Source organism: Nesterenkonia salmonea (assembly GCF_005771525.1).
In the GTDB taxonomy this organism is placed as follows: domain Bacteria; phylum Actinomycetota; class Actinomycetes; order Actinomycetales; family Micrococcaceae; genus Nesterenkonia; species Nesterenkonia salmonea.
Window position 1 is genome coordinate 57,345 of record NZ_VAVZ01000004.1, and the last position, 56,368, is coordinate 113,712.

Genomic DNA, 56,368 nt, shown 5'->3' on the forward strand with positions numbered 1-56,368 from the left:
CCACCGTAGCTGCTGCCAGTATCGCCGGGGCTGCGAGAAAAACTGCGTCTGGCTTGCCATGGAATGTGGTGGGCCGCAGGACTTTACCGGCTTCGGCGTGGCCCGCAGGGTGGCGCTTGGTCGCGAAAGTGCCCCACAAGAATCGAGCGGAGTAAGCCACGGTGAGCGCCGAGGCGACCACAATGCCGCCGAGCACCAACCAACCCCATACTCCGTTGATCTCCGCGTATCCGTAGAACGATTCGAAGACCACTTCCTTGGCCACGAAGCCGAACAGCGGCGGCAGCCCCGCCATGGAGGCGGTGACGATCACTGAAACGATGAACAGCGGCTTCTGTGCTGCCCCGATCCCGGAGAGCGCGCGCAGATCACGAGTCCCCGTCTTGTGGTCGACGATTCCGACCACCATGAACAGTGCAGCTTTGAACAGCCCATGAGCGAGCAGCATGGCGATACCAGCCAGGGCAGCGTCCTGTGTGCCGAGCCCATTGACCATGATGAGGAAGCCCAGCTGGGACACTGTGCCGTAGGCGAGGATAAGTTTGATGTCTGTCTGACGCAGGGCGCGATAGGCGCCGACCAGCATGGTGATCAGTCCCAGGCCGAGTACCAGCGGGAGCCAGAATGCGGTGTCGTGGAACCCTGGTGCGAATCGGGCGACCAGATACACCCCGGCCTTCACCATGGCAGCCGCGTGGAGGTAGGCAGACACTGGGGTGGGTGCGGCCATAGCGGCTGGGAGCCAGAAGTGGAACGGGACCAGGGCCGACTTGGACACAGCGCCGATCAGGATGAGCACCATCGCGATGTCCACTGCTGTGCCGGTCAGCTCATCGGATGAGGCGAGGATGTCGGAGAGCCTGTACGAGCCAGCGAGCTCACCGATCCACAGCAGCCCTACCAACATCACGAGCCCTCCGAGGGTTGTCACCACCAGCGCTTGGATGGCGGACCGACGGGCGAAAATGCGGTGGGCGGAGTAGCCGATGAGCAGGAAGGACAGGACGGTGGTGAGTTCCCAGAAAATGAACAGCATCACCAGGTCATCAGAAAGGACCAGACCCAGCATGGAGGCTGCGAAGGCGAACAGCTGAGCAGCGAATGGGCCCGCGCCTCGCTCAGTGGCCGGGAAGTAACGTGCACAGTAGAGCATCACGGCAGCGCCCACACCTGTGATGAGCATGGACATCACCAGGCTGAGTGCGTCCATACGGAAGGCGAGTTCCACCCCGAGTTGGGGGATCCACGAGAAGACCTCGGCCGGTGGCGCATCGGGCGCTCCGATGAGAGCACCCTGGTCTGCTGGGAGGATGTCAGGCAGGTAGACGAAAGTCCACAAGAAGGCGGCTGTGAGGACCCCGGCGAGGAGGTAGAAGGTCTTACGTCCCCACCAGGAGAAGAACACTGGGGTAAGGACACTCACTGCGAAGAGCACAGCAAGAGCGATGATCACAGATTAACCCTTCCAATCCCCAGTACCGAATTCTCCTTATCTTAACAGAGAGGGAGTACGATTCGCCCCATGAGCCGCACCACAGAGCCCGTCAAGCACGCTGTGCGTGCCGGGGACGCCCCCGCCTCTCCCGAAGAGCCGCTGAACAAGTCCCTCATTGCCAAATGGAGCTTGTGGTCGTGGGGAAACGCCACAGTTTCTGCGGTGATGACCACGTTCGTGTTCGGCACATACCTCACCTCACCCGTGTTCGATCCAGCCGGGCTGCCAGAGGGCGCCAGCCCTGGAGACCGCGGCGCGCAGTACCTGGCGGTGGCGACCGCAGTGGCCGGTGCCGTGGTGGCGCTGACCGCGCCGGTGATTGGCCAACGCACGGATAAAGCGGGACGCCGGCGCCTGTGGCTGACGCTGAACACCGTCATGGTGATCACTATGGTGGCGCTGTGCTTCTTCGTACGGCCAGAGGAGGGCTACCTCCTGCTAGGCGTGACGCTGATGGCACTTATGGGCATCTTCGATGAATTCGCCAACTTGAACTACAACGCGATGATCACTGATATCTCCGACCACGATCGTATGGGTCGGGTATCTGGGATCGGTTGGGGTGCAGGCTATATGGGCGGCATCGTGCTGCTGTTGCTGGTCTATGTCGGCATGATCGAAGGAGACTGGCTAGGAATCGGCAGCGACGATGCGGTCAACATCCGAGCTGTCGCTCTGGTCGCAGCCGCCTGGCACCTTCTGTTTGCCCTGCCGTTGCTGCTGACAAAGCTGAAGACTGCCGACAAGCATGATGTTCAGGACAAGGTGTCCGTGGCCGAGTCCTACCGCAGGCTCTTCCGAGTCATCGGTGGCCTGTGGCGTGAGGACCGCAACACTTTGTGGTTCCTTCTCTCCTCCGCGATATACCGCGATGGACTCTCCGCTGTCTTCGTGTGGGGAGCAGTTCTCGGCGTGCATGTGTACCGGATTGAGGATGCGAACATTCCGTTCACCGAAATGGCTGGAAGCGTCTTGCTTTTTGGTGTTGCCGGCAATGTGGTGGCCGCCCTGGGGGCATTCATTGGCGGGTGGTTTGACGACCGGCTCGGGCCCCGTAGGGTCATCGCGATCAGCCTGGGGAGCTTGCTGGGCATCGCTGTGCTCCTGTGGATTTTCGTCGAACCCCGAGACATGGGGCCCGTATCGCTGTCCCCGGTGGGCGCATTCTGGCTGTTCGGGCTTCTGCTGTGCGTGTTCGTCGGACCCGCGCAGGCCTCTTCCCGAGCGTTCCTGGGACGCCTCGCTCCGCCGGCCCGGGCAGGGGAACTGTTCGGCCTCTATGCCACGGCTGGTCGCGGATTCTCGTTCTTGACCCCAGCGTTGATCGGTCTGCTGATTTTTATCTTCGGCGGTCAGGTGATGGCCATCGTTGGCATCACCATTGTGCTTTCAGTGGGTCTGCTACTCCTGCTGGTCAAGGTTCGGGACCCATCAGGTCCGGCGAAGATGTACGACCACTCCGCAGCCCGCTAGGCCAGGAACAGAGCGACGGCGACCATGGAGGGGATCCCAAGGATCGTGGTCACCAGCACCGTGTCGCGGGCAATGGTTTCCCCGGTGCCGTAGCGTACTGCGGCTACCAGAACGTTCTGCGCCGTAGGCAGCGAAGCCATCACAACAGCGGCCAGCAGCATGAGACCGTCCATGCGGAAAACGAAGGCTGCAATGACGTAGGCGAGCAGTGGGTGCAGCACCAATTTGATGGACACGGCAATAAGCACATCACGGCGGCGGCCGGACGCTTTGTCCAGCGGGTGCGAGCCGACGAGCGATAAACCGAAGGCAAGCAGCATCAGTGGAATGGACGCCCCTGCCAGGAGCTCTACAGATTCGTGAATCTGCTCCGGGAGCCTCCAGTTCTGCCATGAGAAGATCAGCCCCAGTGCGCATCCGATGATCATCGGGTTCCCCAGTGTTTGGCCGAGCCGGCGGAGAACCTCAACACTGGCGCGGGGGCGAACCCGCGACGTCGAGCGTTTTCCCGCAGTGAGCTGGTCAAGCAGACCAACGTAGATGGGGGCGTAGAGAGCCAACTGAAACATCACGATGGGCGCAGCGAGGCTGATGTCTCCCAGCACATAGGCGGCAATGGGGAACCCCAGGTTGGCGGCGTTGACCAGTGAAGCGCTCATCCCGCCAATGACCAGATCGGCCCCTGAGCGGCCGCGCAGGAAGAATCTTCCGAAGAGAAAGAACAGTCCGAGCATCGTGAAGGCGCTCAGGGCAGCGACTGCGAATTGCGGTCCCAGGACTTCGCGAATGGGCGACTCAGAGATGGTGAGGAACAGCAAGCAGGGTGAGGCGACGAAGAAAGCCACCCTGGAGAGAACTACCCGCGCCTCCGGTCCAAGGACTTTGATGCGGCCCAGCACATAGCCGACCGCGATGATCATCCAGACCACAGCAAATCCGGACAATACTGCCGCCATGCACATCTCCTCCGGTCAGGGGCTTCAGGGGTTGGGAGAGCCTTTTGCAGGCACCCCCGCACCACCCTACGCCTGCCTGGATGCGGTCACTGCTGGTAATTTGGGTCCGTGCTGCTTTCCGATAATGATATTCGTGCCGCGATCGACGTCGGCCGCATTCGTCTTGATCCGTTCGATGCGGAGATGATCCAACCCTCCAGTGTCGATGTGCGCCTAGAGCGCATGTTCCGACTTTTCGACAACCACAAGTACGCTCATATTGACCCTTCCGTTGAGCAGAGTGACCTCACCCGCTTGGTGGAGGTCGACCCGGATGAACCGTTCGTGCTGCACCCTGGTGAGTTCGTCCTGGGGTCCACCTATGAGGTTGTGACACTGCCCGACGACGTCGCAGCCCGTTTAGAAGGCAAGTCTTCACTGGGCCGTTTGGGGCTCCTGACGCACTCCACAGCAGGTTTCATTGATCCCGGTTTCACCGGACAGGTGACGCTGGAGCTCTCCAATATGGCCACACTGCCCATTAAACTGTGGCCTGGGTCGAAGATCGGGCAGCTGTGCTTCTTCAAGCTCTCTTCGCCCGCATCCACCGGCTATGGTTCAACAGCCCATCAGTCGCGCTACCAAGGCCAGCGTGGGCCCACTGCTTCGCGCAGCCACGAAAACTTCCACCGGACGATCATCACGTCATGAGCGATATCCCTCAGCACTCCTCACCTCGTCACACCGGCCATGGGCCGGTGCCGAACCTTTCAGCGGATGCTGATGAGCACCCTGATTTTGTCCATGAACGCTCTGCCCCCGAGGACGACCAAACCTCCCGTCCCGGCATCGTCGCTGTGGCAGGGTGGGCGGTGGGCCTCGTGGTAGCGGCTGTGGCAACCGTTGTCGCGGTATGGCAGGTCAACGAGCATTTCTACGCGCCCGATGCGACAGCCGAAACCTACTGGGATGCTCTCAGCGCTGGTGAAGGCGCGGAGGCGCTGAGCCTGTTCGAATCAGTGCCTGAGTTCGCCCAGAACGGCGAGGTCGACAACCTGCTTCTGACCGGTGCGCCGCTGAGCCGTTCCGCTGAACTGATCGAATCCGCTGAAGTTGCCGAAACCGGCGACGGCGCCGAGTTCAGCTTCACTGCCGGGGAGGACACCTACACCACCGAGCTGCCGGTGACGCATACCGGAACCTCTTGGGGTTTCTTTGACGACTGGGAAATCGCTTCCGCCGGGATCACCTGGTTTGAGGTGGACGTCCCCGGCGCACGCCAGGGCGGAATCGGGCAGGTCCAGGTCAACGGTGAACCGGTTAATTTGGACGAGGAGACGGCTCAGCTCTCTGCCTACGTTCCGACGGTCGCCGAGATCAGCATCGACACCCAATGGCTGACCGGGGCCACCACCCATGTTGTCACGGCTGCCGATGGCGGTGACGCCGCCTCAGCTGAGCGCGTGACCATGGAACTTGAGGCCTCTGAGGAGGCTGCCCAGCGCCTAGAGGAAGAACTCGCCGCCTATTTCGACGACTGCGACCAGCAGGTGCTGATGCCCGCCGGCTGCCCAGTGGGCACCACCACACCACATCGGGTTGACCCGGACACCATCAGCTGGAATTTCCCCGAAGCCGAAGAGTTCTCCCTCACTTTCGACGCCGAAGGGTGGGAAATCACACACAACGAACTGGTGGCAGAAGCCAGCTTTGACGCCATCCATCACCACACTGGCGAGCAGCTGAACGAGACAGAACAGGTGCCGTTCGACCTCGACATCCAGATCGGTGCCAGCGGTGATGACCTGGTGGTCTCCATCAACGGAACCACGCCTTAGACTTAGGCCCCGTGGCTAGAGCAAAGATCGAAGAACGCGATCCTGCGGAGCTGAGGTCAGCGCCCGACCCCGAGGTCCTCGAATCCAAGGGGCTGAACTCTGTTCAAGTTTCCGAACGACTCCAACTTCAACTGGCCAACGTCCAGCCACACACCACGTCCCGGTCAATCGCTGAGATCCTTCGAACCCACTTGATGACCCTGTTCAACCTCATCATTGCGGTCTGTGCCGTCATCATCATCCTCCTGGGACGTTGGCTGGATCTACTCTTCGCCATTGCCGCGGTCGGCAATGTAGTGATCGGGCTCGTCCAGGAATACAGCGCCAAACGGAAACTCGATGGTATTGCCCTGCTTCATCAGGACCGCATCCGGGTGCTACGTGACGGAATGATCATCCAGATCCACCGTGAGCAGGTGGTTCTCGACGACGTGCTGGAGCTCCGCCGCGGTGACCAAGTCCCAGCGGACGGGGTCGTTCTCTCCAGTAATGACCTGGACATCGATGAGTCCATGCTCACCGGTGAGTCTGTTCCTGTCGCAAAACGCCGTGGGGACGGCATACTTTCCGGCACGGCCGTGATCGCCGGCTCCGGCAGGTTCGTGGTCACGGCGGTCGGGGAGAGGGCTCATGCGGTGAAGCTCACTACTGCGGCTAAGAAGTACCTCAAGATCAATTCTGAGATCCGCCGCGCGCTGGAGCGCATCGCATTCTGGCTGTCGATCGTCCTCATTCCGATCACGGCGGTGGTGTTCAACGGTCAGATGCTGGCCAATGGTGGATGGCGGACTGCTTGGGCCACCGGGGAGTGGCGTGAGGCGCTCGTCACCGCCGTGGCGTCTATCACCGCTATGGTCCCCCAGGGTCTGGCACTGATGACGACAATTGCGTTCGCGGTTGCGGCGGTGAAACTGGCCCGCCACCAGGTGCTGATACAAGAACAGCCGGCCGTGGAGATCCTGGCGCGTGTGGGCGTCGTGTGTTTGGACAAGACGGGAACTCTTACTGATGGGACCATCGTGTTCCACGGTTCAACGTCCCTGGACCCGGCCGGACTGCCAGTGGGCTGGGAACGCAGCACCAGAGCGCATGCGGTGCATTCGGCGGATGGAGCGGAACCGTGGCAGCAGGTCCTGGCGCATTTCGGACATGACGAGGCTGCCAATCCCACGGCTGCGGCCCTCACCGTGCCCTTTACCGCCATACCCGCACACCGGCCCGCTTATGCCGTGCAGTTTTCTTCAATGCGCCGCTGGTCCGCTGTGACCTTCGGCGAGGATGCAGGCCGCTTGGCCGGGCACTGGGTCCTTGGAGCCCCAGAGATCCTCAAGGATGCCCGAGTCGCCTCAGAAGTGGACGTTGATCAACTTCTCCGCCATACCGATGGGATCGCCGCTCAGGGCCTGCGCACCCTTCTTCTGGCGCACGCCCCGGTGGTCGGCCCACTGGACGAGGCAAACACGGTTCCGCTCCGGAAGGGCCAGACGCTGCCACCTCAGTTGAAGCCTGTGGCTCTGGTGACGTTCAAAGAAAACGTCCGGCGCGACGCCGCCACCACCTTGGAATATTTCCGGGAGCAGGAAGTCAGCCTCAAAGTGATCTCTGGGGACAACCCCAAGACAGTTGCCGCGGTGGCCCGTGAGGTGGGTCTAGAGTTCGAGGGCGAAGGTATTGATGCCTCCAGCTTGTCCGCTGACCCTGACGTGCTGAGATCCGCGGTGGCCACACACAACGTTTTCGGCCGGGTCACCCCGGAGCAGAAAGCTGCCATGGTGGAGGCGCTCCAGGCCAATGGACATGTGGTCGCAATGACTGGTGACGGCATCAACGACGCTTTAGCCGTGAAGAAGGCAGACCTGGGCATCGCCATGGGCTCCGGCGCGCCAGCAACGAAGGCCGTGAGCCGGATGGTGTTGCTCGACGGAAAGTTCTCACGGCTTCCTTCCGTATTGGAGGAGGGGCGGAAGGTGATCGCCAATACTGAGCGGCTGGCCAATCTCTTCCTGGCTAAGACCGCCTACGCGATCGTTCTGGGGCTGTTTTTTGCTCTCGCGTTTTGGCACTTCCCGTTCATTCCCCGTCAGTTCTCCACGGCAGACTTCATCATATTGGGTCTTCCTGCCTTCGTGCTGGCGGTCATGCCCAGCGTTCAGCGGTATCGGCGCGGGTTCCTCAAACGCTCGGCTATGTTCGCCATTCCTACGTCTGTGGCGATCGTGATGAGTTTGATTGCGGTGTCGGCCTTCGGACGTCGATTCGGCGACTCCGCCTCTGAGATCCAAACTGCAAGCTTCATTGCGTTGACGCTAGTCGGCCTATGGGTTCTCAATACGGCCCTTCGTCCGCTGACCATTCCCAGGGTGACCCTGATCAGCTCCATGTACGTCCTGCTCGGACTGGTTCTGCTCGTGCCGATCTCCCAGCAGTATCACCTGTTCGCCCTGCCGACAGCTGAGCTGCTGGCCGCCACGTTTGTTGCCTCACTGGCCGGATGCGGACTTGTTGAACTCGGACACCGTGGCTACGTAGCCTGGGTGGAAAAGCCCAGCCCGTCAAGGGGGACTTCAGTGATCCCGGCTGCCCAGCAGTGAGCAGCCCCTCCCGTTCCCCCACGATGGTGGTGTCCTAGAGTGGCTCGTATGTCTAACCGAGCCTCTGGCAACCTCATGCTGTTGGCGACCGTGCTGCTGGTGTCGGCGAACCTGCGTCCAGCGATCACCGTGGTGGGGCCTCTGATCGAACGAATCGGTTCTGACACGGGGCTGAGCCCGTTGGCGCTTGGCGCCTTAGGTTCTGTGCCGATTGTGGCTTTCGGGATCATCTCTCCGTTCGTCCACGTCCTGGGCAGACGTTTCGGGCTGGAACGGACGATATTCGTCTCTCTGCTGCTGCTGGCCGCAGGGACACTCCTGAGGTCGGTCCCCGGCTCAGACCTGGTTCCCCAAGCGTTGACACTCTATGCCGGAACCTCGATCCTTTCTGCAGCCATTGGTGTGGGCAATGTGTTGGTGCCCGCGGTGGTCAAGCGTGACTTTCCGGACCGGGTTCCGTTCATGACGGGGGTGTACACCGCAGCTCTTGTGGGAGCTGCAGCCATATTTTCAGGTGGGGCCGTCCCCCTGGCTGATGCTCTTGGGTGGGAACTCGCATTTGCAGTTCCGGCGATCTTTGCTCTATTGGCGGCTGTCGGGTGGGCACTGCGAAAGAAGCCGGCGCCTGATCAGCGTGATACTTCCTCCACTCGGCTGGTCGGAGCCGGGCTGCCGACGACGCTCTGGCGGCAGCCTCTGGCCTGGCAGGTGACTCTCTATTTCGGGCTGCAGTCCACATTGTTCTACACCCTGCTCACGTGGTTTCCGGCGATCCAAACCTCTCATGGAATCAACGAGGCTTCTGCGGGACTGTGGCTCGGGCTGTTCCAGGCTGTGGGCGTCGTCGCCAGTCTTATCGTCGGCCAGATCATGCAGCGCACCAGGGATCAACGGGGAATCTCAGCGGTGGTGGTTGCTTTCATGCTGGTGGCCCTGCTGGGGATCATTGTCGCGCCTGGGCTCATGCCGCTGTGGGCCCTGTGTGCTGGCACCTCGACTGGCTGTTCCCTGCTTCTGGCCCTGACGTTCATCTCGTTGCGCGCAGGCAGTCCACGCCAGGTTGGCAAGCTCTCTGGGATGGCCCAGGGAGTCGGATACCTTCTTGCTGCGGCCGGACCTGTGCTGGCTGGGGCGCTCTACCAGGTGGTCGATTCGTGGACACCGGTGTTGTGGTGTGCTTTTGCCCTGGCGTTGGCCCAGGGGGTCTTCGGTCATTTCGCTGGCCGCAACGTTCATGTGGAGTGATGGTTCAGTCTCTGTGGGACGGGAATAGGCGCAGCGCGGCGAACGCTGGATAATTTAGGCTGAATTGCCTGAATCTTCACGAAAGTGAGCACTTATGCTGAGGACGATGCTGGGCGGGAAAATACACCGCGCCACAGTGACACATGCCGATTTACACTACGTAGGGTCCGTCACTGTCGACGCCGACCTTCTGCGCGCCGCCGGGATTCTTGAGGGAGAGAAGGTCGACATTGTCGACATCACCAATGGCGCGCGTCTGTCGACCTATGCCATCGCCGGGGATCCGGGCTCTGGCGTCCTGGGAATCAACGGCGCCGCGGCGCATTTGGTTCACCCTGGTGATTTGGTCATCATCATGTCTTACCTTCAGCTCGACGACGCCGAGCTCACCCTGTACGAGCCGAGGGTGGTCCATGTAGACACCGACAACGCCATGGTGCGTCTCGGCGGGGACCCAGCTGAGCCTGTTCCTGGGTCACATGACCAGCTCGACCCTCGTCTTGCGACCCGAGCCTGAGGTTCACTCGCCGAAAATCAGGGCCCTCTCAGGGCAAAGTAAGGGCATAACCCCCGTGACAGCGCCGGGTCGGCACGGCTAAGTTGGAACTATCCAACGCAGGACGTATTCGGAAGAAGGAGCACATCATGGGATTGCTTTCACTGGGAGCTGGAGTTGCCATCGGTTATCTGATCGGCACCAAGAAGGGTCAGGACCGAGTCGACGTCGGGATTGAGAACGCTAAGAAGTCCGCTCAAGAGGCGTGGGAGCGCGAGGAAGTCCAGGACTTTGTCTCGATGGCCTCTGACACTGCCACTAGGGTGTCGCACGAAGTTGCTGAAGGTGCTAAGAAGGCAGCTAAGTCTGCGTCGGGGGCTCTGCGGAAGGCCGCGGACAAAGCCGACGAGGCTCAAGAGATGATGACCGATATCGTCGATGAGGCTGAGGACATCGTGGAGGCTAAAGCCCAAGAGTTCAGTGGGGACGACTCCAGTGGCGGTGCCGGCTCTTCGGGCACCGAACAAGGGGACACCAAGAACTGAGTCTCGCCCTGCGAGCTGGCTGACTTAGCTGAGGTGTGATTCATTAGGGCCTTGTGGGACCTATGTAGCGTCCATTGCTGTCGTATTCGTCGACGAAGATCTTCGGTGGCTTGTCACCTGGTGCCAGCTCGACTGGTCCTGAGCAACCCCAGTGGTTTGCATCCTGACAGGCGCCGGAGACGTGCCGGTGACTGAGGCGCCATATGTCTGCTACACCAGGGCTGGCTTCCACGGATGTGGAACCGCTGATTGGTGTCCAGGCCCCACCCGGGAGCCGGTATTCACCGATGAATGTGGTGGTGACGCTCACGGGGTAAGTTCCTGTGTCTTGGTAGACATGCGAGGTGGGCGTCTCGATATCGAGTGCGCCTGTGCTGGTCTGCCGAGTGGCTGGGCCGCCTGGGTCGGATGTGCTCCTGGTAGTTCCGTCTCCGTAATTGAATCTGTATTCGACCGGGATTGCTCGGATTTCGACCTCTATCCCGAGTAGGGACTCAGTGAACGTCTGGGTCGAAACTTCGGCGAAAACATTGGTGTGCTGGTTGACGTAGCCAAATCCTAAGAGCTCTTCTTCAAAGGCTACGGTCCCACCTTGTATGGGCAGGCTTGCGAAGGCCTGCTCCACCTCGCCGGGTATCTGGGTAAGGATCAATTCCCATTGCGACTCGGTCTGATCTGGCACGTCTTCTGCGAAGACCTGCTCAATCTCGGCAGCTGGCTCATCCTCGGGGCACACTTCTCTCGGAGCGAACCCTCGCTGCTCTTGAGTGTCGGCTAGCCGTTGCCCCATCGAGCATGTGAAGTTCGTGATGAAAGTCGGCATTGCGGCCATAAATCTTGTGCAGGCGGGATCTGCTTCGCCTGCGTCGTCGACACAGTAGTGCGCGCTGCGAGCGGAACCGCCTCCGTTGGATCCCCGTCCGCCTCCTTGAGCGGGCGGTCCCAAGCCAGACCGTGAACTCTCACCGGGGCTGCCTCCTTGGCGCGGCACCTCCCGCCACTGACGCGCGTCCCGCTCCGGACCTTCGATTCGCAACTCAACTTCGACGTGATGTCCGTCATATCGGCCTTCAATGTCCAGTTCTGGCTTCACTTGGTCCGCCTCGACACCAGTTGTCGTCCCCAAGTGGAGCGACATCGCAAGACCGCTAGCCAACACAGATGGCAGACTCATAACGAGTCCCCTGGCCTCGCGTGGATTCCGAATTCTGGCGTTGATGCCAAAGAAGAGATCGAAGACTCCGACTTCGACTGAAAGCCGAGCAAATCAGCATCAAACTCGCCAAGGTGAGTCGTTTCAAGCATCTGCCAGCTACCATCCTCGAAAACCATCGCAAAACCGAAGCCTTCAACGCTGTCAGCCTCCGTTTCTCCGTAGAATTCCCCCTGCCAGTAGGTCTCGAAATCCGACTCCTTCAGAGCGAACATTCCCGACGCGGCGTCGTCAGAATCGAGTCTCAAGTAAAAATCACTCACTTCATCAGGTTCACTCACATACCACCCGTCGTTGGAATATACCTCCTCAACTACGTCCAGTTCGTAGTCGCAAATTGCGCACCCAGGGACTGAAACACCCTCGAATGGCTCAGTATCTCCAGTCACTCGCGCATAATGTCTGGCTTCGTAGAAGTACTGAAGGAGAGCTTCGGCGCCTTCTTCAGTGGGTTCATAGATCTCGTCTGGCGGATCGGGGGCAGGCCAATTTTGAGCAGGACCTTCAGACGACGCAGGAACCGGCGTCGGTTCCGATTCATCCGGAGAATCAGCCTCGGGATCTTCCCCACCAAAATCCACGGATTCGGAATTACCAGTATCCGCTGAGGCTTCAGGCGGAGTCTCCAAGACTGTCGGCGCGGGCTCATCGGCATCCGCACCTGCGGCACAGCCAGCCAGTCCCACCATCACTACGGCAGCCCCAGTAATCCTCCACACGCCCAAATGTGTCACAGCCGGTCACCCGTCCACAGCTTTGCGCGGCACGCCGGAGACCCTCCAACGCCACCACGAATCTTTCAACGTCCACAGCCCCTACTAAGAAGTAAGAGCTGCGTGACATAGCCTAACCAGACTGAACTCGTGGCACCAGGTCCAATGAGAATCTGTGGAAAACTTCGCCGGGTCTACCTCGACGCGCGCTCGAGAATCTCTTCCACGATGGCATCGTTGACCTTTCGGGGCTCCCCGTAACTGGGGTAGTGGAACTGCATGATGTTGGCATAGGGGTTCACTTCCAACACGACGGCACCTTCAGCGCTGGCCATATCCGGTGCCAGAAGATCGACGGCAGCAGCTCCAAGGCCCGGAATTGCGGCGAGCCCGTCAACGGCTAGGTCCTTCAGCTCCACGCCGAGCAGGTCCAGCACGTCTACAGCGATCCCGCCACCGCGACCGGTGTCAGCGATCGATGTCAGATACTGCAACTTGCCCATGGGCAGCACGGTCCGCCGAGTCACCCCCATCCCTGCTAAGAAGGCATCGCTGACCTCTGGCTGACGACTCCTCAGGTACTCGTTGGGTCGGCGGCGCGCGATCTCATCTTCCGCCAACTTACCCACCGAGGAGACGCCATCACCAATGACATAAAACGGCAACCGGGCCACTGCGCCCACTACCTGGCCACCCACCACATAACAACGAATGTCCAGACCTGGAGCGTACTCCTCGATCACAATCAAGTACCGCGATTCGGACGTGGCCGAACGAGCTGCCATCGCAGCCTGCCAAGCATTGCGCAGCTCCGATTCTTTGGTGACATTGACGCTGATACCCCGGGCCGCCCGGCCAGCCGAAGGCTTCACCGCCACGCGCTTACCCAGAGCCTTCATGTACTTCACCGCACGGGCAAAGTCCGTGGGGTTGATCGCCTTACCCTTGGGGGTCGGCACCTCAGCAGAACTCAGATAGCGCTTTGTCATGGCCTTCGACCGGGAGACCCGCCGGGCTTGATGACTCACCAGTGACGTAATGACACCATCCATGCCGCCGACAAGGACGCCTGAAAGGAAGAACAGCTGATTCGATTCCGTGATCTTCTTGATCGTCATGCGCTTCCGGCGAGCTGCGCGCTGCAGCAGCTCATCATGAGTCAGGGTGGAGTTCCACCTCCGCAACTGTCCGTACCGCGGTTCCACATGTTCTGCGATAAACCGTGAGGTCGCAGAAGGATCCTCCCCTAAGTCCACCGTGGGGCGCGCAGCCTCTGGAGCCGTTCCAGGCGGCGGCGGAGGCCCCGGCTCGCGCCCGGAACTCCCACCGGCAGGAGGAGGAAAGTAAGTCTCTGACATGGGATTCACCATAGCGTCACAGAGCCGCCGTGAAGAGAATATGCTCAGCAACCGCGTCGGCCACCGCCCGCCCGCGTCCCAAGTTCGGGTAATGGTGCGGAACAGTGCTAGCAGTCTCATCGATTCCGATGACGACGCCGCCGTCACCAGTATCGAGGGACCTCACCTTCAGATTCACGGCACCCGCCAGAAGCCCTGGAACGCTGCTCATTCCGCTCACCGCAAGCTGAGCAATTCCTTCATCAACACGGTCGGTCACATCAACGGTGAGGGACTTTTTCCCCTCTCCAGAATCGGGCACAACGGCAATTACGCTCACCGCTTCCTTACCCACGCAGTAGGCCTGCAGAAGAGCGGGATGATCATCATTATCATCCGTCTCATCGAATTCAAGGGGGAGCATGGGCTGGAGCTGCTCTGAAGCGTCGTCGTGCTCGATTGCGTGAGGCACCTCCATCAGGTCCAAATGGGCGCGCAACTGCGCGGGGTCACGGAGGAGACGGCGCGAATGGGCACTGACCAAGGTCGTGACCCTGTTGGCGAATCCGCCGATCACGTTCCCCCGGAACTCGAAGATCCACCGGCCCTCCGTGATGCGCTTGGCGGTGATGTGCCGGTTGGCGAGCGCGTCCGCCAGGAGCTGGGAGTCGCTGGGAAGGGGGGTCGGGCGCGCGGCGTCAATTTGCGCCTGCCGGGCACGTAAGGATTCGAGGAGACTGAGCAGCTGGAGCATAGCCACTCAAGAATAGCGCCAGCTAAGGTCCTATTCCCCCAAAAGCATCGGGGGTGATCCATTGCAGCGGGTTCGAATGCCAAGAATTGCCCACGGAGAGCATGATTTTTCCCGCGATGTAGCGGTCAGTAGACCATTCCAAGGGGCGGCCCGTGGAGTCACGGGAGACCCGCTGATGCATCAGCAACGCAGAACCTCGCGGAATCCCCAGGCTATCGGCGTGGCGAACTTTGGCCCGCTCAGCACCAAAGGCATGCTCAGCGTGCGAAAAGTGCACTGCGTGGTTCTCAGCAAGGAGCGATGTCACCGACGGTGCACAGTCATCGATGGCCTCAACAATTTCGCCGAGCCACTCCGGGTAGTGGGTGTGCTCCAGCATGACGCTCTCGCCATCCAGGGTTCGTAAGCGCAACACATCCAATACTCGCCGCCCCCGCGGGACATCGAGCATCTGCTCATCCTGGGCATCAGCGATCTTCCATTCTGCGAACAACACCTCTCCCCCAGGCTCGTACCCCTGTCTGCGCGCCCACTGGGCGAAGCTGCGGAATTCGTTGAACGAGGCGGGCCTGCGGGGAACTCGCACCACCCGTTTGGGCCGCCCGCGGGTGCCGTCGACTGTGCCATCGGCTACGAGTTCGCGCAGCGCCATGCGGACTGTTCCAGGTGAAACCCCAAACCGTTCGCTGAGCTCCCGCTCGGAAGGCAAGGAGCTGCCAGGAGGGTACTTTCCCTCCTGTATCTCCTGCTCCACGGCCTGCGCAATCTCCGCAAAAGCGAACGTTCCCACCCGACAAACCTCCTGCGTGTCTCGGCTACTGAGCCAAAAGTCTACGCCGCGGAAGTGTCACGTCATGTCACAGAGAGTTCACCCAAACTTCGTTTTCACTAGTGAACTCTCACTTGACCTCTTTGACTTCACTAGTGAGGATGGGAGTGCAAGGGTCGCGGATTCCGCGCCAAATCATAATTGAAGGACTGAATTCACGTGACACGCACTCGCATCATGTTCGGATCCGCCTTAGTCATCACGCTAGGCCTCACTGCCTGCGGCGATGGTGAAGAGTCCGAAAGCTCCGCCAATTGGCGTGAAGCAACAAGCGTCGAAGACGGCGGCGGTATGGACCAACTCATCGATGACGCACAGGCCGAGGGGACCTTCAACGCGATGGGGCTCTACGACGACTGGGCCAACTACGGGGGGCTTTTGGAGGCCTTCTCCGAAACCTACGACATAGAAATCAATAACGACCAGTCGACCGGTTCCAGCCAAGATCTCATCAACGCGGTAGTCAACCGGGAGGGGCAAGGCGACTCTCTGGACTACTTGGATACCGGAATCAGTTTCGCTGACGAAGCCGATGAGGACGGACTGCTGGCTGAGTACTACCCGGAAACCTACGACGACATCCCTGAAGAGTTCCGCTCCGAGACCGGAACGTGGATCAACCACCTGGGTGGCACCATGGCCATCGGCTGTGACACCTCTCGCGTCGATGACTGCCCCGAGAACTTCTCCGACCTGCTGGATGAGCAGTACTCCGGTATGGTTGCCATCCCCGGTGACCCCACCACCGGTGAATCAGGGTTCATGGTGGTCCACGCCGCAGCAGAAGCCAGTGGCGGCAGCTTCGATGACGTCGAACCAGGCATTGAATTTTTCAACGAGCTCTCCGCAATGGGCAACTTCGTTCCCGTAGAAGCCAACGCCGGCACCATCGAAACCGGTGAAACCCCAATTGTCATCAACTGGGACTACCTGCTGCAGCCCATCGCTGACGACCTCGAAGCCGACACCGGTGCAGTCCTAGACATCCACCTCCCTGAGGACGGCCAGGTCTCATCCTTCTACGCCGCATCCATCAACGACGACGCCCCCCACCCAGCCGTCGCGCGCCTTTTCTACGAGTTCCTCTTCTCCGATGAAGGCCAGAACCTGCTGCTGGAGGGCTACGTCACTCCAGTCCGGCTCGACGCCATGATCGAGGCAGATTCGGTGAACCAGGAAGCACTGGTCGCGCTTCCCGGCCAGGACGGTATTGAGGCACCACAACCCACCCTTGATCAGCGCGAAGCAAACCAGGAGGTCGTCGAGTCGCTCTGGACTGAGGCTATCCAGTGAGCGTTCCTGTCGCTCCCACCCCCGGGTCTGCGCCCGGCGCTCCCCCTGGTGCTGCGGCACCGGGCGGCGGAGCGCCGGGGGCGCCCCCGGGTGCTCGCCCCCCACTACTCAGCCGTGGACGCTGGGATGGTGTCACCACTGCCCTGCGCTCCCCAGCAGTCCTCGCTCTGGCGCCCCTGACTCTCATTATTGCGGTCTTCTTCCTGGTGCCGATCTTCGGGATGACCACTATTGCCTTCGCCGTCCAGACCGACGACGGCGGCACCCGAATCGGGCTGGACAACTTCCTCGATCTGAGCTCGCACTCCCGGGCTATGCGCAACTCAGTACTGATCTCGGTGGTGGGTTCTCTGATCGCCGCAGTCGCCGGATCGATCACCGCATTCTGCATTGCCCAGATCAAATCAGAGCGTCTCGATTCCGTCGTGGCAGTGTTCTCCTCCGTGCTGGCCAATGACGGTGGTGCACCACTGGCGTTCTCCTTCATCGTGACCCTGGGCAACACCGGAATCATCTTCGGACTGCTGGGCCTGGAGGCAATCGGTTTCACCCTCTACTCCTGGCAGGGCCTGGTCGCCATGTACCAGTACTTCCTCATACCCACCATGATCATGGTGACCCTGCCGACATTCGTGGGACTGCGGAAGGAGTGGACTGAGGCCAACACCTCCCTTGGCGGGTCCCGCCTGACATTCTGGCGGCGCGTGGGCATCCCCATTGCCACACCCGCTCTGCTCGGCGGATGGATTCTTCTATTCGGCTCCGCCTTCGCCACTTACGCCTCGGCTGCGGTTCTCATTGGGTCCGGCGGGTTCCCGCTGATTCCCTTGAGCATCGATTCTCTCTTGGGCTCCGGTCTGGGAGCTGGCGGTCAGTCCACTGCAATGGCGCTTGGCGTCACCATGGTGGTCATCGCCGTCGTCGTGCTGTTCTTCTTCAACCGCCTGCAGAGGAGGAGCGCAAGATGGCTTCAGTAAACTGGCGGTACTCCAATTGGCTGCCTATCGTCGCAGTTGCGCTCTATGTGACCGTGCCAGTGCTCTGCAGCATCTACTACGCGGTCTTCCCGGGTGGACGCTTCTCACTCTCGGCCTATTCAGTCATCACCGATGACGCCAGCCTGGCCGCTGCAGCAACGCGCACCCTGCTCATCGCGGCACTGACGATCGTCACACTGGTGGCGACCCTGGTGCCCGCTGTGCTGGCGGTCCACCTGTGGGCGCCTCGGTTGCGCCCGGTGCTGGAGATTCTCTGCACCCTGCCACTGGTCGTGCCGCCCATCGCCTTGGCAGCCGGTGTCGTCGCGCTGCTGCGCTGGGGTGCACAACAGGGCAGGGGTTCCTTGGCCAGCGAGGTCAGTCAGTTTATCCAGCACCCTGATCTTCCGCTGATTCTGGTCGGCACCTATGTGGTGCTCTGTCTGCCCTTCACCTTCCGATCCATCGACGCCGGCCTGCGCACCATCCCCCTGAAAGCGATGGTCGAGGGATCCTCCTCACTGGGATCGAGCGTCTGGGGCACAGTCTGGCGGGTTGTGATCCCCAATATTCGCGGTCCAGTCCTCTTCTCGGTGTTTTTCGCCACCGCTGTCTGTCTGGGCGAATTCGCCATCGCCGCGACGCTGAACCGCGAAACCATTCCGGTGTGGCTGTTCACCGTGTCCAATTCAAATTTCCGTGCCTCGATTGCTATTGCTGTGCTGCTGAATCTGAGCACCTGGATTCTGCTGCTTGTGGCGACTCTCTCGGCAGGGCGTTTCTCCGCACTGGGCAAAGCCAAGAGGAAAGCCGCCGCACTGGATGAGGCAACGACTCTAGAGAAGGAAGCACACTGATGACTGAGTCCACCACTGCTGTTCGCCAAGAAGCCGGGAACGACGTCGTCTTCGACGGGATCACCAAGAGTTTCGGCTCCACCCAGGTGCTGCAGAGCATTGATCTGCATATCTCCTCCGGTGAGTTGGTCACCGTATTGGGACCATCCGGCTGCGGAAAGACGACGGCGCTGCGCATTCTGGCTGGGTTCGAGAAGCCCAGCTCCGGCAGAGTCCTGGTCAATGGTCAGGACATCACGTCCGTGCCAGCAAATAGGCGCGGGATCGGCATGGTCTTTCAGGCCTACAGCCTCTTCCCGAACCTCTCGGTCCAAGAAAACGTGGAATACGGGTTGCGAGTGCGCCGGGTAGATCGCGGTAAACGCGCAGCCCGCGCCAAAGAGCTCTTGGAGATGTGCGGGTTGGCAGAGTTCGCCAGCCGCTATCCGCATCAGCTTTCCGGGGGACAGCAGCAACGAGTCGCCCTGGCCCGCGCGCTTGCGATTCAACCGGGTGTGCTGCTGCTTGACGAACCGCTTTCTGCCCTGGACGCGATTGTTCGTTCCCAGATCCGGGAAGAGATTCGGCGCTTGCAACAGCAATTGGGAATCACCACGATGTTCGTCACCCACGATCAGGAGGAGGCTCTGTCTATCGCAGACCGAGTGGCAGTCCTGAAGGACGGTGTGATCGAACAGCTTGACGAACCGCGGACGATCTACCAAAAACCCTCGACAGAGTTCGTCGCCCGGTTCGTGGGAAGCGTGACAGAAGTGGGAGCGACCCGTGATTACCGCGGCGGAGCCCTGCCAGTGCAGCACCCGGAAGCTGGCCTGGATACATTGTTCGTCAGGCCAGAGGACATCACTCTGGTACCCGACGAAGACGGCTCCTGCACTGTGATCTCCCAGATCTACACGGGTGAACGGACCATTGTTCGCGCCACCAACCCGGCCAACGATCTTGAGGTGACATCCTCCGTCTCAGCGGTAGAAGCCTCTGATCTGGTCCCCGGCACACGAGTCACCCCGCAGGTGATGTCCACTCCTGCTCTGCGCGTGTCAGCCAATAAGCAGAACCCGGCTGAGCAGGTCACCGTATGACTGAACAGAGCGCCACGACCCTGCGTCTGGCCACAGCCGAAGGGGAGCTAAGGATCCAGGCCCGGGCCGCTGTGTTCGACTGCGATGGGCTCCTCATAGACTCCGAATCGCTCTGGTTGCAGATGATCGAGACCTGGTTGGCAGAACACGGCGTCCAAGACTTCCCCGCAGAACGGCTCTTAGGACTCTCTGTGCATGACGCGGCCGCTCGACTCTCCCATGTCAGGACTGCCCCAAGCTTCTCCGGCACAAATGGCTCCCGAGGAGAAGCCGCTGCGCAAGCGCCCTGCCTGGCCGCTGAACTCACCCACCGATACTCGGCTCTCCTGGGCTCCGGAGTCGATCCGATGCCCGGAGCTGTGACCCTCTTTACCTCTCTGGCATCAAGGGTGCCGGTGGCGGTGGCCAGCAATGGCCTGCGCCATGATGTCACCGCCATGCTTGCCGACGCAGCTCTGCTCTCTGCGGCCCACACAGTGTGCACCGTGGAGGATGTCAGCGCTGGGAAGCCAGCACCTGACTTGTATCTCCACGCCTGTGAACGCTTGGCCGTAGCGCCCGAGCACACGGTGGCACTCGAAGATTCGCCGGCCGGTGCACAAGCCGCCTCGGCTGCCGGGCTGCTCGTCATCGGCGTGAACGCAGACCCCTCAGTGGAGCTGCAGTGCCGCTGGCGGCTGGCGAGCCTGGACGCAATAGCCATCGAGTCCTAATCCGCACCTGACATGCCCTACCCTGATATCCCTACCGAAGGAACATCCCAGACTATGCGCCGCCCTCAAGACACGATCCTAGACACCGGATCCAGTGACTCGCAGTCCATCAATCACATGACGGTTCCCGTTGAAGAGGCGTTTACCGAGAAATTGCGTGAACTGCGCACTCTCAAGCTCTTCAGCTGGAACATATGGTTCGGCGGGCGGGAGATCACTGATGCGCATGCCAAGCAGACTGCCGTGCTCAACGCAGAGGAAGCCGATATCGTCTTCCTACAGGAATGCTTCGGGACTGCCGGTCAGCAGTTGGGGCGGAGCACCGGCATGACGGTGGCTCAGCAGGACTATGACTGTGCCGTGCTCAGCGCGTCACCGATTCGGCTGCTGAAGACCGATACCACTTCCTACGCGACCGCGGCTCTGGTCCAGACTCGCAGCGGGGACGTGCTGGCCTGGTCGGTCCACCTTGCTGCATGGGATTACGGCCCCTACCGCAGCGATGAGCTTCCCCAGAACGCCAGGGAAGTCTTCGCCCAACCGGGTGAGCAGAAGCGCACCGCTGAAGCCGAACAAGTTCTCGCCGAGACCCAGAGGCTCCGGACCGAATTGGGCGATATCCAGGTGATCGTCGCAGGAGACTTCAACGTGCCGTCCGGACTCGACTGGGCAGGTGAGCACAGGCCAGCACTGCAGTGGCCGGCTACCCAGAAGTTCCTCGACGCCGGGTACACCGATGCCTTCCGCAGCGCCCATCCGGACCCCGTGCAGGCCCCAGGGCTGAGCTGGTCGCAGATCGAAACGCTGGAGAACGAACCCAGGGACCGTATCGATTTCATCTTTGTGCTGGGGATGGAGGTCATCAGCGCAGATCACCTAGGTGGAGCAGCTGACGACGCGGATGCTCCGGCGGATCCCGGATTCACCGAGTACGGCGGGACTGCCCAGCACATTCCTCACCAGCGCGAAAACGCCTTCCCCTCAGACCACCTGGCCGTGCGGGCGACGATTCGCAACCGGGAGTAAACACCCCTGCTCTAGCGGGTGCGCCTGAGCTGGAACTGCGCGCCATGGTGGTTGTCAGCAAGATGATTGCCTTGGCCGAAGAGCTTGTTTCTGAGAGTCCCGGGTGCGTACTCGGTTTTGTAGCGGCCCAGCTTCTGCAGCTCAGGCACCACGTGCTCAACGATGTCTTCGAACGTGCCCGGAGTGATGTGGTAAGCGAGATTGAAACCGTCAATATCGGTTTCTTCCTGCCATTCGATTAGCTGCTGGGCGGCGGTTGGACCGTCTCCGATGATCACCGGGCCAAAACCTCCCACGCCGACCCACTCAGCCAGCTGGCGCACAGTCCAGACCTCATCCTCGCGTCCTGAGGCTTTCTGGAAGGTCTCCACCGTGGATTGGATGGCATTGGATTCGACGTCGCCGATGGGCTGGTCAAGGTCAAACTGGGACAGGTCGATGCCCATCCACCCGGACATCAGCACCAGGCCACCCTCAGCGTCGACGTACTGTGTCAGGTCGTCGTATTTCGCCTGTGCGGCGTCGTTATCCGCCCCAGTGACGACGGTCTGCATTGCGAAGATGCGGACATCGTAGGGGTCCCGGCCGGCATCAGCCACTGCCTGGCGGATCCTCTGCACAGAGGCTTTGGCGAGCTCCTTGGTGGGTGGGTTGATGAACACGGCCTCGGCATGTTTGCCGGCGAAAGCGCGCCCCCTGGTGGAGGCCCCCGCCTGGTAGATCACCGGGGTGCGTTGTGGTGAGGGTTCGACGACCCCGATACCAGGAGTCTTGAAGAACTCACCCTGGTGTTCGATCCGGTGGACTTTCGTGGGGTCGGTGAAGACCCCCGACTCTTTGTCGGCGAGGACGGCGTCGTCTTCCCAGGAGCCCTCTAGCAGTTTGTAGACCACATCCATGTACTCATCAGCATGGTCATAGCGCTGATCGTGCTCCATTTGGTCATCCTGGCCCATGTTCTGAGCCGCCGAGGGCAGGTAGCCGGTGACCACGTTCCAACCGACGCGACCTCCTGTGAGGTGATCCAGGGTGCCGAGTCGGCGAGAGAATGGGTAGGGATGCTCGTAGGCAGTCCCGGCGGTAATTCCGAATCCGAGGTTCTCTGTCACGGCGGCCATGGCCGAGACCAAGAGGAAGGGATCCTGCAGCGGAATTTGGGCTCCGGCGCGCAGAGCCGCCTCAGGGTTCTCGCCAAACACGTCGTAGGGCCCGAGCACATCGGCGATGAAGAGCCCGTCGAAGAGCCCTGCTTCCAATGTTTTCGCAATATGAGTCCAGTACCCGATGGTGTTGTAGTCGCGGGCCCGGTCTTCTGGATGACGCCAGAGTCCGGGTGACTGGTGAACTACGCAGTTCATGTCGAAGGCGTTGAACAGGATTTCCCGGTGGCCAGCGGCGGTGGTGGGGTAGCTCATGGTGTTCTCCTCTACGCCCAGGTCTTCAGGGCTTTGCGTTCGATGATGCCTAGCAGAGCGTCGGTGGTTTTGCCGAGTATGGCGAGTAGCACGATGGCCAACAGCAGCCGGTCTACTCGTCCGTTGTTTTGGGATTCGATCAGCAGGAAGCCCAGTCCTTCGGATGAGGCAAGGAGTTCTGCTGCGACCAGGAAGAGCCAGGACTGCGCCAATGCGAGCCGGAGACCTGAGAACACCGGTGGCACTACGGCAGGAAGCTGCACCGTTGTCAGCAGTCTGGTGCCGTGGTAACCGAAGGCGCGGCCAGCCTCGACCAGATGCGGGTCAACGTGCCGCAGCGCAGAGTGGACTGAGGTGAAGACGGGGAAGAACGCTCCGATGGCGATGAGCAGGACTTTGCCGTCCTCACCGATACCCACCCACAGCAGGATCAGAGGCACCCAGGCAAGGGAGGGCACCGCCCGGAAAGCGCCCACAGTGGGGTGGAGCAGACCATCGGCTAGACGAGACAGTCCCAGTAGGGAGCCCAGAAGCAGGCCCGCGACTGCCCCGAAGAAGAAGCCGAACAGCACACGTTGGACGGAGATCCCTACGTGGGCGAACAGCGCGCCATCCTCCAGCAGCCCTACCCCTGCGTCGAGCACCCGTTGGGGTGCCGGCAGCTGCGTCGGGGTGAAAAGGTCTAAGGGACCTGTCACCAGCCACCACAGTCCCAGGATGAGAAGTGGGACTGCGGCGCCCAGAAGTATTCGACCACCAGGTACAGACTTCGCGCGTCCGGGCGCGGCCGCTGGTGTTGCGAGAGTGGTCGTCATTGGTCCTCATCCTCAGTGATGCTCGCCTCGTCGGCGGCGTCTTCGGTGCCTTCAGCCTCAGTTGCCTCGCGGTCCTGAGCGAAATCAGACCAGAAAAGGTCTTCCAAGGCGTCGTCTACGGCGTCCTGGCTGTCGACGTCGCCGTTCTCTACGAAGAATGGGCCCACTGGTTCCAAAGCGGCGTAGAGGTCATCGCCTGGAACGGGGTCGATGTCGAAGTTCACCCGCTCGTTGAGCACCAGTTCTGCGACGTCTCCGTCGATGCCGGCATATTCGGCGAGGATGTCGGCCGTTTCATCAGGGTTCTCCAGTGCCCACTGGCGGGCCTGTTCGTAGACGTTGACGACGACTTGGGCGATCTCAGGGTGGTTCTCGATGAAATCACCGGTCGCGTTGATGACGCTGTAGGTGTTGAAATCGATATTCCGGTAGACCAGCTCAGCTCCGTCTACCTCAGCGCTCGCCATAATCGGGTCCAGTCCGGCCCAGGCGTCGACGTCTCCGTTGTCGAGTGCCTGCCGACCGTCAGCGTGTTGGAGGGACTGAACTTCCACATCGTCAAGTGAGAGCCCGTGTTCGTCGAGGGTGCGGGCGAGGAAGAAGAAGGGATCTGTCGCCAGAGTCGCGGCAACCGTGGCACCTTCCAGGTCCTCTGCGCTTTCGATTCCTGAACCTTCGCGGGTGACCAGGGCGGACCACTCAGGTTGGGATTCAATGAGGATGGTGTGAGTGTCTGCCCCGACCGCCCGGTTCAGCAGCGCGGCTGAACCTGCGGTGGAACCGATGTGGATGTTCCCTGCTCGCAGGTTTTCATTGGCGCGATTGGAGCCGTGCGACTGGGTCCATTCCACGTCCACGTCGTGATCTTCGAGTTCCTCTTCGAGCCATCCATGCTCAAGGATCACCAATGAGAGCGGATTGTAGGTGGCGAAATCGATGTTGAGGGTGTCCAACTCGTCATCTCCCCCGCAGGCAGTGGTCGCTAGCAGTGCCGCAGCTGCTGAGGTGGCGATGGCGGGCTTGAGCCTGGTCTGGAGGGAAGTGGGCACGTCGGGGCCTTTCATGGTGATCATTGAATGCGAGTGAGATGTGTGGGACCAGGCGAACTTGGCGTGGTCCCGGGGGTCAGCGAGAGTCCACGCCGAGGCCGGCGTAGAGTTCGCTGCGAAGTTGGGCAAGATCGGTCGCGGCCCGGTCTCGGGGCCGTTTCCCAGGCACGGGGACGAGTGACTTCACCGTGGCTCCCTCAGCCGTATCTGAGCGGCGTCCACCCAACAGAAGGATGCGGTCGGCCAGTTGCAATGCCTCGTTGACATCGTGGGTCACCAGCAGCACAGTGGTGCCGGTCTGGGCGTGGATGTCCAGGAGGAGGTCCTGCATTTTGAGGCGGGTCAGAGCATCGAGAGCACCGAACGGCTCATCCAGGAGCAGCACTCCCGGCTGCCGCGCCAAAGCACGTGCCAGTGACGCTCTCTGGGCCATGCCGCCGGAGATTTCTCGGGGACGCAGGGCGGCACGGTCGGAGAGGCCCACCAGCTCCAGTAGCTCCACAACACGGGCTTGACCTTCAGCTTTGCTGAGGTTGCGAGGCAGGCCGAGCTCTACGTTCCTGCGGATGCTGCGCCACGGAAGCAGGCGTGGTTCCTGAAAACCGACGGCTGTGCGCTCGTCGTAGCGGGTCACAGCGCTGTCACCTATGACGATGTCACCGGTAAAGCCCTCATCCAGCCCTCCGACGGCGCGGAGCAGTGTTGATTTGCCGCATCCAGAGGATCCGAGGATCGCGAGGACCTCTCCCGGCGTCACGGTCAGGGACACGTTTCGCAGAACGGTGCGGCCATCGAAAGCACGGCCGACGTCGTTGAAGCTGACGGAGAGGGATTCCGACGCTACTGTCTCGCTGGGCACCACTGGTTGGGTGGACGCAGCAGCAGAGTGCCTCTGGTCAAGAGCAGGTGCAGACGTCATGGAAAATAATCACTCCCATCGGCTCTGGCGTTAGCACCTTGCCCGTAGGCCGGTTGCTGCGACGTCTTCGGGCCAGATCCCTCAGTCGCTCTGGATGGTTTGGTACAACTGGAGCAACTGTAATTGTTCAGCCCTGCGATCCGCAAAAGCGTCTGAGCCGATGCGTCATAAGTCGTAAGAATATGGGTTCAGCTGGCGGGTTGGGATTCTCCGATCGCGTTGAGTCCCTCAGGGAGGGTTCCATTGATTTCATAGTCGCCGATCGCGCGTGCGCGGAAGACGATCGGGTTATGCGTGGCGATGGTCTGGGCATTGCGCCAGTGGCGGTCCAGAGCTTTGGGTCTCAATGTGGCGGAAGCCCCCAGGGTCTGAAAGAGCTCATGAGTGATCTCCAGCACCAGGTCAGGGACCGTGATCTGCGCTTTTTCGACCGCCACTTCCGCTGCGTACACGCTTTCAGGCAGTTCCCCACGGAATTCAGGGTGATGTGTCCCTGCGTCAAGGCCGCTCTGCAGCGCCCGGTCGTGAACCCGAGCGACGTCGAGAACAGCGGCCTGCGCCACGAAAGTTTTGGAGGACATGCGCCCAATGATCTGTTGAATCAAAGGATCCTGCTTGAACGCTGCCCCCGTTGCCGAGGTATTGAACGTTCGGGTGCGCCTGCGCAGGGTTGCGGTGGCATCTCTGAGAGCAGCGTGGGCAATTCCCACTTGGACTGCGAGTAGGTAGAGCTGAAAGAACGCGGCCTCATGGACTGCCTCATGCGAGCCGTAGGCCCGGTTCAGGAGGCTCAGCTCAGGTACAAGGACCTCATCGAAAGTGGTCGTTCCGGTGCCTGTGAGCTTCTGACCGAAGCCATCCCAATCGTCTTCCACCGTCACACCTTCAGCGTCACAGGCGACGACTGCGAATCTCCTGCCCTGCTCTCCCTCTTGAGGGGCAGCTGAGACCCGGGTGAAATCAGCGAAGATGGTCCCGGTTGAGTAGAACTTCTCACCCGTGAGAGTGAGCTGACCGTTGACTACTGTGAGTCGAGTGTTCAGTGTTCCCAAGGCGTTGCCGCCTTTTTCAGTGGAGGCATTGCCTACGGTTCGGCCCCGGAGGACCCGCGAGTACCAGAGGTCCTGAACCTCGCGTGGTTGGAACCGGAGGGATTCCACGAATCCGAAGTGCCCCCGGTAGAGGTGGGCAATATTGGAGTCGGCTTCTGCAAGTGCGATCACCTCTGTGATGAGGTGTTCGACACTCACTCCGGGCCCGCCGAAGTGGGCGGGGACCCGCATGGCACCAAAACGCTGTTCATCGAGGAGAGCGACTTCGTCGAACGGCAAGATGCGGTGGAGATCACGCTCCACAGCACCTTCAGCGATCTCTTCCAGAAGTTCGCTCGGAATGACAGTCTTCCGATCTGCGCCGATGCTCATTGGTTCGCCTCCTCCCATGCGGCATCAATGTCACGGTCGAAAGCCGGCGTCAGCAGTCCTCCGAGGTAGTCCCCGTACCAGTGACGGACCTCTTCAGAGTGGTAGGCGGACTTCAACGCTTCATACTTCTCTGGCTCATCCTCTTTGAATCCGGGCTGGGCGACAATCGTCATGGCGAAGGGCAGTGCCTCGTCCTGCGTTTCGATTATCAGGGCCTCCTCTGGCATGACGTCGACCTCTGCCAGGAGCCTGGCGAAGCCGAAGACAGCGTCGACGTCGTCATAGACAGTGCCAACTGATTGCTGATCAACTTCCACGAACTCCAGCTCTTTGGGATTCTCGGTGATGTCATCCACGCTCAGCTCGGGTGTGCTTTTGGACTCGTCTACCTCAATAGCTCCGGCCCGGGCCAGGAGTCGAATCCCGCGCCCGTTATTCGCGGTGTCAACTGGGAGCGCAATCTGTGCTGAATGCGGGAGGTCCGCAACCGAGTCATACTCCCTGGAGTAGATCCCGGAGGGCTGTTCGAACATAAAGAACAGCGGCTCAAGGTCCAGATCGTGATCCTGGTTGAACTGCCACAGGTACGTGAGGTTCTGGAAGAAGTTGACGTCATACTCACCGTTATCCACAGAGAAATTGGGCTGGATGATGTCCGTGACGTAGGTGGTCTCCAGAGTCCAGCCGTCGTCCTCCAAGAGCTCCTTGGCAATCTCCGTTGGCTCTTGGAACGGAGCATTCTCCGTCACCACCATGGTGATGGTTTCATCCTCTCCGCCTCCTGGGATCAGCCCGCAACTTGTCAGTGCCCAGACCGAGGTGCCGGCTACCGCTGCAGCAAGAGTCTTTCGTGAAAAACGTGTGCGTGTCACAGTCGGACTCTGCCTCCTCAGGCGTCGCCATCGGTGAAGTCGGCCCAGATCTCTTCTGCGTTGTCCAGAGTGATGAAGTCGGCGTAGTCGATGACGCCACCTTGATATTCGTCGAACCACTGCTCAATCTCAGGTGATTGGAAGGCATCTTGGAGTGCCTGCGCCTGCTCATCTGTCACACCCTCGGGCCCGACTGCCACCACACAGGTGAAAGGTGTGCGCACCTCATCGCGCCCGTCCTCCAGATGGACCAAGGTGTCTTCAACCTCGTATCCGGCCTCTGCCACCAAACGGACGAAAGCGAATCCGAGGTCAACGTCAGGCAACACCTGGGCCCCCGACTGCTGATCAGTCTCCACAAACTGGAGGTCTCGAGGGTTGTCGGTAATGTGGTTCTGGGTCAGTTCGATCACGGAGACATCTTGATCGATCTCAATGAGTCCGGCGTCCGCCAGCAGCTGCAGCGCACGGCCGTTATTGGATGGGTCCACCGGAAGGTTCACCTCGGCACCATCGGGGATGTCGTCAATGTCGTCGTACTCCAGTGAAAACAGACCCGACGGCGCGTAGTAGACCGAGAACAGGGGTTGAACCTCAGTGTTGTTGGAGTCGTTGAAGTTGTTCAAATAGGCCAAGTGTTGGAAATAGTTGGCCTCGTACTCACCGGTCTGCACCACCTGGTTGGGCTGATTGATGTCAGTCATGTAGGTGATGTCGAGCTCATAGCCCTGCTCTTCGAGCAGTTCTGCAGCAATCTCTGCGGGCTCCTGGAAGGGGGCGGACTCAGTGACCACAATGCTGATGGTCTCTTCACCCTCTCCCGCCAAGCCGCAGCCCGTGGCGGCCAGGGCCAATGCTGGCAGCGCGGCGGTGGAGGTGAGCAGGCGGCGTCGTACGTTCATGGGTTCTCTTTCTGATGCGATGTGAATTGGGAAGACTGGTCTCACGCGGAGACCCGCTTGTCAGTCCAGCGGGCAGCGCGGGTGCCGCTGTACTGAACCACGGTCACCAAAATGACCATCAGCACGCAGGCGACAATCATGGTTTCGGTCTCATACCGGTAATAGCCGTAGCGGATGGCGAGATCGCCGATCCCGCCACCTCCTACGAGACCTGACATGGCGGAGTAGGAGATGAAGCTCACTGTGGTGATGGTGATCGAACCGATGATCGCCGGTTTGGCATCAACGAGCAGCACATTGCGAATGATCTGGCCTCGCGTGGCGCCCATGGCCCGGGAGGCCTCTACGGCGCCGGTTCCGAGTTGGGTGATGTTCTGCTCCACCAGCCGTGCGAAGTAGGGAATGGCGTTGATCGTCAGGGGCACGATCACGGCTGCTGTTCCCACCGAAGTCCCAACAATGAGGCGGGTAAAGGGGATGATCGCGATCAGCAGGATCAGGAACGGAAATGACCGCACCATATTGACCAGAGCGGAGACTACCGCATGCGACTTAGGGGTGGGTTTCAGCCCACCCGGGGCGTGACTCCAGAGCCAAATACCAAGCGGTGTGCCCAGCAGAACAGCCAGCGGGATCGCCACACCGATCATGGCGAACGTTTCCAACATCGCCTGATTGATCTCAGGCAGACGATCCAGAATGATATCGAAGCTCATCAGCGCAGCCCTCCCTCGACCGCAGCGAAGATCTTGTTCTCACGAGGAGCAGCCGAATCCCTGCGCACCGGATCCACGTGTCGGTCATAGTGCTGGACACCTTCTGCGGTCGGGTCGAACCCGCCTTGTGATGCCTCCGCTCCGGCACGCCGGACACTGATGCCATCGGACACCAGGTACCGGCCAATGGAAGTGGTGGGGGCGAAGCCCTCTCGGCACAATTCCGCGGCGGCGAACTTCTCCACCACACGCCCCTGCTCCATCACCGCGACATTGTCAGCCAGGGCTTTGATAACTTCCATCTCATGGGTGACAATCACCACCGTAATACCGAACTCAGTGTTGATATCCGCCAGGTACTGCAGCACGGTGGCTGTGGTGAATGGGTCAAGTGCTGAGGTCGGTTCATCACACAGCAGCACTTGAGGTTTGGTAGCCAGTGCGCGCGCGATCGCTACCCGCTGCTTCTGGCCTCCCGAAAGTTGTGCGGGATAGTTTTTGGTCTTATCGGTGATGTCGACGATCTCCAACGCCTCAGCTGCCCGCCGGCGTCGTTGTGTCTTGTCCTTCACCCCAGCGAACTTCAGCGAAAGTTCCACATTCTGCAGGACGGTGAGGTTGTTCACCAGGTTGAAGCCCTGAAAGATCATGCCTATCTGGTGGCGGGCTCGTCGAAGCCCTTCGGCGTTTAGCCCTGTCAGCTCCGTATCGCCGACCCACACCTGTCCTGCAGTGGGACGTTCCAGAAGATTGATATTCCGCAGGAGAGTTGATTTTCCGGCCCCTGAGAAACCTATGATCCCTTGGATACTTCCGTCTGGAATCTCCAAAGAAACATCATCGACTGCCACAATCGGTTCTTTGGCTCCGGAGGCGAACGTCGTCGACACACGGCGAAGCGAAATCATGAGCTATCTCCATCGTTCTGGCGTTAGCACCTCGCCCTATGGGCCGGTTGCTGCGACGTCTTCGGGCCAGATCCCTCGGTCGCTCTGGATGGCGTACAACACCGTACTCTATGCGCTGAACATATCCCTGAGTCAAACCGTGCCCACGATGAGTCAACCCGGAGGGCTTGTCATGAACTTTTATCTCAGAGTGTGAAGCAATGTTTGATCTTTCGGCAGATGGGGTCGTACTGTTTGCGGGTAACCATCCCGAGCGGCTGAGAGATCTGGCTCAGTGACGCCGCAGCAACCCGGGGTTCGACGTGCTTCCACATGGAAGACCTGCGTTCGTGCCGGGTGCTACCGCCAGGACCGATGGGAGAAATATTTCGTGAACATTTCAGCATCACAAGCGGATCGCGCCTGGAACGTCTCTCCAGCCATGTGGGGAACGGCCCCTGGCTGTTCCCCCTTGTCCTAAGCCAGGGAGCGGAGCCCAACTCCACGGTGGTACTGCGCCCCGGCACGCCCTTTCAGTCTCGGCAGTATTGTGCCGCTCTCTTTGCCCATGTCCAGTAACTTCGGAGGTCAGATTGTCCCCTCAGCCACTCATTCTCAGCGCATTTCTCATGAACACAACCAGTCACATTATTGGTGGGGCATGGCGGCTTCAGGAGGCCCAACAGCACCGATTCACTGAGCTCCCGCACTGGATTTCATTAGTCAAGAAGCTTGAAGATGCTGGTTTTGATGTCGCGTTCTTTGCTGATGTGGTCGGCCTGTACGGTGACCATGAAGGGGGCTGGGCCTCTCATCTGCGCAGGGGGCTTCAGGTGCCGTCCAATGATCCTTTGGTTCTGCTCTCCGCGCTGGCTGCCGTCACTGACCGTATCGGTCTTGCGCTGACTTCCTCGGTGATTCAGGCCCATCCGTTCACCTTCGCTCGTCAGCTCTCCACGCTGGACCACCTCTCCGGTGGCCGCGTCGGATGGAATGTGGTGACTAACTCTCAGGAGAACGCACACAAAAACTTCGGTGCCAGCGGCCTCGCGAAGCACGACGACCGCTACGCCTGGGCTGAGGAGTACCTCGAGGTCTGCTACAAACTCTGGGAGGGGTCCTGGGCCGAGGGCGCCCTGCTGCAGGATAAAACGGTCACCCACGATCGTGGTCGTGGTCTGCACGCGGATCCAGCAAAGGTAGCCAAAATCAACCACACCGGTGAGCGTTACTCGGTGGAAGGTCCGCACCTTTCCTCGCCGTCACCGCAGCGCACCCCCTACCTTTTCCAGGCGGGGTCCTCCGATCGCGGCCGCGATGTGGCCGCAGCTCATGCCGAGGCCACCTTCTCAATGGCCCCAAGGCGAGATATTGCCGCCGCCCACGCCCAGGACGTCCGCGAGCGCACTGCCAGGTTCGGCCGTCGACCAGACGATGTGAAGTTCATTCAGGGCCTGTCCTTTGTCATTGGATCGACCGAAGCCGAGGCGCAGGAGAAAGCCCGGAACCTGGACGACGCGATTGACGATCATGCGCTGATCGCCCATACAGCTGGCAGCATCGGAGTAGACGTCGGGCACCTCCCCATTGACACTCCCCTGGAGGACCTAGAACACACCGAAGGTGCACAGGGTCATCTGTCCGAGATCAAGAAGATCGCACCCAACGGCCGGGTGACGCTGCGGGACCTTGCGCATTTCCGCGCCCAATCCACACGCGTGGTGGGCACTCCGGAACAGATCGCCGATGAGCTAGCCGCCTGGCAGGACGCCGGGATTGACGGCATCAACGTCATGAATTCCACAATTCCGGGTTCCTACGAGGAGTTCATCGACCACGTGCTGCCGGTCTTGCGGGACCGCGGCCTAGCCCGCAGTGGTGATGAATCCGACGCCCCCACCAGCCTTCGGGCGCGCGTGACCGGCTCGGACAGGCTTCCCGACTCCCATCCGGCAGCTGCTTACAGAGGGGCTTTCGAACACCTCACAGCGGCCGCCACTGAGACCCCCAAAGAGGAGCTGCTGCGCCTCTGAGCGCGACGAGCCCCAGAAGTCGGTGACACAACCGACTCATCCCACACCATGAAGGAGCACCATGACACAGAAGAATCACTCGCAGACACGCACACGCGGCGTGGCTGTGACGGCAGGCACCTCAATTCTGGCCCTGACATTGGCCGCCTGCTCCGGTGCCAGCGGCGCAGTTGAGGGAGACGCGTTTGCAGGCGACCATGAGGGCCAAGAGCTCAATATCCTGATCAACGCTTCCCATGAAGGAGCCGGTGACTGGCTCGCTGAGGGCTTCGAGGAGGAGACCGGCGTCGTCGTCAACGTCACGACCGTCCCGTACGACGAAATCGCTTCCCAATTGACCTTGGACCAACAATCCGGTGCCAATGTCTACGATGTCTCGGCACCCTGGTACGTCTCATTGGGCGACCTGGCAGCCGATGGCAGCATCCAGCCCATCACAGAGTTTGTCGAAGAACACCCGGACATTGATGTGGACGATTTCATTCCTACCATTTGGGAGCCTTACGCCTACGTTGATGAGGAAATCTACGGTCTCCCCTTCGACGGCGATATCCACGCGCTGTTCTACAACACGGAGATTCTGGAACGCAATGGTTTTGACGCTCCGCCAGCGACCTGGGATGAGTACGCCGAGCAGGTAGCGACTATTACCGAGAATGAGAGCGACGACGGCGTCTACGGTGCAGCCGTCTTTGGTGAGCAGTCACCGCTCATTCTTGGGGCCAGCTTCGCCAACCGGTTGGCAGGCTACGGGGGCGAGTTCCTCGATGAGGACGGGAACCCTGCCATCAACTCCCCCGAAGCCGTCGCCTCTCTGGAGGCCCTGGAAGATATCTGGGACGACGCCCTGCCGACACCAGCCGAAACCGACTTCGGTGCGGGTAACTCCGCCTGGTTCGCCGGAAATGTGGCTTTCATAGAGAACTGGACTGATTTGGGTGTTCGGTCTCAGGATCCTGATTCAGGTTCTGAGGTCATCGACGACTGGGGTGTGACGTACTTGCCACGCGCCAATGCCGAAGATGACCCGCGCGCCTCGCTCGTAGCAGGTTTCAGCTGGGTGGTGGCAGGCAATACGGACAATGCCGATCTTGCCCAGCAGTTCATCGAATGGGCGGCATCCACTGAGGTCAACTCAGAACTTCTCACCGCCCTGCCACCAACTGGCATCGATCCCAACCGCATCTCCTCCCTGGAGGACGAAACCTACGGCGAGGAGTTCCCTGAACTTCAGGAGGTCAACGCCTCCACGCTCCATGGTGCACTGGCCTGGCCCACCGGCCAGAACGCCACTGAGGCGGCCCAGATCCTCACCGATGAACTGGCTGCGTACCTCTCAGGCCAGCGCAGCTCGGCTCAGGAGACGCTGGATACAGTCCAAGCCGAATGGGAGAGGCTCCTTGTCGACTGACATCTCTGCGGAACCTCGCTCCCAACACACACCAGTGGCGGAGGTTCCCGGTGTGGCCGTCCCGTCTGGGCATCCCGGGGGTTCCGGAGGACCCAGACGTCGCGGCCGGTTCACAGCGCGCCTCTACCACCGGATTTTCATCAGCCCCAGCGTGTTGGTCCTTCTGGTCTTGGCGGCCTATCCGCTGGTGTTCATCGCATCAGCCGCGCTGACCCGCTCCAGCCTGGGCAACCCGTTCCAAGAGTTTGTGGGCGCGGCCAATTTTCAGACCGCGGTGAGCTCCCCTGCAATTCGTGACTCCCTTGCACTAGGTACCGGCTATGCCTTCGGTGTCGCAGTCGCTTCCACGGCATTGGGTACCGTGACCGCGGTAGCGCTGTGGCGGTCACTGCATGCTGGGGCGTTCGTCAGGACCGTTCTGCTGCTTCCGATGATCGTGCCACCAGTGGTTGTAGGCATCCTGTTTGGGTTCATCTTCAGTCCCTCCGGCGGACTTCTGCACACACTGATTCGCCGTTTCACTCCCGGTTCGGGAACCTTCGCGGTGCTGTCAGATACGACGTGGGCAATCTTCGGGGTCGCTCTGGCTGATGTGTGGGAGTGGACCCCGTTGGTGGTGCTGCTCGTTTTCACCGCTCTGCTAGGCCAACAGCCAGAGATCATTGAGGCAGCCCAACTGGACGGCGCCAGCGGGTACCAAATGTTCCGGCACATCACACTGCCCGCCGTGGCCGGCACGATCATCGCCGCATTCATGATTCGGCTCATCCTGGCTTTCAAAGTCTTCGACCTCGTCTACGTGATGACCTCTGGAGGCCCTGGGTCTTCAACCCAGGTGCCAGCGTTCCTGATCTGGAGGTCTGCCCTGCAGAATTTTGATGTGGGCATCGCCGCAACCATCACACTTCTTCTGGCGATCGTGGTGACTGTTGTCACAATCCCCGTTTTCCTGATCACCAAGAGGCTCCGCGATGACTGACACCCTCAACACCACCAATGCTGCCCAGGCCTTCAACTCACGCCGGTTCCGCAAAAGGCTGCCCACCCCTGGTAAACCCCGTCCCTCACTGCTGGCCAATACGTGGGTACTGCTGAGCGTGATCGTGGTTCTGGTACCGCTGCTCTACCTGATATCCATCTCCTTCATGACTCAAGGGCAGATCGCCTCCGGCATTCTTGTTCCCACCGACCCTGCCTTCAGCAACTGGTCCAATGCGTGGGACTCAGCGATTCCCCGAGGTGTCCTCAACTCGCTTATGGCGGCCTTCGGAGGCGCGATCCTCACGCTGCTGCTCGCACTCCCAGGTGCGTGGGCGATAGCCAGGCACCGGACGGGCGGCAAAGCCCTGTCAGGTCTGATTCTGAGCCCCTGGCTTCTTCCCCCGATTGTGGCGATCATTCCGCTGCTCACACTTTTGCGGATCCTGGGTCTGACGAACACGCTGGAGGGTCTCACCCTGGTGTACGCGCTCATCAACGTGCCTGTTGCCATCTGGCTCCTGGACGGGTTCATCCGCCGGATACCGGTGGAAATCGAAGAAGCCGGTCGCATCGATGGTGCCAATGAGGGGCAGCTGCTGCTGCGCGTGGTCACTCCCATGTTGGCACCGGCACTCATAGCGGTCGGAGTGATCGCCGCCATTCTGAACTACAACGAGTTCCTCTTCGCGACGTTCCTCACCCAGAGCCAGGAGAGCCAGACGGTCCCCGTGCTCTTGGCGGGGATGCTCAGCGAGCGGGTCCAAGACTTCGGCCGGATTGCCGCCTCTTCGCTGATCGCCGTTATTCCGATTTTCACCGTAGCTGTGCTGCTGCAGCGATACCTCATTGAAGGACTGACAACAGGCGCAGTGAAATAGCCCTCATGCGCCGTCAGGCGGCGCTGAGACCGCTCAGAGTTCGGAGGAAACCGACCAGATGTTGATACCGGTGTCACCTTGGGTGATGGTGTCGATAGCGGCGAGCTCATCCGATGAGAAGTTGGTGTTGCTCACTGCTGCGAGGTTCTCATCCAACTGAGCAGTTGATGATGCTCCCAGCAAGACTGATGTGGCACCGCCGTCACGCAACAGCCAGGCGATGGCCAACTGAGCCAGAGTTTGTCCGCGCGCTGCTGCGACGTCGTTGAGCTGCCGCAGCCTGTTGAGGTTGTCGTCACTGAGGTGGTGACCCAGCAGGGAAGACCGCCCACCAGAGGGCTTCGCCTCAGGGTTCTTGAGGTACTTGTCGGTCAGAAGGCCCTGGGCCAGCGGGGTGAAGGCAATCGACCCTAGTCCGGTCTCCTCCAGAGTGTCCAAGAGGCCGTCTTCGACCCATCTGTTGAGCATGGAGTAGGCAGGTTGGTGAATCACTAGTGGGGTGCCCAACTCCCGTGCGATGCGCGCAGCTTCCCTGGTCCGTTCCGCTGAGTAGGAAGAGATCCCCACGTAGAGCGCTTTGCCGGAACGCACAGCAGCATCCAACGCCTCAATGGTCTCTTCAAGTGGGGTATCCGGATCAACACGGTGAGAGTAGAAGATGTCCACGTAGTCCAGGCCCATACGGCCGAGGGCCTCGTCCAAACTGGCCAGGGTGTACTTCCGAGATCCAAAATTGCCGTAGGGTCCCGGCCACATGTCCCAGCCGGATTTGGAAGAGATAATCAGTTCATCGCGGTAGGGCTTGAGATCTTTGGCCATGATGCGTCCAAAGTTTTCTTCCGCCGCTCCGTAGGGCGGACCGTAGTTATTGGCCAGATCAAAGTGAGTGATTCCGGAGTCGAAGGCGTGTCGGATGATCTCGCGTTGATCGGCGAAGGGTGTCGAGTCGCCAAAGTTCCACCACAGGCCCAAAGAGATCGGAGGCAATAACAGCCCACTGCGTCCGACCCTCCGGTAGTTGAACTGTGAGTACCGACTCTCGGCTGCCGTATAGGGGGTGTGGGTCTCCTGACCCCAAGCAGATACATCGACTGACTGTGTCACCGCTACTCCTTCATTAGGTGTGGATTCCCTGGGGCTACTGTACCGAGCCGGTCGCCACTCAGGTATAGAGGGACAAGGGCTGGAATTCGCCGTTGAGGTAGTGGGCGCCCACTTCGAGTTTCTTGTAGTCCACCGGATCGTGCAGCGAATGGGTGCGGATATTGCGCCAGTAGAGGTCGAACCCATGCTTTGATGCAGTGGAAGAGGTACCTGTGGCTTCGAAGATTTGATGGGTGAGCTGTGTGGTCACATCGGATGAGATGACTTTCAGTTCAGCGATCTCAATGGCGAGTTCTCCGCGCAGCTGTGCTGTGACGCCGTCGCCGAGGGCCACGACATCTTCGAAGCGCCGATTCACCTTCTCAGCCAGAGCTGCCACTGCGGCCGCTCGGGCCTTGAAGTCGCCCACCAGGCGCTGCACGAACGGATCGTGACGGTACTTATCCGCCGGTGAGAGGAACCAGGCGTTGGGCCGGGCGTTGATGAGATCACGAGCTTTGCCCAGTGCCCCTTCGGCGATGCCCAGGTAGAGGTTCCCGAAAGCCAGTTGGATCCCTGCGGTGACGAGTGTGGAGTATGGTTCATCGCTCAGGGCGTCCAACACATCATGAGGGCGGACTTTCACGTGGTCATAGGTGACGGTATTGGATGAGGAAAGCCGCTGGCCAAGGAAGTCCCAGTCGTCGACGTAGGTCACGCCCTCTCGGCCGTTTTCCAAAACGAAGGTGAGAACCTTTCCTTCTTCATGGCCTGAGGTGATGCGGGCATTGACGAGCAGCGCGTCCCCCACCACGGATCCGGTGGAGTAGCGTTTCTTCCCTGTCAGGACCCAGCCGTCGCCAGCTGGTTCCAATGTCAGATCAGGGTCGGTGGGGTTGACCGAGTCGCCCCAGATCCACTGGCCTGCTGCTGAGTCGCGGTACCAGCGTTCCCTTTTGGCAGGGTCCGCGATGGTGAAGACGATATTGCCTTCATTGATGTAGTGGTAGGCCAGCAACTGGGCGATGGACGCGTCAGCACGGGCAAGTATTCGCACTGCCTCGAACGCGGTTGACCAGTGCGCCCCACCGCCTCCGAACTGCTGAGGGATCAGGAGGGTCACTAGGCCAGATTCTTTCAGCAGCTTCGCCTCTGCGTAGGGAGTCTCGTTGGCGCGGTCACGGGCCACGGCGTCTTGGGCCAGAGTCTGAGCCACGTTTTCTGCGATCTGACTCCAGTGCAGCACTTCCTCTGTGGGCGCGTTTCCGGTCCAGTGTGAGCGTGGTGTTTCGGTCATCAGTGGTTGTCTTTCTCTCATCTGGCGAGCAGGCCGGACTGCAGCCAGGCTCATGCTCTCGCGTGGTGTGTGGGTACCCGACGGGGACGTTGTCTAGACGGTCGTGGTGCGCTGTGGCTCGCCGACGCTCCACAGGCGCACGGGTGCGGTGCCGTTGACTCGGTGGTCACCAGCGATCCGTGCTTTATAGATCCAGGGGTTGTGACTGGTCACTGTCCGAGCGTTGCGCCAATGCCGGTCGAGCGCTTTCGAGCGGTCTGTGCCTGAGGCTCCAAGGGTGTCGAGTATCCGTGCGGTGGCTTCCAGTACCGGCCTGTGCAGGGCGACTTGCGCTCGTCCGGTGGCGAATTCCGCCTCATCGGCGGCTTCTTCTTGTGCGGCGGTCTCTAGCTTACGGCTGGCGAATGCCTTGTCGAGTACCCGCGCGGTTTCGAGGACCTGTGCCCGTGCAAGGGCTGCGACGGCGTCGACCTCGCCCACAGCCTGCAGGATTTGTGGGTCGGTGGCCGCCGTGCGCGTATTAGCGTGAGAGTAGGTTCTGGTGCGCGTCGCCACCGCCTGGGCGATATCCCGGGCGGCTGCTTCGGCTATACCAGCCAGCACGATGAGCAGAATATGTTGATAGAGGGCAGTCTGATAGGGAAACCGGTCGGTGAGCAGCCTGATCTCAGACTCGGTGACGGTGGCGTTGTTCAGTGTGGCGGAGCCTGACCCAGTGGTCCGCTGCCCGAAGCCGTTCCAATCATCGCTGATGGTGACTCCCGGCTGGTCACGTTGGACCACAATGCCCAGCTCATTGCCTTCGTCATCCCTGGCAGTGACGTCGAGCCAGTCGGCAAAAATGGAGCCAGTGGTGTAGTACTTCACACCGGTGACCACGGGACCATTCTGGGTCTGAGAGACCACGGTCCCCGACTCGTGGAACCCTCCTTTGCCGGGTTCGGTCCAGGCGTTGCCGGCCAGATCTCCCGCACTGATGCGCTTCAGCCAGCCGCGGGCCACTTCATCCTGGGGCCCGCGCCACAGCACGTCCTCCTGCACGGCGAAGTGCCCGCGGAATATCTGCGGAATATTGCTGTCCTGAGCAGCGAGCTCCACCATCACCTCAGTGGTGTCAACCCAAGACAGCCCGAGACCACCGGCTTCAACCGGGGTTCTGAGCCGGCCGAGGCCAGCATCAGCAAGCTTTCGGACCTCGTCGTAGGCCAAGGTGCGGTCTAGTTCGCGGTTGAGTGCGTTCTCCCCGGCGGCAGCGATCGCGGTACGCAGCTCCTCAGGCAGGGGAAGATCGGACACGGGTGTACGAGCATTCATGGTTCTCTCCTCCATCGTCTCTGGCATTAGCACCGGCCCTTATCAGGGGGTTGCTGCGATGTCTGCGGGCCAGATCCCTCGATCGCTCTTGATGGTCGTGACGCCTAAAAAGTTCAAGGCGCATTTACTCTAATGCTCAAACGGCGAAGTTTCCCAAATCGACCCCCGGTCCACGTCATGCAGCGTCATGACCGGCACCAGAGAAAGTCTCGAAATGTGACACGCGTTTTTGCTCGGTCGGCGCCTAGAGGCGTACGGTAATGGTGTCCATCCCGAGCGGCCGAGAGATCTGGCTCTGTGACGCCGCAGCAACCCGGAACCTGCCGGGTGCTACCGCCAGGTTCGATGGGAGATTCTCTATGAGTTTGTCTGCTGCAACCCTCGCGAAGCCCGCTGTGCGCGCCGCTGCCTTGGATCCGTTGGAACTCCGTGCCGCCTTTGCACAATTCCCACAGGGCATTGTGGTGGTGGGCGCTGAGATCAACGGCAGCCCACAGGGCCTGGTGGCTTCCACCTTCACCGTGGGGGTTTCTCTTGAGCCTCCGCTGGTGACCTTCGCCGTCCAACACACATCGGGCACCTGGCCGCTGCTGCGTGACGAAGCGTCCCACCTCGGCGTATCGGTTATCGGCTCTGATCAGCAGGGGCTGTGCCGGAAGATCGCGTCCAAAGACAGGGCCCAGCGCTTTGCAGATGTTGAGTACGCCACCGACGACGACGGAACTCTAGTCCTCACCGAAACGCCCCTGTGGCTGAAAACCCGCATCTACAATCAGTTCACCGCGGGTGACCACGACATTGTGGTCCTGGAGGTGCTTGACCTCGCGGCGGATCCGACGCGCAATGGCCTGGTTTTCCACCAGAGCGCTTTCACTCCCCTACCGTCCAGCGAGGCCTGAGCGGCAGTGAGCACGTCCTACCCCACAGAGCATGAGTCTGCCCACGGCCAGGCTGCCGAGGCTGGTGCCGCCGACGTCCATCATTGGAAGGAACCGGTCAGTGGGACTTCACATCCTGAGGCAGACCGGTTGGCCTTCTGGGCGAAGGCAGCGGAGCTTCTGGAGTGGCACACGCCATGGCACACCACTCAGTCATGGACTCCGCCGAACCCTGAAACTGGCCGCGGGCCCGATATTCAGTGGTTTGCCGGCGGGCGCCTCAACGCCGCAGTCAACTGCGTCGACCGGCATGTCACGGCAGGCCGCGGCAACAGGGTGGCTCTGCACTTTGAGGGTGAGCCCGGGGACGCTGAATCGGTGACTTATGCGGATCTTCAACGCCGTGTGAACCAGGCCGCCAATGCCTTGGAACGTCTAGGTGTCGGCCTCGGAGACCGAGTGGTCATCTACCTGCCGGTGTTGGTCGAGACGATTGTGATCACATTGGCATGCGCCCGTATTGGCGCAGTCCACCAGCTCGTTTTCGGAGGATTCTCCGCCGAAGCTCTCAGGTTCCGGGTCGAAGACACCGGTGCCAAGCTGCTGGTCACCACCGACGGCCAGTACCGCCGCGGCTCAGCAGTCCCAGTGAAAGCGAACGCAGACGCTGCCGTGAAGGGCCTCACCGTTGACGCGGGCGGGACGGTCGAGCATGTCCTGGTGGTGCGCAGGACTGGTTCGGAGGTCAGCTGGACCAACGAGGACATTAATGGGAACGGTTTGGGCCGTGACCTGTGGTGGCATGATGTGGTGGAGACAGCGGCTGAGGACCATCAACCCCAATTCTTTGAGGCTGAGACTCCGCTGTTCATCATGTACACCTCAGGAACGACCGGTAAACCCAAGGGGCTGGTGCACACTACCGGCGGCTACCTCACTGGGGCACTGTTCAGCTACCTGCGGCTCTTCGCCAACCCTGATCCGGACCGGCGGGCAGATGATGTGCACTGGTGCACTGCGGACCTGGCCTGGGTGACTGCTCACACCTATGAGCTCTACGGTCCGCTGGCGGCCGGAGCCACGCAGGTGATCTATGAAGGCGTTCCCAATGTTCCGCACTCGGGGAGGCACTTCGACATCATTCAGCAGCACCGAGTGACCAGCTACTACACAGCCCCTACTTTGGTGCGTTCATTAATGGGCTGGTTCCCCGATGGGGTCCCTGCGGACTATGACCTGAGCTCCATCCGTATCGCAGGGACTGTGGGTGAGGCCGTCAACCCGGAAGCAGCCAATTGGTTGCGCGCGCAAGTCGGCAGGGACACTGTGACATCGGATGGGGAGCCCGCTCTGCCGCTGGTCGACACCTGGTGGCAGTCCGAATCCGGGTCCACGGTGCTGAGTCCGCGGCCTGAATCTGCTCACCAGAAACCGGGAAGTGTGGCCCAGGAGATGCCCGGGTGGGGAGCAGACGTCGTCGACGATCACGGTCACCCCACAGCCCCAGGGGTGCAGGGCCACGTGGTACTTACCCATACTGGGCCCTCCATGGCACGGACTGTATGGGGTAATCCGTCGCGGTACTACACCAGTTACTGGGAGAAATACGCCGACCGGGGGTGGTTCCTCGCCGGGGATGCTGGCCAACGGGATCACGACGGTGATATTTGGATCCTTGGCCGCACCGATGACGCGATCAATGTCTCCGGCCACTTGCTTTCGACCATTGAAATTGAGTCCGCCCTAATCAGCCACCCCGATGTGGTGGAGGCGGGCGTGGCACCGGCCTATGACGCAACCTCGGGGCACGCCGCCGTGGCCTTCGTAGTGCTCACCGAGGCGGCTCGCCTCCGCCTCCAGCGGGACCGCGCGGCCGAACCCTCGTTGCTGAACGCACTTCGGAATCACGTGGCACAGGTGATCGGACCGGTCGCGAAGCCCCGCACGGTGATCCCTGTACCTGAGGTGCCCAAGACCCGGTCGGGAAAAATCATGCGTCGGCTGCTGACACAGCTGCACGACGGCGAACCACTCGGCGACACCACAAGCCTGCAGAACGAGCCATGTGTGCCGCAGATCCAAAAGATCTGCGAGACTCGCAGAACAGCACCCGCGAAGGAGAACACACCAGTATGACCAGCGACCACAAGTTTGGTTTCCGCACCCGCGCCCTGCACGCCGGGGCAGTCCCAGACGCCACTTATGGCACAAGGGCAGTGCCCATCCACCAGTCCACATCCTTCGTGTTCAAGGACACTGACGACGCCGCCAATCTCTTTGCGCTGCAGAAGTTCGGGAATATCTACTCGCGGATCGGCAACCCGACTGTCGCAGCTATGGAGGAACGCCTGGCGTCCCTGGAGGGTGGGATTGGGGCAGTGGCGACCGCCTCCGGGATGAGTGCGGAGTTCCTGGTCTTCGCAGCGCTGTGCCAGCAGGGCGACCACATTGTGGCCAGCTCCAAGCTGTACGGCGGAACCATCACACAGCTGGACGTCTCACTGCGCCGGTTCGGCATTGAGACCACTTTCGTGAACTCGGACGAGGCCGAAGACTTCAAGGCCGCACTGCAGGAGAACACCAAACTGGTCTTCACCGAGGTGGTGTCCAACCCGTCCTCGGATGTGGTGGACCTTCCCGGCCTCGCTGAGGTGGCCCATGAGCATGGGATTCCCCTGGTGGTTGATTCGACCCTGACCACTCCGTATCTCTTCCGTCCGCTGGACCATGGGGCGGATATTGTGACCCACTCGGTGACCAAGTTCCTCGGTGGGCACGGCACCACACTGGGCGGCGTCGTCATCGAATCTGGCCGGTTCCCCTGGGACAACGGGAAGTTCCCTCAGATGACGGAACCGGTGGAGTCCTACGGCGGCCTCTCCTGGTGGGGGAACTTTGCCGAGTACGGCTTCCTCACCAAGCTTCGTGCCGAACAGCTGCGCGACTTCGGGCCCAGCCTCACCCCGCAGGCGGCCTTCCAACTCATTCAGGGAATTGAGACCCTTCCGCAGCGTATGACCGAGCACACCAAGAATGCTCAGCAGGTCGCAGAGTGGTTGGAGGCCGATCCGAGGGTGGACTATGTGAGGTTCTCTGGGCTCCCCAGCCACCCTCATCATGAGCGCGCCAAAGAACTGCTGCCTGATGGCGTGAGCTCCGTCTTCAGCTTTGGGATCGCCGGCGGAAGGGAGAACGGCATCCGCTTCATCGAATCTCTGCAGCTGGCCAGCCACCTGGCCAACGTCGGCGATGCCCGCACACTCATCCTGCACCCCGCCTCCACGACTCACCAGCAGCTCAGTGAGGCTCAGTTAGAGGCCGGAGGGATTCCTGCGGACATGATCAGGATTTCTGTGGGGCTTGAGGACGTTGAAGACATCATCTGGGACCTGGACCAGGCCCTAGAGACAGCCACCAAGGGAGAGTGAAGAGATGACGACGACGCCAACAGTCACTGACAACACCACGGCAGAACACCCACACGGGGTGTGGGAAGAGCCTGGGCCGGCACGCCGGCTGCAGTTGCTGCGCAGCGCGAAATCAGTGGCGATCATTGGTATGAGCGACAAGCCGTCCCGGGCCAGCTACTTCGTGGCGACGTACCTGGCTTCGGACTCCAGCTACCAGTTGTACTTCGTCAATCCACGGCTGGTGGGCAAGACCGTGTTCGGCCAACCAGGTTACGGCTCATTGGCTGACCTTCCGGAGGCCCCTGATGTGGTGGTCGCTTTCCGTAAACCTGCCGATCTTCCGGACCTGGCTAAGGAGGCTGCCGAGGTGGGAGCCAAGACCCTGTGGGTTCAGCTGGGCATCCACTCGGATGAGGCGATGCAGGTGGCCACCGATTTAGGTCTTAACGCGGTTCAGAACCGGTGCATCAAGATTGAGCACGGCCGTTTCCACGGTAACCTGCACCTCGGGGGATTCGACACTGGGGTGATCAGCGCCAAGCGGCAAATCGTCGACCGCTGATCGCCTTCAGTCCTTGGCTTTGGGGATGCGGAAGTAGGCGGACATGGCGCCGGGGTGCTCGGCTGCGCGGCCAGCGAAGGACGTTGCCTGGCGCAGCGCGTCTTGATACTGAGCACCTTGAGTAAGAGCTGCCATCATGACGCCGGCGAATGCGTCGCCGCATCCTGTGGTGTCCACCACCTTCACAGCCTCAGCCGGAACATGCTGGACTGGCTCCCCTCGCTGAAAGAGGTCGGCGCCAGCTCCGCCGCGAGTCACCACCACCGACTCCACCCCGACCGCCGCGGGCAGGTCCTCGATCTGTTGCCATGCGGACCCTGCGAGGCTGCTGATTTCCACGGTATTGACGATCAGCAGATCCACTAGACCTTCGGGTAGAGGTCCGGAGAGGTTAGGCGACGCGTTCAGCGCCACCCGCACACCGAGTCTCTGAGCCCTGGTTGCGAACTCCAAAGCTGCAGATTCTGGTACCTCGAGGCTGAGCAGGGCCCACCGAGCATCGGCGAAGACATTTTCCGCTGTGCGCCCGCTCAGTGCAGCATTGGCTCCCGGCTCGACCACAATGGTGTTCTCACCGTCGCCACGGACGTTGATGTACGCGGTGCCTGTCGCAGCGTCATCGGAGACCATCAACGAGGATGTATCCACACCTGCAGACTCCAGAGCGGCTCGGGCTTCTGCTCCTCCGGAGTCGTTGCCCACGGCTCCTATCATGCGTGTTGGGGTTCCTTGCAGGGACGCTGCGGCGGCCTGGTTTGCACCCTTGCCTCCGGTCGCTCGTGAGGCGCTGAGGGCTTTCAAGGTTTGTCCGGGCTCAGGAAACTCGGGGACGCGCAACACAATGTCTTGGTTGATGGATCCGAAGACCAGCAGCGTCGGGGATTCTTCCATCATGTGCGCAGTTCCTTCATTTCAGAGTGTGCTGCAGGGGCTAGTTGATGAGGTCGTGGACCTGGACGACCTGGTCACGGCCTGGACCCACTCCTATAGCAGAGAATTTCGCGCCCGACATTTTTTCCAAGGTCAGCACGTAGTTCCGCGCGTTCTCCGGAAGGTCATCCAGCGTGCGGGCCCCAGTGATGTCCTCAGTCCAGCCGGGGAAGTTCTCATAGATCGGCTTTGCGTGATGGAACTCAGTCTGCGTCATGGGCATCTGGTCGTGCCGCACACCGTCGATCTCGTAGGCCACGCACACTGGAATCTCTTCGATTCCGGTGAGCACATCAAGTTTGGTCAGGAAGAAGTCAGTGAACCCGTTGATTCGCGCGGCGTACCTGGCCATCACGGCGTCGTACCAGCCGCACCGGCGAGGTCGTCCGGTATTCACGCCAAACTCACCGCCAGTCTTCTGCAGAAACTCACCCCAGTTGTCGAACAGTTCCGTGGGGAACGGGCCAGCACCTACGCGGGTCGTGTAGGCCTTGATGATGCCCACCGATCGATTGATCCGGGTTGGGCCGATCCCTGAGCCGACGCTGGCTCCACCGGCCGTTGGGTTCGATGACGTCACAAAGGGGTAGGTGCCGTGGTCGACGTCCAGATATGTGGCCTGGCCGCCCTCCATGAGCACCACCTCACCACGGTCTAAGGCGTCATTAAGCAGAATCGTGCTGTCGATCACCATGGGGCGCAGTCGCTCCACGAAGGACAAGAAGTACTCGGCGATTTCATCTACGGTGATATCGCGGCGGTTGTAGAGCTTCACCAAAAGTTCGTTCTTCTGACGCAGAGCCCCCTCGATCTTCTGCCGGAGGATGGACTCGTCGAAAATGTCCTGGACCCTGATGCCCAGACGTCCGACCTTATCCATGTACGTCGGCCCGATTCCCCGCCCGGTCGTGCCGATCGCACGTTTGCCCAGGAACCGTTCGGTGACCTTGTCCATCGTCTGGTGGTATGGCGCCACCAAGTGCGCATTGGCGCTGATACGCAGCTTGGAGGTGTCAGCTCCGCGAACTTCCAAGCCGTCGATCTCCTCGAACAGCGCTTCGAGGTTGACGACCACACCATTGCCAATGACAGGAGTGGCGTTGGGCGAGAGAATCCCGGCCGGCAAGAGCTTCAGCTCGAACTTTTCCCCGCCGACCACCACGGTGTGACCGGCGTTGTTGCCTCCGTTGGGCTTGACCACATAGTCGACTCGGGAGCCAAGCAGATCAGTCGCCTTGCCTTTTCCCTCATCGCCCCACTGGGCACCGACGATAACAATGGCTGGCATGAGCGGGAGTCCTTCCGAGGCGGGTGTTGAGCCTCACTGAGTCTACCAACGGTCCACCCAGCATGCGCTAAGCCCGGCTGACTAGTCTTCTCGGTATGTTTGCTGCAATCAAGAAGCTCCTCATCACCCTGTTCAAGGCGCGAATTCTGACCAAGCTGGCCCTCCCTAAGGTACTGCTGCTTTGGGTGGGCTACAGACTTCTACGGGCTCTGGTGCGCCGAAAGCAGTCGCAGGGAAGCCGCAGCGCGTAAGTTGCCCCTAGCCCAGCCGTCCTCCGGAGAGCTCAAGGTAGCAGGAAGCACAGAGCGACTCGTACCAGACGTCGGTTCCGTCAATGGCGATCTGATCTCCATCGAAAATCACCGCCTCACCTTGCCGGCGGGTGTTGAAAACCGCTTTCTGGCCACAACTGCAGATGGTCTTCAGCTCTTCGAGCGCATGGGCCAGGTCCATCAGCCGGGCTGAGCCGGGAAAGGCGTGGGTACGGAAATCTGTGCGTATTCCATAGGCTAGGACAGGAACCCCATCCAAGACCGCGATGCGCAGAAGGTCGTCAACTTGGGTAGGGGTCAGGAACTGAGCCTCATCCACCAACAGACATGCCACGGGCTTGACCTCGGCCGGAGAACTGTTCGGTTCGCCTTCCGCGAGTCCTTCCAGCAGGGTGCCTGCGGGATCTGCGGTGGCGTGGCGGTGGTAGAGGTCTCGGAGGCCAGCCTCTGGGGCGATAAGGAAGTCGACGCTGCGGGCCACTCCCAGCCGGGAGACGATCTGATCGTCGCCTTTGGTGTCCACGCCAGGTTTGGCCAGGAGTACCCGCTGGTTACGTTCCTCATAATTGAACGCCGCCTGCAGTAATCCAGTGGACTTGCCGGAGTTCATCGCTCCGTAGCGAAAGTAAAGCTTGGCCATCAGCTCCGCAGCGTGGTGATCTGCTCAGCTGCGGTGCCATCACAGTCATTGAGGAGGTCACCAATGCGCTCGACCTCACCGACCTCTCCGATGGCGGCGGCGGCCTGTCCCAGAGCGGCCAGCGATCTCAAGAAACCCCGGTTGGGCTCGTGCTCCCAAGGTACCGGCCCCTGCCCACGCCACCCATTGGCGCGCAGTGTGTCGAGCCCACGGTGATATCCGACCCGGGCGTAGGCGTACCCCTCAACGGTGTAGCCGGCGTCTAATGCTTCTTCTGCCAATAGGGCCCACACCAGGGACGAGGTCGGGTGTTGAGCTGCCAGGTCTACGGGTTCCTCACCCGTGGCCAGGGACTCAACGACCTCCGGTTCGGGAGGCAACAATGTAGGTTCGGGCTCCATTAGATTCTTACCGAGGATGCTCATACTGCTCATCCTAACTGGGTCAGGGGCTTGTCTCCGCGAGACCCAAATCAGACCGCAACGGACTTCGGCGGATCTGGTTCCTGGGCTGCTAAGTCGCCGGGCTTCTGCTTCTTCTGCTTCACCGTCTTGCCGTGGATGACCCGGTGCCTGACAAACCCTGATGTCTGGTCCACGAGCATAGTGATGGCGATAATGACGAACAATGTGATGCCGATGGCTTCCCAGTCATACGGCCGTTGGCCGAAGAGCCCATTGGGTGGGCTGATCAGGCGACCGATACCTCCGGCGCCGAGAGCTCCCAGGATGGCGGAGGCTCTAATGTTGACCTCGAACCGGTAGAGCCAGATCGCAATGACTTCGGGCAAGACCTGTGGAAGCACCGCCCAGCGGATGACTTGGATATGGCTCGCACCGGCGGCACGGGACGCTTCCAGAGGCCCCCGGTCCACGCCCTCTATCGATTCGGAGATCAGCTTGGACAGTGTTCCGATCGAGCTGATGCCCAGAGCAAAAGCTCCAGCCATCGCTCCCCCTCGATCGGCAGGGCCCACACCGAGGAGTGGGATGAAGATGGCGACGGCGAAGACGATTTCTGGCACCGCGCGGATCACGGAGAGGATGAAACGCATCGGAATGTAGGTGGCCAATGGGGTCATATTCCGGGCCGCCAAGATGCCGCAGGGCAGCGAGAATATCGCGCCAACGATGGTGCCGATCCAGGCGATGGCCACTGATTCCAACATCGCGTCGAATGCGGAGGACCAGTTGCCACGCGCCTGTTCATCTGGCACCTGCGCAACTCCCCCGACCATTTGGAGGCCAAAGTCCCAGATTCTTGCTGGCATTTCGAGAAGAGCGCTGAGGGTCATCCCGGTGCCTGCTGCTGAGGAGATGAACAGCACGCCGATCATGATCAGTGCCATGTTGTACCAGAACTTCACGGGCTTCACAGGGCGCATGTCGAGCCGGTCGGGTGTGTAGCCGCCTTGGTGGTGACCGGCATCTGAGCGCTGCTGCGCTTGGGTCCGCTGTTTCCTGGTGCCCACGTAGGCCAGGCCGTAGATCGTCAACGCTAGCGCGAAGGCGCCGGCTCCTATTGCCAGCCCCCACATCATCCGTGAGAAGACATCTGAGGACTCCGCAGCCGGTGCGTAGGTCAGCAGGAATCCACCTGCGGCGAGCAGGACTGCACCGACGATCGCGGCGGAGACTTTGTACCCGTGGCTCACAGCAGTTTCCTCCGGATAGACAAGGACAGCAGGTCCACCAGCAGAACCACGAACACCAGGGCCCAGAGGATGGCTCCAACATTCTCGTACCCCTGGGACATGCGGCCGATCTGTCGGCTCAGCTCCCCGCCGATACCTGCCACTCCGACAACCCCCAGCGCAGCTGAAGCCCTGATGTTCAGTTCGAACACGTACAGGCTGTAAGAGATGAAGCTGGGCATAACGGCGGGCAGCACCGCCACTCGATCGCGTTGGATGAGGTTGGCGCCTGCGGCATCAGCCGCTTCAAGAGGACCCGGTTGTATAGCGTCTATGGATTCGCTGAGCAGCTTGGCCACGATGCCAATATTGAACATGATCAGTGCCAACACGGCCGCTAGGGCTCCGAGCCCGTAGGCGGTGCCGCCGATGAACGCGGCGAACAAGAGCGCCCAGGCGACGTCGGGGATGGATCGGACGACTGAGTTGATGGCTTTGATGGTTTGGCTTGTGCCCTTGTTGAAGCTGGACACTGGTGAGGCGAGCATGGCGAGCAGAAGCCCGATGAAGCACCCGATGATCGTGGCCACCACGGCCATGCACAGCGTGATCAGCCACTCGCCCCAGATGGGCCGAGACGTTCCTGCCACATTATGGAGGAAGAGGTAGCTCCAGTCGGGGTTGAAGTACCCGACCAGCTGTTGCCGGGTGTTTCCACCGGTCAACCGACCAGGCACCTCTGCGATGCGGTCGATGAAGTGGATATTGGATCCGGCCCAGTAGGTGATCGCGATGATAGCGAGCCCGCCGAAAGCGCCCATGGGCGTCACCCGCAGCTTCCAACAGATGAGCAACGCCAGGATCATGATGATGAGGCCGATGAGCGGATCTCGCGGTGCCCACAGGACCGTGTCACCTAGCGGGAAGAACAGGACGGCGGTGCCTTCCCACGTCCAAAAGAAAAAACCGAAGATCGCAACCGCCAGGACTACCAGCCCCAGATAGGGCGGGACTTTGGGGGTGGGCGGCTTGGGGCGGTTCTGCCCTTGCGCTGGGGGTGCTGCGGCATCCGAGCGCTTGGTGACAGCTTTGCTCACACAGTGTCCTTGCGGTCACTGTCGCTGCTGGCAGCCGTCACTGCCTCAGTGAGGTCAGATTCTGTGGGGTTCTCCACACCCGCACCGAGACGCCCGTCCCCCTGCGCTTGGCTGATTTCTTCAGCTGAGAGCGGGCGCTGGTAGACATCGGCGATCACGCTGTCGGTGGCGTCCTGCGTGGGGCCGTCGAAGACCACCTCGCCGTTACGCATACCGATGATCCGGTCAGCGTAGTCCCTTGCGAGGTCCAGGTGGTGCATGTTCACCACGCAGGTGATTCCCAGATCCCGCTGGATGGTGCGGAGGTCGCCGAGAACCTTTCGCGCAGTGGGCGGATCCAAGGAGGCGACCGGCTCGTCAGCCAGGATGACCTCCGGATCTTGGGCCAGAACTCGCGCGATGGCCACGCGCTGCTGTTGCCCGCCGGAGAGTGCTGCGGCGCGGTTGTAGGCTTTCTCTACGATCCCTACGCGTTCCAATGATTGGAAGGCGACTTCTTTATCCTGGCTGCCGTACCAGCCAATGAGTGAACGCCAGGTCGGGGTAAAGGCTGAACGTCCGATCAGCACGTTGTTGAGAACGCTGATGCGCCCGACGTTGTTGAACTGCTGGAAGATCATGCCAACTTTGGAGCGCAGCTTCCGCAGCTTGGACTTGTTCTTGGGGTCCACGACGGTCTCGCCCACGGTCAGTGTGCCGTTGGTGTAGGGGACGAGTCCGTTGACCGCGCGGATCAGTGTCGACTTCCCTGCCCCGGAGAGTCCGATGATGGCCACGAACTCGCCTTGGTTGATCTCCAGGCTGATGTCGCTCAGTCCCTTGTAACCGTTGGGATAGACGACGTCGACGTTCTCAAACTTAATCATGGTTAAGGGGTCCTGATCTTCGGTGTGCGGACTCAGCGATTCGCCTGTGTGCGCACACCGAAGATCAGGGGTTTCCTCTCAGTTCAGATGAGCGGCCTGGTCACTGGTCGCCGAAGTCGTTGTAGACCTGGCGTGCGACGTCTAGAGCTTCCTCGTCAGCCGGTACCAATCCATTGATCTCGTACACGTCGTAGAGCGGGTCACCCTCGTCGAGGTCACCTGATTCGGCGAAGCTCAACCATGCATCCACTAGGATGTCGAGCTCTTCATCGGTGAACTCATCGGACGCGACGATGCCGTCATTGGGAATAGGGCCGGCCCATGCGAACACGACCAGTTCCTCTCCCACATCAGGGTTGTCGTCGACGATGTTGGCGCGGGCGTCATCGAAGGACGTTCCGATGGTGAATTCGTCGTTGTAGACAGCTTCCACAGCCTGGTCATGGCCGCCGGCGAACTGTGCGTCCACCTCTACGCCGAGCTCATTGAGCTGAGTCTGCGGGAAGTAGAAACCTGAAGCGGAGCCCTCTTCGACGAAGGCAACACTGGTGCCTTCGTCGATCAGTTCAAGAGCGTCCTCACCCATTGGGCCATAGTCGGCGAGCTCTCCGGTCTCCTCATCCAGGATGCCGTTGCAGAAGAGGAATCCGTCTTCATCGGCGACCGGCTCGTCGTCCAGGCAGTAGGTGTCGGGGTCATTGGTGAACCACTGGGTGACGTAGGTGTCTGCTCCGTAGCGCAGCGACTGCAGAATCGGGGTGCCGCCTGCCTCGTCCTCGGCTTGGATCATGCCAACAGGGCCTGACATCAGCAGCTGCACATCTCCTGACTGCATACCCTGGATCACACCGAGGTAGCTGTCGGCGAAGAAGATGTCGACGTCGAATCCGCCCAGCGATTCAGAGAGCTGGTCAGCCAAAGACTGTGCGTTCTCTTCCTCAGCTTCGGTGGCTGAGTCAGTGGCCGGGACTAGGCCGATGGTGATCGAATCGACGGATTCGATCTCACCGGTGGCATCCTCGCCACCGTCGGCACCGTTGTCAGTGTCCTCCACATCGGCGACATCGTCGTCGTCAGTGTCATCGCCAGTGACATCGTCCTGATCACCGGCACAGGCCGCAAGAGAAAGGGTCAAGACACTGGCCAGCGCAAAAGCTGACTTGGTGTTCATACGCATATGGGAGTTTCCTTCGAGTCCAGTCAAGGTGCAGGTGCGGTTGCTGGAGCGAAGCCGTTCTGGCCACGCCCGAACAGTCTTGGGAGCGAAAGGCCCACAAGTCTCATCTCACTCTAAGTGGCGCTGAACCTGGCGACAACCTGAAAGCGCCCATTTCTCCAAGCTGTCATCTAGTGTTAACTTTCACCGGCTCAGGAGCCCAACTAAACAGCGTTTAGCCTGCCCAGCGGCGAATGGCCTCCACAGAATCGGCGAACGTACTGACCCGTAGGTGGGGCGCGCCGAGGGCTGTCTGGAACCGGTCGATGAGGATGGTGTATCCGCCTAGAGCCTTCACATGTGCCAGGTCGTTGGCCCAGATATCACCAATGGAGAGTATGTTTTTCTCTGGGATCGGCGGCTGGCCTATGTGCCGAGCCCGTTCCAGAGCCTGCGGCATCCCGAAGGGTTTTTGAGCGGAGTTGATGACCGCATCGAAGCTGTTCTGCAGGCCCAGTGCCTGCAACCAGGTGTCGAAACCTTCCGCCGGGGCATTCGTGGCGAGTACGGCGATGATCCCAGACTCGCGCAGCTCATCCAATAGGTCGGGGGCCTCTGGTGGGGTGTGCAAGTCGGTCGCGTCCAGACCTGCACCGACCAGGTGCCGGCGCGCTTGACGGAATGCCTGGCCAGCCTCCTCCTGGGTGAGCCCAGATTGGCTGGCGAGGAGCTGGACCAGCTGGTACCCGTCTTGGAGAGGCCAAGCAACGGGGTGAGCCTTTTCCTCCTTGGGAGGTTCTTCGGTCTCTGCAGTAACCGGAGTTCCAGCGTCGTCGTACTCAATTTCCTCGGCCAGCAGGACGTTCTGCGCGAAGGCCGTTGTCACGACCTCCCGCACAGTCCGTCCCCCGGGTCCCGGCAGGGACCGCTGGCCCAGCATGGCATCGACCTGGTCCGCGTAGGCGAGGACTGGATCATCCCCTAAGCAGAGGGTGCCGTCGAAATCCAACAGGAGCAGCTTGTTTCGTATCACTTACTTACGTCTCATCCGCTCCGTTGTTCCTCCTCAGGCTTGCCACGAGCGCGTCTTACTTAATGGACTTTCCGGCTGAACCGAGCTTCTCTGCTGCTTCGACGATTCGCTTGGCCATGTTGTCCTCCGCGGCTTTGCCCCAGACACGGGGGTCGTAGGTCTTTTTGTTTCCGACATCGCCGTCCACTTTGAGCACCCCGTCGTAATTCTTCAGCATGTGGTCGGCCACAGGGCGGGTGAAGGCGTACTGGGTGTCGGTGTCGATGTTCATTTTGATCACACCGTAGCTCACTGCGTCCGAGATCTCTTGGTCGGTGGAGCCGCTGCCGCCATGAAAGACCAGATCGAAGGGGTTGTCCTTGCCGTACTTGGCGGAGGTCTGCTCTTGGATGTCCTTGAGGATCTCTGGCCGCAGCTTCACATTTCCGGGCTTGTAGACTCCGTGCACATTGCCGAAGGTCAGCGCGGTGATGTACCGCCCTTTCTCTCCAAGGCCGAGTGCTTCGATGGTGGCTATGGCGTCATCGACTGTGGTGTAGAGCTTTTCGTTGATCTCGTTCTCGACGCCGTCCTCTTCCCCACCAACGGTGCCGATCTCCACTTCGAGGATCTGCTTGGCAGCTTCACTGCGGGGCAGCAACTCAGCAGCGATTCGCAGGTTCTCCTCCAGAGTCTCTGCGGAACCATCCCACATATGCGAGTTGAAGATGGGGTCACGGCCTGCTTTGACCTCAGCCTCTGAGGCTTCCAGCAGCGGCAGGACGAAGTCGTCGAGTTTGTCCTGCGGGCAGTGGTCAGTGTGCAGCGCGATGTTGACGCCATAGTTCTTCGCGACCTGCTTGGCGAAAGCTGCGAAGCCCAGGGAACCGGCGACCATGTCCTTCATGAAAGGGCCCGACCAGTATGCGGCTCCGCCAGTGGAGACCTGGATGATGCCGTCTGATTCCGCGTCTGCGAATCCCTTGATGGCGGCATTGAGCGTTTGGGAGCTGGTGACGTTGACCGCTGGGTAGGCGTAACCACCGGCCTTAGCCGAGTCGATCATCTGGTTGTACTTGTCAGGGGTTGCGATGGCCACGCTGAGCTCCTTTGACGTTGGATCTGACGGCACAGCGCAGTGAGCCGTTTGACCCTCACCCAGGGATACTTGGACCACGGGGCATAGGGAAACGAAGTCACAGCGCTGCTGTGACCCCATCCTATGGCAGGCCACGAAGCTTGTCAGAGTCTCTTGGGCAGCGTGGCTCCTTAAGTCGTCGAGGCCCGGTAGATGGATTCGATCGTAGAGTCCAGAGTGCTGTTGAACTCCTCGTCGCTCTGCTGGGCTGTCAGTCCGGCCAAGAGGGCCCGGCTGAAGCTGGCAATCAGTCCGTTGTTGCGCCTGAGCCGTTCATTGGCGTCGTCGCGGGCGTATCCGCCGGAAAGTGCGACCACGCGCACTACCTTGGGGTGTTCGATGAGATCTGCGTAGAAGTTGTCCACAGTGGGGATCGTGACTTTGACTGCGATCTTCTGCTCGCCCAGCTGCTCCAGATGGCGGAAAATCTCATCTTTGAGAACAGATTCGGCTTGTTCTTTGTCTGCCGTCCCTATGCTGACCTCAGGTTCCAGAATAGGAACGAGTCCTGCGTCAAGGACTCTTTGCCCAAGCTCGAACTGTTGGGCGACGACGGCCGCAATACCCTCGGCATTGGCCGCATGGATGACGGAGCGTTCCTTGGTTCCGAACACGCCGACATCTTTTGCACGCTTGAGCAGGTCGTCAAGGCCAGGGATCTCACGCATGAGCTGGACGCCGTGCTGCTCGTCCTCAAGCCCTTTGTCTATCTTCAGCAGGGGGATGACGTCTTTGTCCTCCCGGAGGTACTGTGCGAACCCTTTGCCACTCACCTCTCCGTTGAGCGTTTCTTCGAAGAGAATTGCGGCGAGAATCCGGTCACCGTTGAATGGTGGACTAGTGACGATTCGGGTGCGCGTGTGGTGGATGAGGCTGAACATCTCCTCCTCGGAGCTGTATTCCGTGTCTTCGATCCCGTAGAGGCGCAGGGCCTTGGGTGTGCTTCCTCCGCTTTGATCTAGTGCGGCAACGAATCCCTGCCTGGTTCCGAAGCGGTGGAGCTCCTCCTGGTCGACCATGCATACTCTCCTCAAGCCTCAGTTGTAGTGGGCAACTCAGGCCTAATGCTAACACTTCTCATTAGTTTTTAGTATGGGGTAACAGTCAGCTTGGACTCCACCTTGGTGAGAGCCCACCAGTATCGTGAGCCTATGAGGAACCTAATACGGCTCGACAGCTGGTCAGAAAATGATGTGGAGCACGTGTTCGCGTTAGCCGATGCGTTCCGCTCTGGGGCGGGGCCCACGGTGGCTGGGTCGGCTGTCATGTTCTTTCCGAGCACCAGCCTGCGCACTAGAGTCACTTTCGAACGCGGCGCGGCGCTGATGGGGCTTCAGCCGATCGTGCTGCCCAGTGAGACTTTGAACAAGGATGAAGCCCTCTCGGATGCCGCCGGGTATATACAGACTTGGGCAGATCTCCTGGTGGTGCGCCATGGTCGGATCAGTGTGATGGATGAGCTGGCCGTTTCCCATGCGTTGCCCGTCATCAACGCTATGTCTGATGCCAATCACCCCTGTGAGGTGCTCTCGGACCTCTATACACTCCGACAGCGTGGCGACTTGCGCACCCTTCGCTTCCTCTTTGTTGGTGCCGACGGCAACATTGCCAGAGCGTGGCAGGAAGCAGCGCGTGTGCTGTCACTCGATGTGGTGCAGTGCTGTCCTGAAAGCCTCGCCACGCCGAATCAGAAGTGGGTGGAGGATCTTCACAGCGCAGTCCAGAGCGCGGACGTGATCATCACTGACGGGCCGGGCGATAACGGCGAAGCTTTGGCACCGTACCAAATCACTTCTTCACTTCTTGACGCTGCCCCAACTGGGGCCCAGTTCGCCCCGTGCCCGCCTTTCAAACGAGGGCGCGAGGTCAGCGCCGATGCTCTGACTCACGATTCATTCGTAGGACACCGCTTCAAGGCGTCACTTCTTCCTGTCCAACAAGCGATCATGGCCTTCTGCCTTGCCGACTCCTGGGACCAGGCCCTATGAGACACATCTGTTTATGGAATGCCCAGAAGCCGCAGTCCGGCCGCAGCGGCAGCACCGGCGATGACCACCACAATGAATGGAGCTCGCAGC

The 56,368-nt window shown here is 60.6% G+C and carries 54 protein-coding genes and 5 riboswitches (2 of these 59 only partly in view); of the genes, 23 read left to right on the forward strand and 31 right to left on the reverse strand.

The genetic code is table 11. From position 1 onward, the window contains the following. Window positions 1-1,453 carry the start of a Na+/H+ antiporter subunit A gene (locus FEF26_RS02180; protein WP_138251902.1) on the reverse strand. 1,580 nt of this gene lie to the left of the window's left edge, so the window shows 1,453 of its 3,033 coding nt (coding positions 1-1,453); it begins with the start codon at window positions 1,451-1,453; its stop codon lies beyond the left edge, outside the window. 69 nt (window positions 1,454-1,522) lie between these two features. On the opposite strand from FEF26_RS02180, the gene FEF26_RS02185 reads away from it, so the two are divergent. Further along, window positions 1,523-2,968, forward strand: a complete 1,446-nt coding sequence (locus tag FEF26_RS02185; protein ID WP_138251903.1) for an MFS transporter — start codon at window positions 1,523-1,525, stop codon at window positions 2,966-2,968. Here FEF26_RS02185 and FEF26_RS02190 read toward each other — a convergent pair. Next, a complete protein-coding gene (locus FEF26_RS02190) occupies window positions 2,965-3,924 on the reverse strand; it encodes an AEC family transporter (RefSeq protein ID WP_138251904.1) in 960 nt (319 codons plus the stop codon). The two genes, FEF26_RS02185 and FEF26_RS02190, sit on opposite strands and share 4 nt — an antisense overlap. A gap of 108 nt (window positions 3,925-4,032) precedes the next feature. On the opposite strand from FEF26_RS02190, the gene dcd reads away from it, so the two are divergent. The 6 genes from dcd (at window position 4,033) to FEF26_RS02220 (ending at window position 10,618) form a co-directional block, all read left to right on the forward strand. Next, entirely contained in the window at window positions 4,033-4,614 is a 582-nt protein-coding gene (gene dcd / locus FEF26_RS02195) for a dCTP deaminase (protein ID WP_138251905.1), read from the forward strand. Further along, entirely contained in the window at window positions 4,611-5,741 is a 1,131-nt protein-coding gene (locus tag FEF26_RS02200; RefSeq protein ID WP_138251906.1) for a hypothetical protein, read from the forward strand. Before dcd ends, FEF26_RS02200 begins: the two co-directional genes overlap by 4 nt. An 11-nt stretch (window positions 5,742-5,752) precedes the next feature. Next, on the forward strand, window positions 5,753-8,332 hold the full coding sequence (locus FEF26_RS02205) for an HAD-IC family P-type ATPase (protein WP_138251907.1): 2,580 nt from the start codon (window positions 5,753-5,755) through the stop codon (window positions 8,330-8,332). Window positions 8,333-8,380: 48 nt separating this feature from the next. After that, entirely contained in the window at window positions 8,381-9,577 is a 1,197-nt protein-coding gene (locus FEF26_RS02210) for a CynX/NimT family MFS transporter (protein WP_138251908.1), read from the forward strand. 94 nt (window positions 9,578-9,671) lie between these two features. Continuing rightward, window positions 9,672-10,094, forward strand: a complete 423-nt coding sequence (panD, locus tag FEF26_RS02215) for an aspartate 1-decarboxylase (protein ID WP_138251909.1) — start codon at window positions 9,672-9,674, stop codon at window positions 10,092-10,094. A 128-nt stretch (window positions 10,095-10,222) separates the two neighbouring features. Beyond that, complete coding sequence (locus tag FEF26_RS02220; RefSeq protein WP_138251910.1) at window positions 10,223-10,618, forward strand: hypothetical protein; 396 nt, start codon at window positions 10,223-10,225, stop codon at window positions 10,616-10,618. A gap of 43 nt (window positions 10,619-10,661) precedes the next feature. Here FEF26_RS02220 and FEF26_RS16040 read toward each other — a convergent pair whose 3' ends face one another. From FEF26_RS16040 to FEF26_RS02245, 5 genes are all read right to left on the reverse strand, one after another. Next, window positions 10,662-11,792, reverse strand: a complete 1,131-nt coding sequence (locus tag FEF26_RS16040) for a PKD domain-containing protein (protein ID WP_243730357.1) — start codon at window positions 11,790-11,792, stop codon at window positions 10,662-10,664. After that, complete coding sequence (locus FEF26_RS02230; RefSeq protein ID WP_138251911.1) at window positions 11,789-12,565, reverse strand: DUF6318 family protein; 777 nt, start codon at window positions 12,563-12,565, stop codon at window positions 11,789-11,791. The genes FEF26_RS16040 and FEF26_RS02230 overlap by 4 nt, the downstream gene beginning before the upstream one ends. A 173-nt stretch (window positions 12,566-12,738) precedes the next feature. Further along, window positions 12,739-13,902 carry a hypothetical protein gene (locus FEF26_RS02235; protein WP_166432878.1) on the reverse strand — a complete coding sequence of 388 codons (1,164 nt, stop codon included), beginning with the start codon at window positions 13,900-13,902 and terminating at the stop codon, window positions 12,739-12,741. Between the two features lie 16 nt (window positions 13,903-13,918). Next, on the reverse strand, window positions 13,919-14,635 hold the full coding sequence (locus tag FEF26_RS02240; protein WP_138251913.1) for a hypothetical protein: 717 nt from the start codon (window positions 14,633-14,635) through the stop codon (window positions 13,919-13,921). Window positions 14,636-14,657: 22 nt separating this feature from the next. Then, complete coding sequence (locus FEF26_RS02245; RefSeq protein WP_138251914.1) at window positions 14,658-15,425, reverse strand: GntR family transcriptional regulator; 768 nt, start codon at window positions 15,423-15,425, stop codon at window positions 14,658-14,660. Window positions 15,426-15,623: 198 nt separating this feature from the next. On the opposite strand from FEF26_RS02245, the gene FEF26_RS02250 reads away from it, so the two are divergent. Genes FEF26_RS02250 through FEF26_RS02275 form a run of 6 tightly spaced genes read left to right on the forward strand, consistent with a single transcriptional unit; the run spans window position 15,624 to window position 21,412 of the window. Continuing rightward, window positions 15,624-16,757 carry an ABC transporter substrate-binding protein gene (locus tag FEF26_RS02250; RefSeq protein ID WP_138251915.1) on the forward strand — a complete coding sequence of 378 codons (1,134 nt, stop codon included), beginning with the start codon at window positions 15,624-15,626 and terminating at the stop codon, window positions 16,755-16,757. Continuing rightward, window positions 16,754-17,734, forward strand: a complete 981-nt coding sequence (locus FEF26_RS02255) for an ABC transporter permease (RefSeq protein WP_208012822.1) — start codon at window positions 16,754-16,756, stop codon at window positions 17,732-17,734. The genes FEF26_RS02250 and FEF26_RS02255 overlap by 4 nt, the downstream gene beginning before the upstream one ends. Further along, on the forward strand, window positions 17,722-18,591 hold the full coding sequence (locus FEF26_RS02260; protein WP_138251916.1) for an ABC transporter permease: 870 nt from the start codon (window positions 17,722-17,724) through the stop codon (window positions 18,589-18,591). The genes FEF26_RS02255 and FEF26_RS02260 overlap by 13 nt, the downstream gene beginning before the upstream one ends. Continuing rightward, window positions 18,591-19,673 carry an ABC transporter ATP-binding protein gene (locus FEF26_RS02265; protein ID WP_138251917.1) on the forward strand — a complete coding sequence of 361 codons (1,083 nt, stop codon included), beginning with the start codon at window positions 18,591-18,593 and terminating at the stop codon, window positions 19,671-19,673. The genes FEF26_RS02260 and FEF26_RS02265 overlap by 1 nt, the downstream gene beginning before the upstream one ends. Further along, window positions 19,670-20,386, forward strand: a complete 717-nt coding sequence (locus tag FEF26_RS02270) for an HAD family hydrolase (protein ID WP_138251918.1) — start codon at window positions 19,670-19,672, stop codon at window positions 20,384-20,386. Before FEF26_RS02265 ends, FEF26_RS02270 begins: the two co-directional genes overlap by 4 nt. Window positions 20,387-20,440: 54 nt before the next feature. After that, window positions 20,441-21,412 carry an endonuclease/exonuclease/phosphatase family protein gene (locus FEF26_RS02275; protein WP_166432879.1) on the forward strand — a complete coding sequence of 324 codons (972 nt, stop codon included), beginning with the start codon at window positions 20,441-20,443 and terminating at the stop codon, window positions 21,410-21,412. Window positions 21,413-21,423: 11 nt separating this feature from the next. On the opposite strand, the gene FEF26_RS02280 is transcribed toward FEF26_RS02275, so the two are convergent. From FEF26_RS02280 to FEF26_RS02320, 9 genes are all read right to left on the reverse strand, one after another. Beyond that, window positions 21,424-22,827, reverse strand: coding sequence for an LLM class flavin-dependent oxidoreductase (locus FEF26_RS02280; protein ID WP_138251920.1), 1,404 nt, complete (start codon window positions 22,825-22,827; stop codon window positions 21,424-21,426). 11 nt (window positions 22,828-22,838) lie between these two features. Next, window positions 22,839-23,642 carry an ABC transporter permease gene (locus FEF26_RS02285; RefSeq protein WP_138251921.1) on the reverse strand — a complete coding sequence of 268 codons (804 nt, stop codon included), beginning with the start codon at window positions 23,640-23,642 and terminating at the stop codon, window positions 22,839-22,841. After that, a complete protein-coding gene (locus tag FEF26_RS02290) occupies window positions 23,639-24,706 on the reverse strand; it encodes an aliphatic sulfonate ABC transporter substrate-binding protein (RefSeq protein ID WP_166432880.1) in 1,068 nt (355 codons plus the stop codon). The genes FEF26_RS02285 and FEF26_RS02290 overlap by 4 nt, the downstream gene beginning before the upstream one ends. A 61-nt stretch (window positions 24,707-24,767) precedes the next feature. Next, entirely contained in the window at window positions 24,768-25,610 is an 843-nt protein-coding gene (locus FEF26_RS02295; protein WP_138251923.1) for an ABC transporter ATP-binding protein, read from the reverse strand. A 12-nt stretch (window positions 25,611-25,622) separates the two neighbouring features. Next, window positions 25,623-25,711: riboswitch (SAM riboswitch) on the reverse strand. An 87-nt stretch (window positions 25,712-25,798) separates the two neighbouring features. Beyond that, on the reverse strand, window positions 25,799-27,034 hold the full coding sequence (locus FEF26_RS02300) for an acyl-CoA dehydrogenase family protein (RefSeq protein WP_243730358.1): 1,236 nt from the start codon (window positions 27,032-27,034) through the stop codon (window positions 25,799-25,801). Then, window positions 27,031-27,906: a MetQ/NlpA family ABC transporter substrate-binding protein gene (locus FEF26_RS02305; protein WP_243730359.1), complete on the reverse strand. Its 876-nt coding sequence runs from the start codon at window positions 27,904-27,906 to the stop codon at window positions 27,031-27,033. The genes FEF26_RS02300 and FEF26_RS02305 overlap by 4 nt, the downstream gene beginning before the upstream one ends. A gap of 17 nt (window positions 27,907-27,923) precedes the next feature. After that, complete coding sequence (locus tag FEF26_RS02310; RefSeq protein ID WP_138251925.1) at window positions 27,924-28,808, reverse strand: MetQ/NlpA family ABC transporter substrate-binding protein; 885 nt, start codon at window positions 28,806-28,808, stop codon at window positions 27,924-27,926. Window positions 28,809-28,849: 41 nt separating this feature from the next. After that, window positions 28,850-29,524, reverse strand: a complete 675-nt coding sequence (locus FEF26_RS02315) for a methionine ABC transporter permease (RefSeq protein ID WP_138251926.1) — start codon at window positions 29,522-29,524, stop codon at window positions 28,850-28,852. Continuing rightward, the gene (locus FEF26_RS02320; protein ID WP_138251927.1) at window positions 29,524-30,432 is read right to left on the reverse strand and encodes a methionine ABC transporter ATP-binding protein; all 909 of its coding nucleotides are present in this window, start codon (window positions 30,430-30,432) and stop codon (window positions 29,524-29,526) included. The genes FEF26_RS02315 and FEF26_RS02320 overlap by 1 nt, the downstream gene beginning before the upstream one ends. A 6-nt stretch (window positions 30,433-30,438) precedes the next feature. Beyond that, a riboswitch (SAM riboswitch) is annotated at window positions 30,439-30,527 on the reverse strand. Window positions 30,528-30,673: 146 nt separating this feature from the next. Continuing rightward, window positions 30,674-30,793: riboswitch (SAM riboswitch) on the forward strand. Between the two features lie 211 nt (window positions 30,794-31,004). Between FEF26_RS02320 and FEF26_RS02325 the strand changes: the two genes are divergently transcribed. The 4 genes from FEF26_RS02325 to FEF26_RS02340 all read left to right on the forward strand — a co-directional run bounded on the left by FEF26_RS02325 (window position 31,005) and on the right by FEF26_RS02340 (window position 35,714). After that, window positions 31,005-32,444, forward strand: a complete 1,440-nt coding sequence (locus FEF26_RS02325) for an LLM class flavin-dependent oxidoreductase (RefSeq protein WP_279536469.1) — start codon at window positions 31,005-31,007, stop codon at window positions 32,442-32,444. A 61-nt stretch (window positions 32,445-32,505) separates the two neighbouring features. Then, window positions 32,506-33,855, forward strand: coding sequence for an ABC transporter substrate-binding protein (locus tag FEF26_RS02330; protein ID WP_138251929.1), 1,350 nt, complete (start codon window positions 32,506-32,508; stop codon window positions 33,853-33,855). After that, the gene (locus FEF26_RS02335; protein WP_243730360.1) at window positions 33,845-34,834 is read left to right on the forward strand and encodes a carbohydrate ABC transporter permease; all 990 of its coding nucleotides are present in this window, start codon (window positions 33,845-33,847) and stop codon (window positions 34,832-34,834) included. The genes FEF26_RS02330 and FEF26_RS02335 overlap by 11 nt, the downstream gene beginning before the upstream one ends. After that, window positions 34,827-35,714, forward strand: a complete 888-nt coding sequence (locus FEF26_RS02340) for a carbohydrate ABC transporter permease (protein WP_138251931.1) — start codon at window positions 34,827-34,829, stop codon at window positions 35,712-35,714. The genes FEF26_RS02335 and FEF26_RS02340 overlap by 8 nt, the downstream gene beginning before the upstream one ends. A 33-nt stretch (window positions 35,715-35,747) precedes the next feature. Here the strand turns inward: FEF26_RS02340 and mgrA are convergent, their stop codons facing one another. The 3 genes from mgrA to FEF26_RS02355 form a co-directional block, all read right to left on the reverse strand. Then, entirely contained in the window at window positions 35,748-36,818 is a 1,071-nt protein-coding gene (gene mgrA, locus FEF26_RS02345) for an L-glyceraldehyde 3-phosphate reductase (protein ID WP_138251932.1), read from the reverse strand. A gap of 58 nt (window positions 36,819-36,876) precedes the next feature. Further along, window positions 36,877-38,094: an acyl-CoA dehydrogenase family protein gene (locus tag FEF26_RS02350; protein WP_138251933.1), complete on the reverse strand. Its 1,218-nt coding sequence runs from the start codon at window positions 38,092-38,094 to the stop codon at window positions 36,877-36,879. 93 nt (window positions 38,095-38,187) lie between these two features. Further along, entirely contained in the window at window positions 38,188-39,408 is a 1,221-nt protein-coding gene (locus FEF26_RS02355; protein WP_138251934.1) for an acyl-CoA dehydrogenase family protein, read from the reverse strand. A gap of 8 nt (window positions 39,409-39,416) precedes the next feature. Then, a riboswitch (SAM riboswitch) is annotated at window positions 39,417-39,506 on the reverse strand. A 166-nt stretch (window positions 39,507-39,672) separates the two neighbouring features. Beyond that, a riboswitch (SAM riboswitch) is annotated at window positions 39,673-39,760 on the forward strand. A 7-nt stretch (window positions 39,761-39,767) separates the two neighbouring features. Here FEF26_RS02355 and FEF26_RS02360 point away from each other — a divergent pair. From FEF26_RS02360 to FEF26_RS02375, 4 genes are read left to right on the forward strand one after another with little or no spacing between them, the layout of a single operon-like run. Further along, window positions 39,768-40,307, forward strand: a complete 540-nt coding sequence (locus tag FEF26_RS02360) for a flavin reductase family protein (protein ID WP_138251935.1) — start codon at window positions 39,768-39,770, stop codon at window positions 40,305-40,307. Between the two features lie 6 nt (window positions 40,308-40,313). Next, window positions 40,314-42,422, forward strand: a complete 2,109-nt coding sequence (locus tag FEF26_RS02365; protein WP_138251936.1) for an acetate--CoA ligase — start codon at window positions 40,314-40,316, stop codon at window positions 42,420-42,422. After that, window positions 42,419-43,714 (forward strand): O-acetylhomoserine aminocarboxypropyltransferase/cysteine synthase family protein, encoded by a 1,296-nt coding sequence (locus tag FEF26_RS02370; protein ID WP_138251937.1) that lies wholly within the window; start codon window positions 42,419-42,421, stop codon window positions 43,712-43,714. The genes FEF26_RS02365 and FEF26_RS02370 overlap by 4 nt, the downstream gene beginning before the upstream one ends. 4 nt (window positions 43,715-43,718) lie before the next feature. Then, complete coding sequence (locus FEF26_RS02375; RefSeq protein ID WP_138251938.1) at window positions 43,719-44,258, forward strand: CoA-binding protein; 540 nt, start codon at window positions 43,719-43,721, stop codon at window positions 44,256-44,258. 6 nt (window positions 44,259-44,264) lie between these two features. On the opposite strand, the gene FEF26_RS02380 is transcribed toward FEF26_RS02375, so the two are convergent. Both FEF26_RS02380 and FEF26_RS02385 read right to left on the reverse strand, forming a co-directional pair. Next, on the reverse strand, window positions 44,265-45,152 hold the full coding sequence (locus FEF26_RS02380) for a ribokinase (protein ID WP_138251939.1): 888 nt from the start codon (window positions 45,150-45,152) through the stop codon (window positions 44,265-44,267). A gap of 37 nt (window positions 45,153-45,189) precedes the next feature. Continuing rightward, entirely contained in the window at window positions 45,190-46,476 is a 1,287-nt protein-coding gene (locus FEF26_RS02385; RefSeq protein ID WP_138251940.1) for an adenylosuccinate synthase, read from the reverse strand. A gap of 95 nt (window positions 46,477-46,571) precedes the next feature. On the opposite strand from FEF26_RS02385, the gene FEF26_RS15650 reads away from it, so the two are divergent. Further along, a complete protein-coding gene (locus tag FEF26_RS15650) occupies window positions 46,572-46,727 on the forward strand; it encodes a hypothetical protein (RefSeq protein ID WP_166432881.1) in 156 nt (51 codons plus the stop codon). A 7-nt stretch (window positions 46,728-46,734) separates the two neighbouring features. Here the strand turns inward: FEF26_RS15650 and FEF26_RS02390 are convergent, their stop codons facing one another. The 9 genes from FEF26_RS02390 to FEF26_RS02430 form a co-directional block, all read right to left on the reverse strand. After that, complete coding sequence (locus tag FEF26_RS02390; RefSeq protein WP_138251941.1) at window positions 46,735-47,388, reverse strand: thymidine kinase; 654 nt, start codon at window positions 47,386-47,388, stop codon at window positions 46,735-46,737. Continuing rightward, window positions 47,388-47,813 (reverse strand): DUF3151 domain-containing protein, encoded by a 426-nt coding sequence (locus tag FEF26_RS02395; protein ID WP_138251942.1) that lies wholly within the window; start codon window positions 47,811-47,813, stop codon window positions 47,388-47,390. Before FEF26_RS02395 ends, FEF26_RS02390 begins: the two co-directional genes overlap by 1 nt. Before the next feature lie 47 nt (window positions 47,814-47,860). Next, the gene (locus FEF26_RS02400) at window positions 47,861-49,042 is read right to left on the reverse strand and encodes a PhnE/PtxC family ABC transporter permease (RefSeq protein WP_243730361.1); all 1,182 of its coding nucleotides are present in this window, start codon (window positions 49,040-49,042) and stop codon (window positions 47,861-47,863) included. Further along, window positions 49,039-50,118 carry a PhnE/PtxC family ABC transporter permease gene (locus tag FEF26_RS02405; RefSeq protein WP_138251943.1) on the reverse strand — a complete coding sequence of 360 codons (1,080 nt, stop codon included), beginning with the start codon at window positions 50,116-50,118 and terminating at the stop codon, window positions 49,039-49,041. Before FEF26_RS02405 ends, FEF26_RS02400 begins: the two co-directional genes overlap by 4 nt. Then, window positions 50,115-50,984, reverse strand: coding sequence for a phosphonate ABC transporter ATP-binding protein (gene phnC, locus FEF26_RS02410; RefSeq protein ID WP_138251944.1), 870 nt, complete (start codon window positions 50,982-50,984; stop codon window positions 50,115-50,117). Before phnC ends, FEF26_RS02405 begins: the two co-directional genes overlap by 4 nt. Before the next feature lie 100 nt (window positions 50,985-51,084). Beyond that, the gene (locus FEF26_RS02415; protein WP_138251945.1) at window positions 51,085-52,161 is read right to left on the reverse strand and encodes a PhnD/SsuA/transferrin family substrate-binding protein; all 1,077 of its coding nucleotides are present in this window, start codon (window positions 52,159-52,161) and stop codon (window positions 51,085-51,087) included. Between the two features lie 214 nt (window positions 52,162-52,375). Beyond that, window positions 52,376-53,173 carry an HAD family hydrolase gene (locus FEF26_RS02420; protein ID WP_138251946.1) on the reverse strand — a complete coding sequence of 266 codons (798 nt, stop codon included), beginning with the start codon at window positions 53,171-53,173 and terminating at the stop codon, window positions 52,376-52,378. A gap of 55 nt (window positions 53,174-53,228) precedes the next feature. After that, window positions 53,229-54,251 (reverse strand): class II fructose-bisphosphate aldolase, encoded by a 1,023-nt coding sequence (gene fbaA / locus FEF26_RS02425; RefSeq protein WP_138251947.1) that lies wholly within the window; start codon window positions 54,249-54,251, stop codon window positions 53,229-53,231. A 170-nt stretch (window positions 54,252-54,421) separates the two neighbouring features. Next, window positions 54,422-55,309 (reverse strand): fructose bisphosphate aldolase, encoded by an 888-nt coding sequence (locus tag FEF26_RS02430; RefSeq protein WP_138251948.1) that lies wholly within the window; start codon window positions 55,307-55,309, stop codon window positions 54,422-54,424. A 132-nt stretch (window positions 55,310-55,441) separates the two neighbouring features. Between FEF26_RS02430 and FEF26_RS02435 the strand changes: the two genes are divergently transcribed. Further along, window positions 55,442-56,278, forward strand: coding sequence for an ornithine carbamoyltransferase (locus FEF26_RS02435; RefSeq protein WP_138251949.1), 837 nt, complete (start codon window positions 55,442-55,444; stop codon window positions 56,276-56,278). A gap of 11 nt (window positions 56,279-56,289) precedes the next feature. Here FEF26_RS02435 and FEF26_RS02440 read toward each other — a convergent pair whose 3' ends face one another. Next, on the reverse strand, window positions 56,290-56,368 hold the 3' end of the coding sequence (locus tag FEF26_RS02440) for an AzlD domain-containing protein (RefSeq protein WP_138251950.1). Its footprint extends 233 nt past the window's final position; 79 of the gene's 312 nt are visible here — the last part of the coding sequence; its start codon lies off the right edge, out of view — the gene reads right to left on this strand; its stop codon occupies window positions 56,290-56,292.

What these genes read in the sequence shown, in the direction of transcription:
- FEF26_RS15650 (WP_166432881.1), top strand. Translation starts at nt 46,572, where the DNA reads ATGTTTGCTGCAATCAAGAAGCTCCTCATCACCCTGTTCAAGGCGCGA.
- FEF26_RS02210 (WP_138251908.1), top strand. Translation starts at nt 8,381, where the DNA reads ATGTCTAACCGAGCCTCTGGCAACCTCATGCTGTTGGCGACCGTGCTG.
- FEF26_RS02395 (WP_138251942.1), bottom strand. Translation starts at nt 47,813, where the DNA reads ATGAGCATCCTCGGTAAGAATCTAATGGAGCCCGAACCTACATTGTTG.
- FEF26_RS02350 (WP_138251933.1), bottom strand. Translation starts at nt 38,094, where the DNA reads ATGACCGAAACACCACGCTCACACTGGACCGGAAACGCGCCCACAGAG.
- FEF26_RS02380 (WP_138251939.1), bottom strand. Translation starts at nt 45,152, where the DNA reads ATGATGGAAGAATCCCCGACGCTGCTGGTCTTCGGATCCATCAACCAA.
- panD (WP_138251909.1), top strand. Translation starts at nt 9,672, where the DNA reads ATGCTGAGGACGATGCTGGGCGGGAAAATACACCGCGCCACAGTGACA.
- FEF26_RS02300 (WP_243730358.1), bottom strand. Translation starts at nt 27,034, where the DNA reads ATGAGCATCGGCGCAGATCGGAAGACTGTCATTCCGAGCGAACTTCTG.
- FEF26_RS02370 (WP_138251937.1), top strand. Translation starts at nt 42,419, where the DNA reads ATGACCAGCGACCACAAGTTTGGTTTCCGCACCCGCGCCCTGCACGCC.
- FEF26_RS02260 (WP_138251916.1), top strand. Translation starts at nt 17,722, where the DNA reads ATGGCTTCAGTAAACTGGCGGTACTCCAATTGGCTGCCTATCGTCGCA.
- FEF26_RS02430 (WP_138251948.1), bottom strand. Translation starts at nt 55,309, where the DNA reads ATGGTCGACCAGGAGGAGCTCCACCGCTTCGGAACCAGGCAGGGATTC.
- FEF26_RS02330 (WP_138251929.1), top strand. Translation starts at nt 32,506, where the DNA reads ATGACACAGAAGAATCACTCGCAGACACGCACACGCGGCGTGGCTGTG.
- phnC (WP_138251944.1), bottom strand. Translation starts at nt 50,984, where the DNA reads ATGATTAAGTTTGAGAACGTCGACGTCGTCTATCCCAACGGTTACAAG.
- FEF26_RS02315 (WP_138251926.1), bottom strand. Translation starts at nt 29,524, where the DNA reads ATGAGCTTCGATATCATTCTGGATCGTCTGCCTGAGATCAATCAGGCG.
- FEF26_RS02290 (WP_166432880.1), bottom strand. Translation starts at nt 24,706, where the DNA reads ATGAAAGGCCCCGACGTGCCCACTTCCCTCCAGACCAGGCTCAAGCCC.
- FEF26_RS02270 (WP_138251918.1), top strand. Translation starts at nt 19,670, where the DNA reads ATGACTGAACAGAGCGCCACGACCCTGCGTCTGGCCACAGCCGAAGGG.
- FEF26_RS02435 (WP_138251949.1), top strand. Translation starts at nt 55,442, where the DNA reads ATGAGGAACCTAATACGGCTCGACAGCTGGTCAGAAAATGATGTGGAG.
- FEF26_RS02375 (WP_138251938.1), top strand. Translation starts at nt 43,719, where the DNA reads ATGACGACGACGCCAACAGTCACTGACAACACCACGGCAGAACACCCA.
- FEF26_RS02275 (WP_166432879.1), top strand. Translation starts at nt 20,441, where the DNA reads ATGCGCCGCCCTCAAGACACGATCCTAGACACCGGATCCAGTGACTCG.
- FEF26_RS02265 (WP_138251917.1), top strand. Translation starts at nt 18,591, where the DNA reads ATGACTGAGTCCACCACTGCTGTTCGCCAAGAAGCCGGGAACGACGTC.
- FEF26_RS02185 (WP_138251903.1), top strand. Translation starts at nt 1,523, where the DNA reads ATGAGCCGCACCACAGAGCCCGTCAAGCACGCTGTGCGTGCCGGGGAC.
- FEF26_RS02385 (WP_138251940.1), bottom strand. Translation starts at nt 46,476, where the DNA reads ATGCCAGCCATTGTTATCGTCGGTGCCCAGTGGGGCGATGAGGGAAAA.
- FEF26_RS02340 (WP_138251931.1), top strand. Translation starts at nt 34,827, where the DNA reads ATGACTGACACCCTCAACACCACCAATGCTGCCCAGGCCTTCAACTCA.
- FEF26_RS02295 (WP_138251923.1), bottom strand. Translation starts at nt 25,610, where the DNA reads ATGACGTCTGCACCTGCTCTTGACCAGAGGCACTCTGCTGCTGCGTCC.
- FEF26_RS02415 (WP_138251945.1), bottom strand. Translation starts at nt 52,161, where the DNA reads ATGCGTATGAACACCAAGTCAGCTTTTGCGCTGGCCAGTGTCTTGACC.
- FEF26_RS02220 (WP_138251910.1), top strand. Translation starts at nt 10,223, where the DNA reads ATGGGATTGCTTTCACTGGGAGCTGGAGTTGCCATCGGTTATCTGATC.
- FEF26_RS02320 (WP_138251927.1), bottom strand. Translation starts at nt 30,432, where the DNA reads ATGATTTCGCTTCGCCGTGTGTCGACGACGTTCGCCTCCGGAGCCAAA.
- FEF26_RS02390 (WP_138251941.1), bottom strand. Translation starts at nt 47,388, where the DNA reads ATGGCCAAGCTTTACTTTCGCTACGGAGCGATGAACTCCGGCAAGTCC.
- FEF26_RS02235 (WP_166432878.1), bottom strand. Translation starts at nt 13,902, where the DNA reads ATGTCAGAGACTTACTTTCCTCCTCCTGCCGGTGGGAGTTCCGGGCGC.
- FEF26_RS16040 (WP_243730357.1), bottom strand. Translation starts at nt 11,792, where the DNA reads ATGAGTCTGCCATCTGTGTTGGCTAGCGGTCTTGCGATGTCGCTCCAC.
- FEF26_RS02285 (WP_138251921.1), bottom strand. Translation starts at nt 23,642, where the DNA reads ATGACGACCACTCTCGCAACACCAGCGGCCGCGCCCGGACGCGCGAAG.
- FEF26_RS02360 (WP_138251935.1), top strand. Translation starts at nt 39,768, where the DNA reads ATGAGTTTGTCTGCTGCAACCCTCGCGAAGCCCGCTGTGCGCGCCGCT.
- FEF26_RS02310 (WP_138251925.1), bottom strand. Translation starts at nt 28,808, where the DNA reads ATGAACGTACGACGCCGCCTGCTCACCTCCACCGCCGCGCTGCCAGCA.
- FEF26_RS02280 (WP_138251920.1), bottom strand. Translation starts at nt 22,827, where the DNA reads ATGAGCTACCCCACCACCGCCGCTGGCCACCGGGAAATCCTGTTCAAC.
- FEF26_RS02240 (WP_138251913.1), bottom strand. Translation starts at nt 14,635, where the DNA reads ATGCTCCAGCTGCTCAGTCTCCTCGAATCCTTACGTGCCCGGCAGGCG.
- FEF26_RS02190 (WP_138251904.1), bottom strand. Translation starts at nt 3,924, where the DNA reads ATGGCGGCAGTATTGTCCGGATTTGCTGTGGTCTGGATGATCATCGCG.
- FEF26_RS02200 (WP_138251906.1), top strand. Translation starts at nt 4,611, where the DNA reads ATGAGCGATATCCCTCAGCACTCCTCACCTCGTCACACCGGCCATGGG.
- FEF26_RS02355 (WP_138251934.1), bottom strand. Translation starts at nt 39,408, where the DNA reads ATGAATGCTCGTACACCCGTGTCCGATCTTCCCCTGCCTGAGGAGCTG.